This window comes from Dyella sp. 2RAB6, assembly GCF_052115385.1.
In the GTDB taxonomy this organism is placed as follows: domain Bacteria; phylum Pseudomonadota; class Gammaproteobacteria; order Xanthomonadales; family Rhodanobacteraceae; genus Dyella_D.
Map to the genome: position 1 here is coordinate 1 of NZ_JBFRGP010000019.1, position 57,671 is coordinate 57,671.

The 57,671-nt window shown below is 67.8% G+C and carries 39 protein-coding genes (1 of these 39 running past the window's edge); 19 read left to right on the forward strand and 20 right to left on the reverse strand.

Features of this window, described 5'->3' with window-relative positions; translation table 11 throughout:
- The first annotated feature begins 446 nt into the window (after window positions 1–446).
- On the forward strand, window positions 447–2,459 hold the full coding sequence (locus AB4083_RS19285) for a phosphocholine-specific phospholipase C (protein ID WP_441610086.1): 2,013 nt from the start codon (window positions 447–449) through the stop codon (window positions 2,457–2,459).
- A gap of 135 nt (window positions 2,460–2,594) precedes the next feature.
- Here AB4083_RS19285 and clpB read toward each other — a convergent pair whose 3' ends face one another.
- Window positions 2,595–5,177, reverse strand: a complete 2,583-nt coding sequence (clpB, locus tag AB4083_RS19290) for an ATP-dependent chaperone ClpB (protein ID WP_441610088.1) — start codon at window positions 5,175–5,177, stop codon at window positions 2,595–2,597.
- Window positions 5,178–5,363: 186 nt separating this feature from the next.
- Between clpB and otsB the strand changes: the two genes are divergently transcribed.
- Genes otsB through otsA form a run of 3 tightly spaced genes read left to right on the forward strand, consistent with a single transcriptional unit; the run spans window position 5,364 to window position 9,407 of the window.
- Window positions 5,364–6,194, forward strand: a complete 831-nt coding sequence (gene otsB / locus AB4083_RS19295) for a trehalose-phosphatase (RefSeq protein ID WP_441610090.1) — start codon at window positions 5,364–5,366, stop codon at window positions 6,192–6,194.
- Entirely contained in the window at window positions 6,187–8,028 is a 1,842-nt protein-coding gene (locus AB4083_RS19300; protein ID WP_441610092.1) for a glycoside hydrolase family 15 protein, read from the forward strand. Before otsB ends, AB4083_RS19300 begins: the two co-directional genes overlap by 8 nt.
- Window positions 8,025–9,407, forward strand: coding sequence for an alpha,alpha-trehalose-phosphate synthase (UDP-forming) (otsA, locus tag AB4083_RS19305; RefSeq protein WP_441610094.1), 1,383 nt, complete (start codon window positions 8,025–8,027; stop codon window positions 9,405–9,407). Before AB4083_RS19300 ends, otsA begins: the two co-directional genes overlap by 4 nt.
- 100 nt (window positions 9,408–9,507) lie before the next feature.
- Here the strand turns inward: otsA and pgeF are convergent, their stop codons facing one another.
- Together pgeF and rluD are read right to left on the reverse strand one after the other, a co-directional pair.
- Window positions 9,508–10,257 (reverse strand): peptidoglycan editing factor PgeF, encoded by a 750-nt coding sequence (gene pgeF, locus AB4083_RS19310; RefSeq protein ID WP_441610096.1) that lies wholly within the window; start codon window positions 10,255–10,257, stop codon window positions 9,508–9,510.
- Window positions 10,247–11,224 (reverse strand): 23S rRNA pseudouridine(1911/1915/1917) synthase RluD, encoded by a 978-nt coding sequence (rluD, locus tag AB4083_RS19315; RefSeq protein ID WP_441610097.1) that lies wholly within the window; start codon window positions 11,222–11,224, stop codon window positions 10,247–10,249. Before rluD ends, pgeF begins: the two co-directional genes overlap by 11 nt.
- Before the next feature lie 70 nt (window positions 11,225–11,294).
- On the opposite strand from rluD, the gene AB4083_RS19320 reads away from it, so the two are divergent.
- Window positions 11,295–12,134 (forward strand): outer membrane protein assembly factor BamD, encoded by an 840-nt coding sequence (locus AB4083_RS19320; protein ID WP_441610099.1) that lies wholly within the window; start codon window positions 11,295–11,297, stop codon window positions 12,132–12,134.
- A gap of 70 nt (window positions 12,135–12,204) precedes the next feature.
- On the opposite strand, the gene AB4083_RS19325 is transcribed toward AB4083_RS19320, so the two are convergent.
- The 3 genes from AB4083_RS19325 to AB4083_RS19335 form a co-directional block, all read right to left on the reverse strand.
- Window positions 12,205–12,975 carry a GNAT family N-acetyltransferase gene (locus AB4083_RS19325; protein WP_441610101.1) on the reverse strand — a complete coding sequence of 257 codons (771 nt, stop codon included), beginning with the start codon at window positions 12,973–12,975 and terminating at the stop codon, window positions 12,205–12,207.
- Between the two features lie 315 nt (window positions 12,976–13,290).
- Window positions 13,291–14,922 carry an NAD+ synthase gene (locus tag AB4083_RS19330; RefSeq protein ID WP_441610103.1) on the reverse strand — a complete coding sequence of 544 codons (1,632 nt, stop codon included), beginning with the start codon at window positions 14,920–14,922 and terminating at the stop codon, window positions 13,291–13,293.
- Between the two features lie 63 nt (window positions 14,923–14,985).
- Window positions 14,986–15,603 (reverse strand): LysE/ArgO family amino acid transporter, encoded by a 618-nt coding sequence (locus AB4083_RS19335; protein WP_441610105.1) that lies wholly within the window; start codon window positions 15,601–15,603, stop codon window positions 14,986–14,988.
- Between the two features lie 272 nt (window positions 15,604–15,875).
- On the opposite strand from AB4083_RS19335, the gene AB4083_RS19340 reads away from it, so the two are divergent.
- Complete coding sequence (locus AB4083_RS19340) at window positions 15,876–16,784, forward strand: LysR family transcriptional regulator ArgP (protein ID WP_441610107.1); 909 nt, start codon at window positions 15,876–15,878, stop codon at window positions 16,782–16,784.
- Window positions 16,785–16,858: 74 nt separating this feature from the next.
- Complete coding sequence (locus tag AB4083_RS19345) at window positions 16,859–17,113, forward strand: hypothetical protein (protein ID WP_441610109.1); 255 nt, start codon at window positions 16,859–16,861, stop codon at window positions 17,111–17,113.
- Here the strand turns inward: AB4083_RS19345 and AB4083_RS19350 are convergent.
- The 6 genes from AB4083_RS19350 to sucC form a co-directional block, all read right to left on the reverse strand.
- Window positions 17,110–18,063: a Csu type fimbrial protein gene (locus AB4083_RS19350; protein WP_441610111.1), complete on the reverse strand. Its 954-nt coding sequence runs from the start codon at window positions 18,061–18,063 to the stop codon at window positions 17,110–17,112. The genes AB4083_RS19345 and AB4083_RS19350 overlap by 4 nt on opposite strands.
- Window positions 18,060–20,369: a fimbria/pilus outer membrane usher protein gene (locus AB4083_RS19355; protein WP_441610113.1), complete on the reverse strand. Its 2,310-nt coding sequence runs from the start codon at window positions 20,367–20,369 to the stop codon at window positions 18,060–18,062. Before AB4083_RS19355 ends, AB4083_RS19350 begins: the two co-directional genes overlap by 4 nt.
- Before the next feature lie 60 nt (window positions 20,370–20,429).
- On the reverse strand, window positions 20,430–21,149 hold the full coding sequence (locus tag AB4083_RS19360) for a fimbrial biogenesis chaperone (protein WP_441610115.1): 720 nt from the start codon (window positions 21,147–21,149) through the stop codon (window positions 20,430–20,432).
- Between the two features lie 4 nt (window positions 21,150–21,153).
- Entirely contained in the window at window positions 21,154–21,666 is a 513-nt protein-coding gene (locus tag AB4083_RS19365) for a Csu type fimbrial protein (protein WP_441610117.1), read from the reverse strand.
- A gap of 192 nt (window positions 21,667–21,858) precedes the next feature.
- Entirely contained in the window at window positions 21,859–22,734 is an 876-nt protein-coding gene (gene sucD, locus AB4083_RS19370; protein WP_441610119.1) for a succinate--CoA ligase subunit alpha, read from the reverse strand.
- Window positions 22,735–22,747: 13 nt separating this feature from the next.
- Complete coding sequence (gene sucC / locus AB4083_RS19375; RefSeq protein ID WP_441610121.1) at window positions 22,748–23,908, reverse strand: ADP-forming succinate--CoA ligase subunit beta; 1,161 nt, start codon at window positions 23,906–23,908, stop codon at window positions 22,748–22,750.
- Between the two features lie 337 nt (window positions 23,909–24,245).
- Between sucC and AB4083_RS19380 the strand changes: the two genes are divergently transcribed.
- On the forward strand, window positions 24,246–25,898 hold the full coding sequence (locus tag AB4083_RS19380) for a sensor histidine kinase (RefSeq protein ID WP_441610123.1): 1,653 nt from the start codon (window positions 24,246–24,248) through the stop codon (window positions 25,896–25,898).
- 134 nt (window positions 25,899–26,032) lie between these two features.
- Here the strand turns inward: AB4083_RS19380 and AB4083_RS19385 are convergent, their stop codons facing one another.
- Window positions 26,033–26,992 (reverse strand): LacI family DNA-binding transcriptional regulator, encoded by a 960-nt coding sequence (locus AB4083_RS19385; RefSeq protein ID WP_441610165.1) that lies wholly within the window; start codon window positions 26,990–26,992, stop codon window positions 26,033–26,035.
- Between the two features lie 355 nt (window positions 26,993–27,347).
- Between AB4083_RS19385 and pgmB the strand changes: the two genes are divergently transcribed.
- The 7 genes from pgmB (at window position 27,348) to AB4083_RS19420 (ending at window position 41,086) form a co-directional block, all read left to right on the forward strand.
- Window positions 27,348–30,458, forward strand: a complete 3,111-nt coding sequence (gene pgmB / locus AB4083_RS19390) for a beta-phosphoglucomutase (RefSeq protein ID WP_441610125.1) — start codon at window positions 27,348–27,350, stop codon at window positions 30,456–30,458.
- A gap of 32 nt (window positions 30,459–30,490) precedes the next feature.
- Window positions 30,491–33,010, forward strand: a complete 2,520-nt coding sequence (locus AB4083_RS19395) for a TonB-dependent receptor (RefSeq protein WP_441610127.1) — start codon at window positions 30,491–30,493, stop codon at window positions 33,008–33,010.
- 106 nt (window positions 33,011–33,116) lie between these two features.
- Window positions 33,117–34,364, forward strand: a complete 1,248-nt coding sequence (locus AB4083_RS19400) for an MFS transporter (protein ID WP_441610128.1) — start codon at window positions 33,117–33,119, stop codon at window positions 34,362–34,364.
- Window positions 34,365–34,395: 31 nt separating this feature from the next.
- Complete coding sequence (locus AB4083_RS19405; protein WP_441610129.1) at window positions 34,396–36,657, forward strand: glycosyl hydrolase family 95 catalytic domain-containing protein; 2,262 nt, start codon at window positions 34,396–34,398, stop codon at window positions 36,655–36,657.
- A gap of 174 nt (window positions 36,658–36,831) precedes the next feature.
- Complete coding sequence (locus tag AB4083_RS19410; RefSeq protein ID WP_441610131.1) at window positions 36,832–38,505, forward strand: trehalase family glycosidase; 1,674 nt, start codon at window positions 36,832–36,834, stop codon at window positions 38,503–38,505.
- 23 nt (window positions 38,506–38,528) lie between these two features.
- Window positions 38,529–39,599 (forward strand): alpha/beta hydrolase, encoded by a 1,071-nt coding sequence (locus AB4083_RS19415; RefSeq protein ID WP_441610133.1) that lies wholly within the window; start codon window positions 38,529–38,531, stop codon window positions 39,597–39,599.
- A gap of 80 nt (window positions 39,600–39,679) precedes the next feature.
- Window positions 39,680–41,086 carry a sigma-54-dependent transcriptional regulator gene (locus tag AB4083_RS19420; protein WP_441610135.1) on the forward strand — a complete coding sequence of 469 codons (1,407 nt, stop codon included), beginning with the start codon at window positions 39,680–39,682 and terminating at the stop codon, window positions 41,084–41,086.
- A 51-nt stretch (window positions 41,087–41,137) separates the two neighbouring features.
- Here AB4083_RS19420 and AB4083_RS19425 read toward each other — a convergent pair whose 3' ends face one another.
- The 4 genes from AB4083_RS19425 to AB4083_RS19440 all read right to left on the reverse strand — a co-directional run bounded on the left by AB4083_RS19425 (window position 41,138) and on the right by AB4083_RS19440 (window position 47,488).
- Window positions 41,138–42,703 carry a response regulator gene (locus tag AB4083_RS19425; protein ID WP_441610137.1) on the reverse strand — a complete coding sequence of 522 codons (1,566 nt, stop codon included), beginning with the start codon at window positions 42,701–42,703 and terminating at the stop codon, window positions 41,138–41,140.
- 31 nt (window positions 42,704–42,734) lie between these two features.
- Complete coding sequence (locus AB4083_RS19430; protein WP_441610139.1) at window positions 42,735–43,205, reverse strand: response regulator; 471 nt, start codon at window positions 43,203–43,205, stop codon at window positions 42,735–42,737.
- Window positions 43,202–44,998 (reverse strand): sensor histidine kinase, encoded by a 1,797-nt coding sequence (locus AB4083_RS19435; protein ID WP_441610141.1) that lies wholly within the window; start codon window positions 44,996–44,998, stop codon window positions 43,202–43,204. Before AB4083_RS19435 ends, AB4083_RS19430 begins: the two co-directional genes overlap by 4 nt.
- Window positions 44,999–45,160: 162 nt before the next feature.
- The gene (locus AB4083_RS19440) at window positions 45,161–47,488 is read right to left on the reverse strand and encodes a GH92 family glycosyl hydrolase (RefSeq protein WP_441610143.1); all 2,328 of its coding nucleotides are present in this window, start codon (window positions 47,486–47,488) and stop codon (window positions 45,161–45,163) included.
- A 190-nt stretch (window positions 47,489–47,678) separates the two neighbouring features.
- On the opposite strand from AB4083_RS19440, the gene AB4083_RS19445 reads away from it, so the two are divergent.
- The 4 genes from AB4083_RS19445 (at window position 47,679) to AB4083_RS19460 (ending at window position 52,302) form a co-directional block, all read left to right on the forward strand.
- Window positions 47,679–48,746: a LacI family DNA-binding transcriptional regulator gene (locus AB4083_RS19445; RefSeq protein ID WP_441610145.1), complete on the forward strand. Its 1,068-nt coding sequence runs from the start codon at window positions 47,679–47,681 to the stop codon at window positions 48,744–48,746.
- Window positions 48,747–48,847: 101 nt separating this feature from the next.
- Complete coding sequence (fucP, locus tag AB4083_RS19450; RefSeq protein WP_441610166.1) at window positions 48,848–50,098, forward strand: L-fucose:H+ symporter permease; 1,251 nt, start codon at window positions 48,848–48,850, stop codon at window positions 50,096–50,098.
- Window positions 50,099–50,110: 12 nt separating this feature from the next.
- Window positions 50,111–51,091: a carbohydrate kinase family protein gene (locus AB4083_RS19455; protein WP_441610147.1), complete on the forward strand. Its 981-nt coding sequence runs from the start codon at window positions 50,111–50,113 to the stop codon at window positions 51,089–51,091.
- Window positions 51,088–52,302: an AGE family epimerase/isomerase gene (locus tag AB4083_RS19460; RefSeq protein WP_441610148.1), complete on the forward strand. Its 1,215-nt coding sequence runs from the start codon at window positions 51,088–51,090 to the stop codon at window positions 52,300–52,302. Before AB4083_RS19455 ends, AB4083_RS19460 begins: the two co-directional genes overlap by 4 nt.
- Window positions 52,303–52,654: 352 nt before the next feature.
- Here AB4083_RS19460 and AB4083_RS19465 read toward each other — a convergent pair whose 3' ends face one another.
- The 3 genes in view from AB4083_RS19465 to AB4083_RS19475 are tightly spaced (each overlapping or abutting the next) and all read right to left on the reverse strand, a layout consistent with a single transcriptional unit that may run on beyond the window.
- A complete protein-coding gene (locus AB4083_RS19465) occupies window positions 52,655–54,091 on the reverse strand; it encodes an efflux transporter outer membrane subunit (RefSeq protein WP_441610150.1) in 1,437 nt (478 codons plus the stop codon).
- The gene (locus AB4083_RS19470) at window positions 54,088–57,285 is read right to left on the reverse strand and encodes an efflux RND transporter permease subunit (protein ID WP_441610152.1); all 3,198 of its coding nucleotides are present in this window, start codon (window positions 57,283–57,285) and stop codon (window positions 54,088–54,090) included. Before AB4083_RS19470 ends, AB4083_RS19465 begins: the two co-directional genes overlap by 4 nt.
- Window positions 57,282–57,671, reverse strand: the final stretch of a protein-coding gene (locus AB4083_RS19475; RefSeq protein ID WP_441610154.1) for an efflux RND transporter periplasmic adaptor subunit. 738 nt of this gene lie beyond the right edge of the window; 390 of the gene's 1,128 nt are visible here — the last part of the coding sequence; the start codon falls outside the window, past its right edge; its stop codon occupies window positions 57,282–57,284. Before AB4083_RS19475 ends, AB4083_RS19470 begins: the two co-directional genes overlap by 4 nt.

Consider the following 57,671-nt stretch of genomic DNA (forward strand, 5'->3'; position numbering starts at 1 on the left):
AGCAGGGTGCCCTTCTCTTTGCTTAGCTTTCTCTCTAGGCCCCCTCGGGGGGTGGGCAAGCAAGAGAAAGTAAGTCGCCCCGCGGCAGCGGGGCGAAACACTCGCCGAAGGCGAGACCCAGATGCGACAGCACAACATCGAGCGCCACCGCTACTGGATGATTCGCTTCGCTCACCCCTTCGGGGCCGCCCTGCGGGCGTTCTTCGCGCTACGCGCTCGTCCGGCCTACGCCGGAATGACGAGCAAGGTGGATCCCTGCCCGCCCCGGGACGATGAGAGGACGTGGTGAAGCGGCCCCCAGCCCTCTCCCCGCGGAAGAAGAGCTAGACCGCCTTCACCGCGAGTCCACCCCGTGTCGCCCCACTGACGCACGGATGGCAAAGAGCTGCAACACCCTTGCGCTTAGCTAGGCACCGCCCGCGACAGGCGGCGACCGAGCGACCCCCATGAGCGAGATCGACACCAAGCGACGCAGATTCCTGCAAATGACCGCAGCCTCCGCCGGCGGCCTCGCCGCCGTATCCCTGCTCCCCGAAACCCTGCGCCAGGCGCTGGCCGCCCCGGCCACCATCGGCACCGGCAACCTCACCGACGTCAAGCACGTGGTGATCTTCATGCAGGAGAACCGCTCCTTCGACCACTACTACGGCGGCCTGCGCGGCGTGCGCGGCTTCGGCGACCGGGTGCCCGCGCCGCTGCCCGGCGGCGCGCGCAACGTGTGGCAGCAGCCGTATACCGGCAATACGGACGGCTATCTGCAACCGTTCCGCATGAACACCGCGACCACCAGCGCGATCTGCGCCAGTGCACCGGCGATGAACTACCCGGTGGACACCGCGATCTTCAACAAGGGCAAGTTCGACGCGTGGAACACCGCGCGCGCGGCAGGCCTGGGCATGGGCCATTTCGAGCGCCCCGACCTGCCGTTCTACTACGCGCTGGCCGACGCCTTCACCATCTGCGACCACTACTTCGCCGCCACGCTCACCCAGACCAACCCCAACCGCCTGCATGCGATGACCGGCAGCAACGGCCTGTCGGTCGGCCAGTCGGCGGTGCTGGACAACACCGAGCCGAGTGCCGGCTTTACCTGGACCACCTATGCCGAGCGGCTGGAAAAGGCCGGCGTGAGCTGGAAGGTCTACCAGGAGAGCAACAACTTCGACGACAACGCGCTGGCCTGGTTCAAGAGCTTCAAGCAGGCCAAGGCCGGCACGCCGCTGCACGACAAAGGCATGGCGACCATGCCCGACATGGTGGCCGCGTTCGCCCAGGACGTGGCCAACGACACGCTGCCGCAGGTGTCGTGGATCGTCGCCGCCGACTTCCTCTCCGAACATGCCAGCTTCAAGCCGGCCTACGGCGAAGACCTGAGCGCGCGCCTGCTCGCCGCGCTCGCCGCCAATCCGGCGGTGTGGGCCAAGACCGCGTTCATCCTCAACTACGACGAGAACGGCGGCTTCTTCGACCACGTGCCGCCGCCGACACCGCCGGCTTCGTCCAACGATGGCCTGTCCACCGTCAGCGTGACCGGCGAGATCAGCAACGGCCAGCCGATCGGCCTGGGCTTCCGCGTGCCGCTGATCGTGGTGTCGCCGTGGACGCGCGGCGGCTGGGTGTGTTCGCAGGTGTTCGACCACACCTCGGTGTTGCGCTTCCTGGAGCAGCGCTTCGGCGTGATGGAGCCGAATATCAGCGCATGGCGCCGCGCGGTGTGCGGCGACCTGCTCAGCGCCTTCGATTTCAGCGGCAGCAACGCCGACTGGCCCAGCCTGCCGTCGACCACCGGCTATACCGCCGCGGCGGACCAGCAGTGCAAGAGCCTGCCGGCGCCGAGCATTCCCTCGGTGCAGGCGATGCCCGCGCAGGAAGCCGGCACGCGGCCCGCGCGTGCGCTGCCGTATACCTTGCGTGCGGATGGACGGGTGGATGCGGCGGCGGGGCGTTACTGGATCGACTTCCACAACGATGGCGCCGCCGGCGCGGTGTTCCAGGTGTATGCGGCCAATCGCAGCGATGGACCGTGGCGCTATACGGTGGAAGCGGGCAAGCAGCTTTCCGACTACTGGAGTGCGGCGCGGTATACCCAGGGCGTGTACGACCTGGAGGCGCATGGGCCGAATGGTTTCCTGCGGCAGTATCGCGGCAGCGTGGCGACGGGGATGGGAGCGGCGCCGGAAGTTACGGCGGCTTATGACGCTACAGGCAATCGACTGCGCCTGACCTTGACCAACAACGGCGGGGCGGTATGCACGGTTACCGTCAGCAACGCTTATGTGGATGGCGACGTGCGTATTTATTCGCTCGGCGCCGGAGCGACGGTTACCGACACCTGGGCGCTGGATGGCAACGCCAACTGGTACGACCTCAATCTGACGGCGGCGGAGCTGGGTGGTTTCTGGCGGCGGCTGGCCGGGCATATGGAGAACGGCCTGCCGAGCCAGAGCGAGCCGCGATAGCACCCGCGCAGGTTGGGGTGAGCCACCGGCGAACCCCAACGATGCGATGCCTGTGACGGTGGCGAATGTTGGGGTTCGCCTGCGGCTCACCCCAACCTACGACGAAGAAAAGGCGCCTGGTCAGGCGCCTTTCTTTTACTGCTTGCGAAACACCAGCCGCCCGCCTTCCGCGTCCACTTCGATGGTATCCCCCGCGGCAAAGCGCCCCTCCAGGATCTCTCTCGCCAGCGGATTCTCCAGCTGCTGCTGGATCGCGCGCTTGAGCGGCCGCGCGCCATACACCGGGTCGAAGCCCACATCGCCCAGCAGGTCCAGCGCCTTCTCGCCGATCTCCAGGCGCAGCTGGCGTTCGGCCAGGCGCTTCTCCAGATAGATCAGCTGGATCAGCGCGATCTTGCGGATCTGCTTCTTCTCCAGTGGACGGAACACCACCAGCTCGTCCAGGCGGTTGATGAATTCCGGGCGGAAGTGCGCCTGCACCACGCCGAGCACCGAGGCCTTCATCTGCAGGTACTCGGCTTCCGAATCGCCGGCCTGCTCCTGGATCAGCTGCGAGCCCAGGTTGGAAGTCATCACGATCACGGTATTGCGGAAATCCACCGTGCGGCCCTGGCCATCGGTGAGGCGGCCGTCGTCCAGCACCTGCAGCAGGATGTTGAAGACATCCGGATGCGCCTTCTCCACCTCGTCCAGCAGGATCACGCTGTACGGGCGGCGGCGCACCGCCTCGGTGAGATAACCGCCTTCCTCATAACCCACATAACCCGGCGGTGCGCCGATCAGGCGGCTCACGGAGTGCTTCTCCATGAACTCGCTCATGTCGATGCGCACCATCGCGTCCTGCGTGTCGAACAGGAATTCCGCCAGCGCCTTGCACAGCTCGGTCTTGCCGACGCCGGTGGGACCGAGGAACAGGAAGGAACCATACGGGCGGTTCGGATCGGACAGCCCGGCGCGGGCGCGGCGGATCGCGTCGGACACGGCGCGCACGGCTTCGTCCTGGCCGACCACGCGCTTATGCAGCGCGTCTTCCATATGCAGCAGTTTCTCGCGCTCGCCTTCCAGCATCTTGCTGACCGGGATGCCGGTCCAGCGCGACACCACCTCGGCGATCTCCTCCTCGGTGACGCGGTCCTGCACCAGCTTGAACTCGTGCTTCTCGGCGGCCTGCGCGGCGGCGAGCTGCTTTTCCAGTTCCGGCAGGCGGCCGTACTGCAGCTCGCTCATCCTGGCGTAGTCCTGGCGGCGCTGCGCGGCGTCCAGTTGCACGCGGGCCTGCTCGATCTGCTCCTTGATCTTGGTCGCGCCCTGCAGCAGCGCCTTCTCCGACTTCCATACTTCGTCGAGGTCGGAGAACTCGCGTTCGAGTTTTTCGATATCGCTTTCCAGATCGGCCAGCCGCTTCTTCGACGCGTCGTCGGTTTCCTTGCGCAGCATTTCGCGCTGGATCTTCAGCTGGATCAGGCGCCGTTCCAGGCGGTCCAGCTCCTCCGGCTTGGAATCGATCTCCATGCGGATGCGGCTGGCCGCTTCGTCCATCAGGTCGATCGCCTTGTCCGGCAGCTGGCGGTCGGTGATGTAGCGGTTCGACAGCGTGGCGGCGGCGACGACGGCGGGGTCGGTGATCTCCACGCCGTGGTGCACCGCGTAGCGTTCTTTCAGGCCGCGCAGGATGGCGATGGTGTCCTCCACAGTGGGCTCGCCCACGAATACCTTCTGGAAGCGGCGCTCCAGCGCCGCGTCCTTCTCGATGTACCTGCGGTACTCGTCCAGGGTGGTGGCGCCGATGCAGTGCAGCTCGCCGCGCGCCAGCGCCGGCTTGAGCATGTTGCCGGCGTCCATCGCGCCATCGGCCTTGCCGGCGCCGACCATGGTGTGCAGCTCGTCGATAAACAGGATCACCCGCCCTTCCTGCTTGGACAGGTCGTTGAGCACCGCCTTCAGGCGTTCCTCGAACTCGCCGCGGAACTTGGCGCCGGCGATCAGCGCGCCCATGTCCAGCGACAGCACGCGGCGGTCGCGCAGGCCCTCGGGCACTTCGCCCTTGACGATGCGCTGGGCCAGGCCTTCGACGATCGCGGTCTTGCCCACGCCGGGCTCGCCGATCAGCACCGGGTTGTTCTTGGTCCGGCGCTGCAGCACCTGGATGGTGCGGCGGATCTCCTCGTCGCGGCCGATCACCGGATCGAGCTTGCCGCTCTCCGCGCGCGAGGTGAGGTCCACGCAATATTTTTCCAGCGCCAGGCGCTGGTCCTCGGCGTTCTCGCTCTGCACCTTTTCGCCTCCGCGAATCTTGTCGATCGCCTGTTCCAGGTTGGCTTTGTTGGCGCCCGCGGCTTTGAGCGCCGCGCCGAGATCGCCCTTGTCGTCCAGCGCCGCGAGCACGAACAGCTCGCTGGCGATGAACTGGTCGCCGCGCTGCTGCGCGAGCTTGTCGGTGAGATTGAGCAGGCGCGTGAGGTCATTGCTCACGTGCACATTGCCTTCCTCGCCTTTCACGCGCGGCAGGCGTTCCACTGCCTCGGCCACGCGCTGGCGCAAGGTCGGCACGTTGACCTGGGCCTGCGTGAGCAGGGGCCCGGTGGTGCCGCCCTGCTGGTCGAGCAGCGCGGCCATCAGGTGCACCGGCTCCAGCATGTTGTTGTCGCGGCCGACCGCCATGGATTGCGCGTCGGCCAACGCCTGCTGGAAGCGCGATGTCAGTTTGTCCATCCGCATAGAGTGTCCCCAGGAAAATTTTCGGCGGCCCCGCGGCCGCTCACTGCCCGACGAGATGCGGCCCGACCCGGGCGATTCAAGTTTCGCTCAGCAGGCTTTCTTGAGAGCGCGTTCGCGCCCTTGGAATCCATTCACGCAGCCCTATCCAAAGCTGATCTTCACATTCGCCCTGCTAGGCTCGTCCTGATGTCTTTTTCCCCTGCCTTCCCCCGCATGTCCGCGATCACGCCACTTCCGGCGCCGCCCTTGCCCGGCACCGACGACCGCTGGGCCTTGTTTCTCGACGTCGACGGCACCCTGCTCGAGTTCGCCGAGCGCCCCGACGACGTGCGTGTCGAGCCCGAGCTGTACGCGCTATTGGCCGAACTCTACGCCCATCTCGAAGGCGCGCTGGCCCTGGTCAGCGGGCGCAGCCTGATCGGGCTGGATGCGCTGTTCGGTTCGCCGCCGTGGGCGATGGCCGGCCTGCACGGCCTGCAGTTGCGCCATGCCGACGGCGAGCGGCGCGAGACGCGCATCAGCGCCAGCCGCCGCACGCTGGTGCTGCACGCGGCGGAGTCGATCGCGCGTGCGCATCCTGGCGTGCTGGTGGAAAACAAGGATCTCGCCGTGGCCCTGCATTGCCGCGCCGCGCCGGCTCATTACGAAGCGCTGCGCGATGCCGTGGAGGCGCTGCTGCCGGGCCTGCCCGGCTACGAACTGCAGGCCGGCAACCTGGTGCTGGAACTGAAGCCGGCCGGCATGGACAAGGGCAAGGCGGTGACCGAGCTGCTGGAACGCGCGCCGTTCGCCGGCCGCCTGCCGGTGTACCTGGGCGACGACCTCACCGACGAGCACGGCTTCGCCGCCACCAATCTGGAGAACGGGATCAGCGTGCGCGTCGGCGAACGCGAACCCACGCTCGCCCAATACACCCTGCCAGGCCCGTCGTCGGCACAGGCCTGGCTGCAACGTGTCTTGAACGTGCTCAAGCAAGGAGTTGAACCCCATGCCCATGCCCTTGGAGGGAATGCCTGAACCTCGCACCAGGTCCGACGACACCGGACCTGGCGATAGCGACACCCGAGCCAACCCGCAGACCCTGGCTCTGGGCGTGATCGGCAACGGCAGCATCGCCGCGCTGATCGACGGCTTCGCACGCATCGTCTGGTGCTGCCTGCCGCGCTTCGACAGCGACGCCAGCTTCTGCGCCCTGCTCTCGCCCCAGCGCGAGGGCGGCGACTGGATCATCGAGCTGGAACACCTGGAGCGGGCCGAGCAGGAGTACCTGCCGAACACCGCGGTGCTGGTCACCCGGCTCTACGACCGCCACGACAACGCGATCGAGATCACCGATTTCGCGCCACGCCACCGCACGCGCGGCCGCTTCTACCATCCGGTGATGCTGGCCCGGCGCATCCGGCCGATCCAGGGCAATCCGCGCATCCGCATCCTGCTGCGTCCGCTGTGCGATTACGGCGCGCGCCAGCCGGAGACCACCTCCGGCAGCAATCATCTGCGCTTCCTGCTCAGCGACGTGACCCAGCGCCTGACCACCGACGTGGCGGTGCCGCTGATCGAGCGCGGCCTGTTCTTCCATCTGGACCGGCCTGCCCACCTGGTGTTCGGCCCCGATGAAACGCTGGCCACCAGCCCGGCGGATTTCATCCACGGCTCGCTGGAATACACCCTCGCCTACTGGCGCGACTGGGTGCGCTATCTGTCGATTCCCTACGAATGGCAGGAGCCGGTGATCCGCGCCGCGATCACCTTGAAGCTGTGCCAGTACGAGGCCACCGGCGCGATCATCGCCGCGCTGACCACCTCGATTCCCGAGGCGCCGAGCACCAGCCGCAACTGGGACTACCGCTACTGCTGGCTGCGCGACGCCGCCTTCGTGGTGCGCGCGCTCAACCGCCTGGGCGCGACGCGCAGCATGGAGGAGTACATCCGCTACGTGTTCAACATCGTCTCGGCCGAAGGCGACCACGAAGTCGGCCCGGTGTTCGGCATCACCTTCGAACGCGAATTGCCCGAACGCGAGGCCGAAGGACTGGCCGGCTATCGCGGCATGGGCCCGGTGCGCATCGGCAACGATGCCTGGCGGCAGCGCCAGAACGATGTCTACGGTTCGGTGGTATTGGCTTCGGCGCAGCTGTTTTTCGACCAGCGCCTGGAGAACCGCGGCGACGCGCGCACCTTCCAGCGCCTGGAAAGCATGGGCCGGATGGCGCTGCGCATGGCCGAGGAACCGGATGCCGGCCTGTGGGAATTCCGCGGGCGCGCCGCCGTGCACACCTACTCGGCGGCGATGTGCTGGGCCGCCTGCGACCGCCTGGCGCATATCGCCACCGAGCTGGGCCTGGGCGATCGCGCGCGCTACTGGCACGACGAGGCGGTGGCGCTGCACGAGCGTATTTCCAAGCGCGTCTGGAACGAACGGCTGGGGCATTTCGTCGACGCCTACGACGGCGAGCACCTGGATGCCAGCCTGCTGCTGCTGGCCGATATCGGCTTCGTGCGCGGGCGCGATCCGCGCTTCATTGCCACCGTCGATGCGATCGGCAAGGTGCTCGGCCGCGGCGACTATCTGTTCCGCTATATCGCGCCGGACGACTTCGGCACGCCGGAGACCAGCTTCAATATCTGCACCTTCTGGTATATCGAGGCGCTCGCCGCCACCGGCCGCAAGCGCCGCGCGCGGCAGATGTTCGAACGCATGCTGGCACAGCGCAACCCGCTGGGTCTGTTGTCGGAGGACATCGCGCCAGGCACCGGCGAGCACTGGGGCAACTTCCCGCAGACCTATTCGCTGGTGGGCCTGGTGCAGACCGCGATGCGTTTGTCGCGGCGCTGGGAGGAAGAGCTATGAGCGTGGTGCCGTCACGCACCGGCCGCCTCATCGTGGTGTCCAACCGCGTCGCGCTACCTAAGCAGACCGCCACTGGCGGCCTCGCCTCGGCGATGCGTGCGGCCCTGCAGGAGACCGGCGGCCTGTGGTTCGGCTGGAGCGGCAAGCTGGCCGGCGAGACCGCGGCCACGGTGCATCATCTGTATGACGGCCTGGTGCACTACGCCACCATCGACCTGTCGCGCGGCGACCACGACCCGTTCTACGACGGCTTCGCCAACCGCACCTTGTGGCCGCTGCTGCATTACCGGCCCGACCTGGTCGATTACGACCGCAGCCATCTGGACGGCTATCTGCGCGTCAACGGCATCTTCGCCGAGCGGCTGGCCGCGCTGGTCGAGCCGGACGACGTGATCTGGGTGAACGACTACCACCTGATCCCATTGGCCTCGATGCTGCGCGAGCGCGGCGTGCGCAACCGGATCGGTTTCTTCCTGCATACGCCGCTGCCGGCGGCGGGCCTGCTGATCGCGCTGCCGCGCCATCGCGAACTGCTGGAAACGCTGGCCGCCTACGACCTGGTGGGCCTGCATACCGCACGCGACCTGCGCGCGCTGGAGGAATATTTCGTGCACGAAACCGGCGCGCGCCTGCGCGGCGGACATCGCCTGCGCCTGGGCAACCGGCGTTTCCGCGCGGGGGTGTTCCCGATCGGCATCGATACCCGCCAGGTCGCCGAGGCGGCAGCGAAAGCCGGCGCACTGGACCCGATCGAGGACCTGCGCAGCAGCCTGGAGGGCCGCGCGCTGATCATCGGCGTGGACCGGCTGGACTATTCCAAGGGCCTGCCGCAGCGCTTCGACGCCTATGCGCGCCTGCTCGAACGCGTACCGAACTGGCATCGCCGGGTGAGCTTCCTGCAGATCGCGCCGCCCTCGCGCAGCACGGTGCCGGAGTACCGGCAGATCCGCCGCGACCTCGAACGCAAGGCCGGGCATATCAACGGCATGTATGCGGCGCCGGACTGGGTGCCGATCCGCTACGTCAACAAGTCGTTCCCGCACAGCGTGCTGAGCGGGTATTACCGCAATGCCAAGGTCGGCCTGGTTACGCCGATGCGCGATGGCATGAACCTGGTGGCGAAGGAATATGTGGCGAGCCAGAACCCGGACGACCCTGGCGTGCTGGTGCTGTCGCGCTTTGCCGGTGCGGCGCAGGAGCTGACGGAGGCCTTGCTGGTGAATCCGGCCGATACCGAGGAGGTGGCGGATGCGCTGGAAATCGCGCTGGCGATGCCGCTGGAGGAACGCAAGGCGCGCTGGCGGGCGATGATGGACGTGCTGGAGCGGCAGGATATTACGGCGTGGCGGCGGAGCTTTCTGCAGGCGCTGCGCGAGTGATCCACGTAGGTTGGGGTGAGCCGCAGGCGAACCCCAACATCACGGCCTTCATGCGCCTCGCATCGTTGGGGTTCGCCTGTGGCTCACCCCAACCTACGCCTTACGTCGGTGCCAGCCAGATCAACGTGGCGAAGCGGCCGCTGCGCGCCGCGTCGCGGCGGTAGGAATAGAAGCGAGGGTCGGCCAAGGTGTCGAAACCGCCACCGTACACGCCGGCAACGCCGGCCCGTTCCAGTCGGCGCCGCGCCAGCCCAGCCAGATCGCACAACCAGTGGCCAGGCCGCGTCGCTACGAAGCAGGCCTCGGCACCCGCGTCACTCGCCACGAAAGCCTCGCGCACCTCCGCCCCGACCTCATAGGACGCCGCGCCAATGCACGGCCCCAGCCACGCCATCACCGCGCCGGGCGGCGTGCGCATATGGCGCAGCGTCGACTCCAGCACGCCGGCGGCGAGACCGCGCCAGCCGGCATGAGCGGCGGCGACTTCCGCGCCATCCGCCGCGCAGAACAGCACCGGCAGGCAATCGGCGGTGAGGATCGCCAGCGGCTCGCCGCGCACGCGGGTCACCGCGGCATCCGCCTCCGGCTCACCCTCCATGCCGCTCTCGGCTACCGCGATGCCATGCACCTGGCGTAGCCAGCGCGGCGCCGCCGGCAGTCCGAGCATCGGCGCCACCGCCGTGCGGTTCGCCGCCACCGCTTCAGGCGCGTCGCCGCAGCGGCTGCCCAGGTTGAAGCGGTCGAACGGTGCGGCCGACGCGCCGGGCACCTCGCGGGTGCTTACCGCCGCCCGCACCCCGGCCGGGGCCAGCCACGCCGGGCGCAGCCAGCCCGGCGACTCAGTAGTCATCGTAAGGATCGGCCTGGGCCGCATCGGCGCGCAGGATGCCGACCAGCGCATCCAGGTCCGCCGGCCGCGGCACCGTGAACGACAGCTGCTCCCCGCTGACCGGGTGGACGAAGGCCAGCCGCTCCGCATGCAGGGCCTGGCGGCGGAAGCCGCGCAGCGCCGCCACCAGCTCCGGCGAAGCGCCCTTGGGCAGGCGCAGGCCGCCGCCGTACAAGGGGTCGCCGACCAGCGGATGGCCGATATGCGCCATATGCACGCGGATCTGGTGGGTGCGGCCGGTCTCCAGGCTGCACTGCAGCAGGGCGTGGGCGCGGAAGCGTTCGCGCAGGCGGTAGTGGGTGACGGCGCGCTTGCCGTCCTCCTCGTCGCGCACGGCCTGGCGCAGGCGGTCGCCCATATGGCGGCCGATCGGCGCGTCCACCGTGCCGCCGGCCACCAGCCGGCCCATCACCACCGCCTCGTATTGCCGCTCCACGTCGTGGCGCGACAGCATCTCGACCAGGGCCGTATGGGCCGGCAGCGAGCGGGCCACCACCATCAGGCCGGAGGTGTCCTTGTCCAGGCGGTGCACGATGCCCCCGCGCGGCAGCAGGGCCAGCTCCGGGTCGTGGTGCAGCAAGGCGTTCAGCAAGGTGCCGGCCGCGTTGCCGGCGCCGGGGTGGACCACCAGGCCGGCCGGCTTGTTCAGCACCAGCAGGTGCTCGTCCTGGTGGACCACCTCCAGCGCGATATCTTCCGGCTCCAGCTCGACCTCGGCCTCCAGCTCGACCTCCAGCCGCACCTGCTCGCCGCCCCGCAGCAGCTGGCGCGGCGGCGCCGCGGCGCCATCCAGGGTCACCGCGCCGGCCTTGATCCACGCCGCCAGGCGGGATCGCGAGTAGTCCGGGAACATCTCGGCCAAGGCCCGGTCGAAGCGCCACCCGGCTGCCGACAATGGCACCGTGCCCTCATGGCGGATCGTCGTCATGGCCGGCCGCCCGGGTATCCGGTGGTTTCGGCTATCATCCCTTTTCGATCAAACATCTGAACCCTTTCCCATGCGCGTAACCAAGCTGCAGGTCTTCAAAGTACTAGTGGTGCTCGCCGTCGTCGCCACGATGAGCGCGTGCTCCATGTTCCGGAGCAAGAAGGAGACCATCGACACGATGCCGGTGGAGAAGCTGTACAGCACCGCGCACGACTCCCTGGTTCATTCGGACTATGCCGCGGCTACCAAGGCCTATCAGCGACTGATCGCGCGCTTTCCGTCCGGCGACTTCAACGAACAGGCCCAGCTTGATCTGGCCTATTCGCAGTACAAGGACAACCAGCCGGACGACGCTTACTCCACGGTCAACCGCTTCATCAAGACGTATCCGACCCACAAGCATGTGGATTATGCCTATTACCTGCGCGGCCTGATCAATTTCGATCGCACCGGCGGCTTTATCGAGCGCGTGTTCCAGCGCACCGAGACCCAGGCCCGCCGCGACCAGGGCTACAACCTGCAGGCCTTCGACGACTTCTCCGAGCTGACCCGCCGCTTCCCGGACAGCGCGTACTCGTCCGACGCCCGCCAGCGCATGATCTACCTGCGCAACGTGCTGGCCCAGTTCGAGATCAACGTGGCCGAGTTCTACCTGCGCCGCAAGGCCTTCATCGCCTCGGCCGACCGCGCCCAGTACGTGATCGAGCATTACCAGCAGGCGCCGCAGACCGGCGACGCGCTGGCCATCCTCACCCGCAGCTATATCGGCCTGGAGCGTCCGCAGCTCGCCGACCAGACCCGCAAGGTGCTGGCGCTGAACTACCCGGACCACCCCTACCTGACGGACGAGAAGTGGCCGCGCCCGCCGTCCACCCTGCGCAAGATCGTGCCGTTCTCCGGCCACCACTAAGCCGCAGGATCAAACCCGGCATCCGAAAACGCCACGGCTCGCGCCGTGGCGTTTTCGTTTGCGCGGCCGTTCACCGCGTTACACCGATCAACTCGCCGAAGCGATGGAACCCGGCCCGCGCATACACGCGGTCCTGGTTGCCCGCCGCCGTCATCAGGAACGGCAGGCTTACGCCCTGCACGAAGGCATGCTCCGCCAGCAGCGCGGTCACCGCGCCGCCGATGCCGCGGCCGCGCGCATCCTCGCGCACACCGATCGCCGCGATCTCGGTGACACCTTCCAGCGGCGGCGAGTACAGGCCCGCGCCGAGTGCGCCGCCGCTGTCGCGGCAACGGGCCAGGGCGACCACGCCGCCGTGTTCCACCACGCCGGCCAGCCGTGCCACGTCGGCTTCACAGGTGGCCGGCACGCCATAGGCCGCGTTCTGCACTTCGGCGGCCGCGTGCAGTTCGTGCTCGCGTTCGGCCAGCAGCCACTCCACGCCATCGAGGTCGCCATCGGCGGCCAGGCTGTCGCGCGTGCAGGTCATCAAGGCCAGCGGCTCCTCACGGAAGAAGCCCGCTTCGAGCAGGCGCGGCAGTACTTCGGGCGCCAGTTCGTGGATGTATTCCAGGCGCGGCTTGCGCTGCTTGCGGTCGAACAGGTCGATCAGCGTGGCCAGTTCGTTCGCGCTCGGCGCCGCCCCATCGACCGGCGTGGCGTAGTTCCAGCCGGGTTCGGCACTGGCCGCGTCGAGCGTGACGTGGAACGGCTGCAGGCAACGGTTGCCCTGCTGCAGCGCGATGCGGGCGCGCAGGTAAGCGGAGACACGGCCCAGGGCCGTGCGGTCATGCATTGTCATGTGTGGGGTACTCAGTCTCGTCCCGGCGCGGGCAGCGACAGGACATGCCGGATCGCCCGAACCGCAGGGCTCGGGTACGGATGCGGGGGCCGCGAACGCGGCCGTCAGAACGGACTTAGTGAACGGTCCAGCGAGGAAAACCGATGGACGGCGTCAGCAGGCAGTGATCTGCGCGGCAGCGGCGACGGCGGACTTGCTTGAGGCGATGACAATCATGGCGCACCTCCGGTTCGGAAGGCCGCGGATCGTTCCAAAGAGTGCCCTGCGCTGTCAAGCGCTACATGCAAAAACGTGACATCAGTAGGGGCTGATGACTCAACGCCACCCGGATGTAATCGGATAACGACGCTCGCGCCCGAATGCGCGCGTGGTCACGCGCGGCCCCGGCGCCGACTGCCTGCGCTTGAATTCGTTGACCAGCACCAGCCGCACCACGCGGCGCACGGTGTCGCAATGGAAACCCTGCGCGGCGATCTCGGCCTGCGACAGCTCGCCTTCGATAAAGCGCTCGAGGATGGCGTCGAGTTCGTCGTACGGCGGCAGCGAATCCTGATCGGTCTGGTTGTCGCGCAGCTCGGCCGAGGGCGGACGCTCGATCACCGCCGGCGGAATCACCTCGCCGCCGCCGAAGCGTTCCGCATGCGCATTGCGCCAGCGCGACAGCCGGTACACCACCGTCTTGTAGACATCTTTCAGCGGCGCATACGCGCCGCACATGTCGCCGTACAGCGTGGCGTAGCCCACCGCCATCTCGCTCTTGTTGCCGGTGGCCAGCAGCAGGCGGCCATGCTTGTTGCTCAGCGCCATCAGCATCGCGCCGCGGGTGCGCGATTGCAGGTTCTCTTCGGTGAGGTCCGCCGGCTTGCCGGCGAAGGCGGGCGTGAGCGCTTCGATAAAACTCTGGAAGGTCTGCTCGATCGAGATGATGTGGTACTCGACGCCGAGCTGCTCCGCCTGCGCACGCGCACCGTCCAGCGACAGCTGCGAGGTGTAGCGCGACGGCATCATCACCGCGGTGACGCGCTGCGGGCCGAGCGCGTCGACCGCCAGCGCCAGGGTCAGTGCGGAGTCGATGCCGCCGGACAGGCCCAGCAGCACGCCGCCGAAACCGTTCTTCTCGATGTAGTCGCGGATGCCGCGCACCAGCGCGGCGTACAGCGTGGCTTCCGGCGCATCGTCCGCCGGCTCGGGCCAGGCGTCGGTGCGCAGCGTGCGCGTCTGCGCGTCGAAATCGGCCCACAGCAGCAGCTCGGTGAAGGCCGGCGCGCGCGCGGCGATGCTGCCGTCGCCATTGACCAGCAGCGAACCGCCGTCATAGACCACTTCGTCCTGCCCGCCGACCAGGTTGAGATAGACGATGGCGCAACCGGTTTCCTGCGCGCGCTCGCGCAGCACCGCTTCGCGTTCGGCCTGCTTGGCGCCGTCCCATGGCGAGGCGTTGATCACCACGATCAGTTCGGCGCCGGCACGCGCGGCCTGGGCGGCGGGCTCCGGCTGCCAGATGTCCTCGCAGATCAGCAGGCCCACGGTCACGCCTTCGATGGTGCTCACCGCGGTTTCGTGGCCGGGGCGGAAATAGCGCTTGTCGTCGAACACGCCGTAGTTCGGCAGCGCCTGCTTGTGCGCGGTCAGCTCCACGCGCCCTGCGCGCAGCAGGCTGGCGGCGTTGTACACCTCGCCCTCGCTGTGCGGATGGCCGACCAGCGCGGCCACGCCATTGGTGGCGGCGGCCAGCGCGTGCAGCTCGCTGTCGCAGGCAGCCAGGAAGCTGGGGCGCAGCAGCAGGTCTTCCGGCGGATAGCCGCTCAAGGTCAGCTCGGGATACACCACCAGGTCTGCCCCGCCGTCGCGCGCCTGCGCCAGCAGGTCACCGACGCGGGCCGCGTTGGCGGCGACCGCCCCCACCGGAAAGTCGAACTGGGCTAGGGCGAGGCGCAGGGTGGTCATGCCTGGAAATCCACGGGGAATGGGCCGCCGATGATACTCGCAGCCCCTCCCCGCCGGCGCGGATCAGCCCAGCGGCTGCGTCAGCAACAGCACCGCCAGCACGAACATGAAAGCGGCGACCAGCACATCGAACACCCGCCACGCGAGCGGACTGCGGAACACCGGCAGCAAGGCGCGCGCGCCATAGCCCAGCGCGGTGAACCACAGCACGCTGGCCGTGCAGGCGCCGCCCGCGAACGACCAGCGCCCCGCACCTTCGTAATGGGTGGACAGGCTGCCGAGCAGCACCACGGTGTCGAGATACACGTGCGGATTGAGCAGGGTGAATGCCAGGCAGGCCAGCAGTGCGCGGCGGCGGCCGGCGGAGCCGTCTGCCGTGGGCTGCAGCCCGCTCTCACCGTTCCAGGCGCGGCGCAATGCCAATGCGCCATAGGCGAGCAGGAAGGCTGCGCCGGCATAGCGCAGCACCTGCAGCAGCGCGGGCATCTGCTTCACCAGCAGGCCCATGCCCGCCACGCCGAGCAGGATCAGCGCGGCGTCGGCCACGATGCACACCAGCACCACCGGCCCGACGTGCCGGCGCTGCAGGCCCTGGCGCAGCACGAAAGCGTTCTGCGCGCCGATGGCGATGATCAGGCCCGCGCCGGCGGCGAGGCCCGCGAGGTAAGCGGAGGTCTGCATGGGGTTATCCGTTGAATTTCGATGATGGAAAGCGCGTGGCTGGCCGCGACGTAAGCCCCTCTCCCTCCGGGAGAGGGGTTGGGGTGAGGGTGCGGGCGGAGCGAGGCGCTCCACTCCGGCCGAACCCTCATCCGGCTGCCGCCACCTTCTCCCGGAGGGAGAAGGATTCACGCTTGAGGACTGAGTCCATCCAGGATGCGGCACGACCCCATTTCAGTAAAACTAAATCAACTTATCCTGAATTAGATTTGCTTCATTACGGGAGCCCCGCCATGACCCTGCTCAACCCCCAGCTCGCCGCCTTCGCCGCCGTGCTCGGCGAAGGCAGCTTCGAGGGCGCCGCGCGGCGCTTGTCGGTGACGCCGTCGGCGGTGTCCCAGCGCATCAAGGCGCTGGAGGACCGGCTCGGCCAGGTGCTGATCCTGCGCCAGACGCCCTGCCGCGCCACCGCGGCCGGCGAGCACCTGCTGCGCAGCGTGCAGCAGATGCAGTTGCTGGAAGCGGAAACGCTGCAGGCCTTCGCGGTGGAACGCGCGGCGGACCAGGCGCCGACCACGCTGGCGATCGCGGTCAATGCCGATTCGCTGGCCACCTGGTTCCTCGGCGCACTCGCTACGCTGCACCAGCGCCAGGGCCTGCTGTTCGACGTGCGGGTGGAGGACCAGGACCACTCGCTGGACCTGCTGCGCGACGGCAGCGTGCTCGGTGCGATCACCGCCGACGCGCATCCGGTGCAGGGCTGCACCGCGCGGCCGCTGGGCGCCATGCGCTACCTGCCGATCGCCTCGCCGGCGTTCGTGGCGCGCCACTTCGCCGCTGGCCTGGACGCGGCCGCGCTCGGCGGCGCGCCGATGGTGGTGTTCAACCGCAAGGATGCACTGCAGCGGCGCTTTATCCGCAAGATCACCCGCGCCCGCCTGGCCCCGCCCACCCACTACCTGCCCTCCTCCACCGGCTTCGTCGACGCCGCCGCGCTGGATCTGGGCTGGTGCATGGCGCCGGAATCGATGCTGCACAAGCCGCTGCGCGAGGGCATCGTGCAACCCATCGCAGCCGGGCGCTGGCTGGACGTGCCGCTGTACTGGCAGCACTGGTCGGTGCGCTCGGCCACGCTGGAACGCCTCACCGCCGCCCTGCTCGCCACCGCCGCCAAGCAACTGCGCCAGCGCGACGGCACTTAAAGAACGGCCGGGACTTAAAGAACGGCGCGGCTCCGCCGATGAAATAGGGAAGCCCCATTCACCTCTCTCAGCGCATGCACCGTCCGTTCTTTCTGCTCGCCTTGCTGCTCTTGCCGCCCGCCAGCCTTGCCGCCACCGAATCCGCCACGCTCGAAGTCAGCCTCACCATCAAGGAAAGCTGCCGTATCGAACGCGGCGAGCGGGAGCCCGCGCCACCGGTGGTGAATTGCGCCCTGGCTTCGCCGTATCGGGTGCAAGCGGACGACAGCAAGCGTCCGCCCTCCTCGACGCACCGCCTGGCGCCCGCGCGCTGGGAAGTGGTGTTCTAGAACTCGATCGTCGCCATCACCGTATCGCCGTAGCTGCCCGGCTGCGGCGTCGTCTGCGGCGGCACGCGCCCGTATATCGAGACGGCCTGGGCCAGGCCGGAGCCGGTGCCGGTCGCACGCGTGGTGCCGCCGGTGCCGTCGCCCCAGGCCAGGGTGCGTGCGCTGTCGGTGTATAGCTGGTAGTTGACCGCACCCCCTCCGCCTGTCCGCTGCATCACGCGCGCGGCCACGTTGCCGCTGCCGCCGCCGTTGAGCGAAATGCGCCAGGCATCGCTGTTGGTGCAGGTGACGCTCAAGCTGCTCGCCGCATTGATGCCCGCACCGATCACGCCGGCGGTGCCGAAGCTGAGGTTGGTCGCGCTGATATTGCAGTTGTTGGTCACCGTGGCGCTGACCGTGAACGGAAAGCTCCCGGCGGAGCTGAGCGAGGCGCAGGTCGGCGCGACCAGCAGGTAATAGCCGTAGGCCAGCACGGTCTGCGCGTTGAAGCTCTGGCTGTACACCGTGCTGGCATTGCCGGTGGTGGGGATGGTGGTCTGGCCGGCGGTGATCTGCCCGTAGTAGTTCACGGTCGCACCGGCCGTAGTGCCGAGCAGCGGCTTGGCGATGGTCACCGAGATCGGCGTATTGCCGCTGACGGTGGAGCCCCAGATCTGGGTGTTGCCTGCATCCTGGAACAGGCCGTACTGGATGGTGTTGGCGCCGTTGGCCATCGCGCGCGTGGTGGTCGTGCTGAGGTTGAGGCAGACCAGCGCGTTCGGCGCCAGCGAGATCAGGCCCCAGTTGCAGCTGACATTGATGGTGCCGCTGTGCGCCACCGCCGCACCGCTGATCGGGTTGACGTTGCCGAAGTCCAGATTGCTCGGCGCGGCGGTGCAGGTCTGCGCGCGCAGCGTGCCGCAGCCGAGCAGCAGGCAGCCGAGCAGCAACAGGGCGAGGACGCGCATCATCGCGCCGGCTCCGTGCGTTTGGCGCAAGCCAGCGGCCCGATGCGCGGCAGCGAACCGTCCGCCGGGCGGCGGTAGTCGAACGCCACGCTGCAATCCCAGCCCTCGCCTTGCAGTTCCAGCCGGTTGCGTTCGCGCAGGCCGCTGACGAAGGTGAGGCCGTCGTAGCCCACCACGGTGTCCATGCCGCTTTCCGCGTGATGCACCCGCGTGCCGGCCGGCAACGGCTGGCCGGCCTGGTCGACCAGCACGATCGAAGCGGCCGCGTAGCGCGACAGCGGGAAGTGCGCGAGCACGCCCGAACGCGCTTGCGGCACCACGTCCTGGCTCACCGCATCCACCTGTGTATCGGCCGGCAGCGACAGGCTGTCGATCGCCAGCCGGTTGGCCTGGTAGGCGTTGAGATCGGGCACCAGCAGATGGCCGCCCTGGTCGGTGCGGCCGATCGGGCGGTTCTCGTGCAGCACCGGCACGTCCGGTACGCCGTCGGTGGAGACCAGCGCGAAGCCGTCGTAGATGCGCCGCGCCGGCTGCAGGCTGCCGTCCATCCACACCAGCGCGCCATAGGCATCCAGCGAGGCGGGGCGGTGGCCAGCGGTGTCCTGCACCAGCGCGGTGAGCTGGCCGGCGCTGCCGAGGTATTGCAGCTGCGCCTGGCGGAAACGCAGATCGCCGCTGCGCCCGTCCTGCACGCCCCAGCCCCAGCCGCCGCTGTAGTCGGCCGGGCGCAACGCCTGCAGGTTGCGATACGGCTGGCCGCCCTGGCTGCCGCCGAGCGCGCTGGCGGTGATGCGTCCGTCCAGCGCCAGATTCAGGCTGAGGAAGGCGCCGCTCGACGACGGCCGCGCGAAGTCGCGATACGCGCTGAGGTTGAGCGAGGCCCAATGCGTCACCGACCAGATCCAGGTCAGCGCGCCGATGCGCGACGGCGGCGAACCCGGCGCGCGCAGCGCGATATAGCTGAGCGCGAGGTTCTGGCCTTGCGCGAACGGCACCGATACGGTCAGCCGCGCCAACCGGCGCGGCGCGGGCGAGCCTTCGCGGGTGGCGAGGTCGGCGTAGCCGGGCGTGCGCTGGGTCAGTTCCGCATCGAGCGCGAGGTCGGGGCGAATCCATTGATAACCGATGCTGGTCTGGCGTCCGCTGTCGCTGCCGCCGCTCAACGCCAGCGAACCGCTCAGCACGCCGGCCTGGCCGAGCCGCACCAGCGCGCCGCCGCCCGCGTTGGCCAGGCCGGCGGTCGCTTCGCCATGCACTTCGAAGGTCAGCGCATCGTTCACGCCATGCCGCCACGAGCCGCTGGCGGACGGATGCGACGCATAGTCGAACGAGGCCAGTCCATAGCGCCGCCGCACGAAGCCGGCTTCCACGCCGTAGCTGTCCAGGCCCGCGGCCAGCATGCGCGCGTCGATGTACAGCGGCAGCGCGGTAGTCACCGTGCGCCCCAGCGCATCGCGCGTCACCAGGGTGGCCTGGCCGGCGCCGCTGATGCCCGGCGCCTGGTTCAGCACGAACGGTCCGCTCGGCACATCCACGCTGGCACGCCGCACGTTGTTGACGTACAGGTCCACCGCCGACGGCACCGCGGCAGAGCCGCCGAGCGCGGGCAGCGGGAAGGTGATCAGGTCCGGCCGCAGGCTGAAATCGCTGCGCCATTGCACGCCGGCGAAGCGCACCGGGCGCGACCAGTTCAGCGCCGAGGTGATGCTGTCGCCGACCTGCAGCACGCTGGTGGTGGTGGGATCGGAGCGGGTCCATGCGGTGTCGTAACGCACGTAGCGGTGCTGGCCGTCGCCGTCGTAATAGGTGCCGGTGTGGTCGAACACGCCCGATGGCGCGAAGTAGCGCAGCTCCGACCACAGCGCCAGGCGCGCGCCGTTGCCGCTCTGCACGTAGGCGTCGTAGTTGAGCACCAGGCCGCGCCCGCTCTGCGCCGGCGCCGTGCGCGCAAGCTGCCGTGCGTCGGCGACGAAGGCCAGGCGCAGGCTGTCGGCGGCGGTCAGCTCCACCCGCTGCGTGGCGGCATCGTAGTGGTAGGACAGGCCGGGTACATCGTCCAGCCGCACCTCGCCGGACTTGCCCAGCCGCACCGGATCCAGCCCCAGCGAGGCCAGTTCGGCGGCATCGCAGGCGAGGCGCTCGCCGGTGGCGCGGAAGCGCAGGATGCGTCCGCTGGGCTGGCCGTTGAGGCTCACGTCGAGGAAGACCTCCTGCGGTTGCGCCATGTCCAGCGCGGCCGGCACGGGCAGGTCGTCGCCGTGCGCCGGCAGCGCGACGGCCAATGCGCAGCACAGGAGACAGCGGCGCACGCCGGCTCGCCGTTCATCCGTTCGCGCCGTTCCATCGGGGCAGCGCGCCGGGTCCATCCGTCATGGCCGCGCGGCGATGCTCAGCTCGGTCTCGATGGGCTGGGCGTTGAGGTTGGCGCGCAGCTTCAGCGGCGCATGCGCCGCCAGCTTGTCGTCCAGCGCGATCGTCCATTGCCGCGTCCTTCCCGCAAGTACATAGCCGAGCAAGCCCGGATTGATCTGCTGCGCCACGCCGTCGGCGCCGACCACCTGCACCGAGGCGAGCTGGGCGCGGCGCCCGCCGCTGTTGCTCACCCGCAGTTGCCATTGCGCGCCGTCGCGGCGCAGTTCCCAGCTCAACCGCGGCGTCGCCGGCGGGCCGGCCGGCTCCAGGAACACCGGCACGGAATAACGCAGGCGGATATTGACGCCGTTGCCGGGCGCCGCGTCGAGATTGGGCACCTCGTCGACCAGCACTCGATAGTTGCGCTCCTGCGCCACGGCGGAGCCGTCCCGGCGCACCAGCCGCACCAGTTGCTCGCCCTGCGGCTCGATGCGGATCAGCGGCGGGCTGGCCACCAGGTCCTCGCTGGGTTCCAGCCGGTCGTCGTCGGGGGCCTGGTCCCAGCGGAACACGCGCACCTGGCCGTAGATCGGATCCTTGCCGGGGTTGCGCAGCATCATCGCCGAGGCGCTCTGGCCGGGCAGCAGTTCCACCATCACCGGCGAAATCTGCAGCGACGAGGCCTGCGCCGCCAACGCGGCCCCGATCGCCAGCGCGGCCGCTGTCAGGCGCCGCATGGCCTCAGAAATAGACCGTGGCGGTGACGGTGGACTGGTAGGAGTCGGCGCGCGGCGTGGGCTGGCTTGGCACCTGGCCGTAGACGTTGATCGACTGTGCCGAGCCGGTGCCCGTGCCCGAGGCGGTATCCGTGCCCTGCGTATTGCCCCACACCGTGCTGTGGCCGGAATCCTGGTAGAGCTGGAAATTCACGGTGCCGGTATTGCCTACGGTGATACCGGACATGAGCCGCGTGCCGACCGTGGACCCGGCGACTCCGCCCGCATCCATGCCCACGTTGTAGGGCGTGGTGTTGGTGCAGGTCACTGCGACCGTGGTCTGCTGGTTGATGGCCGCGGTCAGCACGCCGGTGCTGCCGAAGGCGAGCGGATTGGCGGTGATGGTGCAATTGGCCTGCAACGTAAGCGAGACGGTGAAAGTCGCCGTCGCGGTGCCGTTGCTGTAGATGGCGGCGGGTACCGCGGAGGCGGTCCCGGCAAGGATCAAGGCGGAACACAGCTGCTGCCAACGCTTCATGGCGAATCCCCTGAGGTTCGTGAGCGATGCGTGTGCTGTCCGGGCGATGCGGTCACCCCGGGCTTGCGCGGTGCTATGTGTAGACCCGAACCAAACGTTTAGTCAAATCCTGCCGCGTCGGGCCGCCGCAAAAACAAAAAAGGCCGCGGGGTCGCCGCGGCCTTCTTCGGGACTTCCGGCAGGCCGGAAAGCTTACTTCTTGAGCAGGCCCGCCAGGGTCTTGCCCAGGTCGGCCGGGGACTTCACCGTGGTGACGCCCGCCTTCTCCAGCGCGGCGAACTTCGCCGCCGCCGTGCCCTTGCCGCCGGAGATGATCGCGCCGGCGTGGCCCATGCGCTTGCCGGCCGGAGCCGAAGCGCCGGCGATGAAGGACACCACCGGCTTGGTCACGTACTCGCCGATGAACTCGGCGGCGTCTTCCTCGGCGCTGCCGCCGATCTCGCCGACCATGATGATGCCTTCGGTCTGCGGGTCGTCCTGGAACAGCTTCAGGCAGTCGATGAAGCTCAGGCCGTTGATCGGGTCGCCGCCGATGCCGATGCAGGTGGACTGGCCCAGGCCTTCGTTGGTGGTCTGGAACACGGCTTCATAGGTGAGCGTGCCGGAGCGCGACACGATGCCGACCTTGCCCGGCTGGTGGATGTGGCCCGGCATGATGCCGATCTTGCACTCGCCCGGGGTGATGATGCCGGGGCAGTTCGGCCCGATCAGCACGGTTTCCGGATGCTGCGCCAGCACGTTCTTCACGCGCAGCATGTCCAGCACCGGGATGCCCTCGGTGATCGCCACGATGATCTTGATGCCCGCGTCGATCGCCTCGAGGATCGAGTCCGCTGCGAACGGCGGCGGCACGAAGATCACCGACGCGTCGGCGCCGGTGTCGTCGACCGCTTCGGCCACGCTGTTGAAGACCGGCAGGCCGATGTGCTCGCTGCCGCCCTTGCCCGGGGTGACGCCGCCGACGACCTTGGTGCCGTAGTCCAGCGCCTGCTGGGCGTGGAAGGTGCCCTGCTGGCCGGTGAAGCCCTGCACGATCACCTTGGTGTTCTTGTTGACGAGAACGCTCATGCTCGATTGCTCCTCACTTCGCGGCGGCCACGGCTTTCTGCGCCGCGTCGTTGAGATCGTCGGCCGGCGTGATCGCCAGGCCGGAATTGGCCAGCAGCTCGCGGCCCAGCTCCACGTTGGTGCCCTGCAGGCGCACCACCACGGGGATCTTCAGGCCCACTTCCTTCACGGCCGCGATGATGCCTTCGGCGATCATGTCGCAACGAACGATGCCGCCGAAGATGTTGACCAGGATGGCCTTCACCTTGTCGGAGGAGGTGATCAGCTTGAACGCCTCGGTCACGCGCTCCTTGGTGGCACCGCCGCCGACGTCGAGGAAGTTGGCCGGCTCGCCGCCCGCCAGCTTGATCACGTCCATGGTGGCCATGGCCAAGCCTGCGCCGTTGACCATGCAGCCGATGGTGCCGTCCATGGTCACGTAGTTGAGGTTGTGCTGCACGGCAGCCGCCTCGGCCGCGTCTTCCTGGCTCAGGTCGCGCATGGCGGCCAGGTCGGCGTGGCGGAATTCGGCGTTGTCGTCGGAGTTGACCTTGCCGTCGAGCGCGGCGAGGTTGCCGTCCTCGAGGATGGCCAGCGGGTTCAGCTCGACCAGGGCCAGGTCCTTGTCGTTGAACAGCTGGTACAGGCCCAGCATGATCTTGGTCAGCTGGCCGACCTGCTTGGCGTTGAGGTCCATGGCGAAGCCGAGCTGGCGGCACTGGTACGGCTGCAGGCCTTCGACGAAGTCCACCACGATGGTGTGGATGTCTTCCGGGGTGTCCTTGGCGACCTGCTCGATGTCCACGCCGCCGTGCTTGGAGGCGATGAACGAGACGGACTTGGTGTCGCGGTCCACCAGGATCGACAGGTACAGCTCCTTGGCGATGTTGGTGGCGTCGGTGACCAGCACCAGGTTCACCGGCAGCGCACGGCCGGCGGACTGATAGGTCTCCATGCTGGTGCCCAGCATGCCCTTGGCTGCTGCGCGCACGTCATCGAGGCTCCTGCAGAACTTCACGCCGCCGGCCTTGCCGCGGCCGCCTGCGTGGATCTGGGCTTTGACCATCCACTGCGAACCACCAAGGTGCTTGGCGGCGTCGACAGCGGCATCGGGAGAGTTGGCGACCTTGCCCGGGGGCACGGCGATGCCGTACTTCGCGAACAGTTCTTTGGCCTGGTACTCGTGGAAATTCATTCGATACCTCGAGCGAACGGGGGAAAACATGGCGCCCGCGCGGGGAGGACCGGGCGGGCATGCGGGGGACGGACGGCGACCGGCAATCAGTGCAGGCGCTACCGGGATGCAGTGCGCCGCCATGCCTCGACATGGCGAAAACCGCGCAATTCGGCCCGCTATTTTCGCGGAAGCCAGCCGGGATGGCAAACCCGATGGCGTAGGTTGGGGTGAGCCGCAGGCGAACCCCAACGGGGCAGTGCGCCTGGAGGCACCGATGTTGGGGTTCGCCTGCGGCTCACCCCAACCTACGCCCCTATACTGCGGACCGACCCGCCCGCCGAGAGTGCCAGGCCCCGTGCCCCATACCGCGCCGCCCGCCTTCGCCCCCTCCCGCGCCGCCACCGAGGCCGTGCGCCACGAGCTGTTCTTCCTCAACTACTTCCGGCTCGCGCAGGCGCTGGTCTATGCCGGCCTGGCCTTCAGCCCGCCGGCGCTGGGCTGGCCGCACCTGACCGACACCGACAGCGCGCGCCTGGTGGCGCTGTGCTTCCTGGGCTTTGCCATCCTGGTGGCCGCGCTGACCCGGCGCACCATGCCGTGGACGCGGCTGGTCACCTCCGCCTCGCTGGTGATCGATATCGTCACCGCGGTGCTGGCCACCGGCGCCATGCAGGACGCGCGCATCGGCATCGCCATGATGCTGGCGGTGAACCTGGCCGCCGGCGCGCTGCTGCTGCCGCTGCGGCTGGCGCTGTTCTTCGCCGCGCTGGCCACCCTGGGGATGCTGGGGCATTCGCTGTTCAATCCGGAGGGCGACTCCGGCGTCGCCGACCGCCAGCTGCTGGAGGCCGGCCTGTTCGGCCTGGCCTATTTCGCCATCACCATGCTGTGCTACGTGCTCAGCCGCCAATTGCGCGCCAGCGAGGCATTGGCCGAGCAGCGCAGCATCGACCTGGCCAACCTGGCCCAGGTCAACGAGCTGATCATCCGCCGCATGAAGACCGGCGTGATGCTGGTCGACGACGCCAACCGCATCCACCAGATCAACGAATCGGCGTGGATGCTGCTGGGCAACCCCAGCGCGGACCAGCGCGACCTCGGCCGCGTCGCGCCGGAGCTGTCGCGCCGCCTGTATCACTGGACGACCTCCGGCAAGCTCGACGAGACCGCCACCCAGCTCGCCGACGGCGTGCCGGAAGTGATCCCGCGCTTCAGCCGCCTGGCGCCGAACGACGACGCGCTGGTGCTGATCTTCCTCGACGACACCTCGCTGGTCTCGCGCCGCGCCGAGGAACTCACGCTCAGCTCGCTGGGCCGCCTGTCCGCCTCGATCGCGCACGAGATCCGCAACCCGCTGGCGGCGATCCGCTATTCCGCCCAGCTGCTGGCCGAATCGCGCGACCTGGGCGGCACCGACCTGCGCATGGTGGAGATCATCAACAACCACTGCGTGCGCCTGAACGACATCATCGAAAACATCCTGCAGCTGTCGCGGCGCGAGCGCTCGCGCCCGGAAACGCTGGACCTGGGCCGCTGGGCCGAGAACTTCGTCGAGGAATACCGCCAGGGCAACGACCTGGGCAACGACACCTTGCGCGTGATCAGCAACGGCAGCGAGCCGGTGGCCGCGGTGGCCGACCCGCAGCAGCTGCAGCAAGTGGTGTGGAACCTGGTGCAGAACGCGCTGCGCTACGGGCGCATGCCGGGCGAGCCGGCGCGGGTGATGGTGGTGGCGCGCCATGGCGAGCACGGCGTGCCGATCCTGGAAGTGATCGACCGCGGCCCGGGCATCGCACCGAAAGTCGCCGCGCAGATTTTCGAGCCGTTCTACACCACCCACGAATACGGCACCGGCCTGGGCCTGTACCTGGCGCGCCAGATGGCGGAGGCCAACCAGTCCTCGCTGGAATACGTGCGCGTCGCCGGCGGCGGCAGCTGCTTCCGCCTGGTGCTGACCCCCCCGGCGCGGATGCCGGGCAGCGACGCCGCCGGCGCGGCGCTGGCGTAGGTTGGGGTGAGCGCAGCGAACCCCAACGAACCTCGCACGCAACCGCCACCTTCAGCCTGCCGATCGACCTGATCCCCGGCGCCGCATCTTGCGGCATTCGTTGGGGTTCGCTGCGCTCACCCCAACCTACGTGCCTACGTGGCGCGGACGATCAGGCTCACCGGCAACACTTCGGACTGTGCGGTTTCGTCGCGGATCATCGCCAGCATCTTGCGCGCCAGCAGGCTGCCGCCCTCCTGCCAGTCCTGCCGCACCGAGCTGAGCGGCGGCTGGAAACTGGCCGCCAGCGGCATGTCGTCGTAGCCGACCACCGAGACATCGCGCGGCACCCGCCGGCCCAGTTCCTGCAGCGCGCGCACCGCGCCCATCGCCAGCAGATCGCTGCAGGCGAACAGCGCGTCGAACGACACGTGGCGCGCGGCCAGGGACTGCACCGCATCCATGCCGGAGGCGAGCGTGAATTCGTCGCGGCGGATCAGCAGCGGCTTCACCCCGTGCTCGGCCAGCGCATCCACGAAGCCGGTCAGGCGTTCGAAGATCTCCGGATGCCCGGGATTGCCGACGAACACCGGATTGCGCCGCCCCAGTCCGATGAAATGCGCGGCCACCGCGCGGCCGCCCTGGCGGTTGTCGCTGCCTACCACCACGTGGCTGTCGTGATCGCCCTGGGCGCCCCACACCACCATCGGCAGGCCCAGCTTGTCGAAGCGGCGCACCGCGTCCTGCCGCACGCCCTGGCCGAGCAGGATCATGCCGTCGGCCGCCTGCACCGCTGCGGCGCTGGCGCCCTGGCGGGTGGTCAGCAGCACGCTGTAGCCGGCCGCGGTCAGCTCCTGCGAGATGCCGCCCAGCAGCATCAGCGGATACGGGTCGAACATGGTGCGGTCGTTGCTGGGCTTCATCTCCACGATCACCGCCACCGTATGGCTGCGGCGCAGGCGCAGGTTGCGCGCGCTGACGTTGAGCTTGTAGCCCTGCTCGCGCGCCAGGTCCTGGATGCGCTCGCGGGTTTCCTGGTTGACCAGCGGACTGTCGCTGAGCGCGCGCGAGACGGTGATCTTGGAGACCCCGGCCAGGCTGGCCAGGTCCGCCATGGTGAGGTTCGCCGGCGTGCCCGCCTTGGCGGGCTTTCGTTTGCGTTGACTCAAGACCGGGCCTCGGCCAGTTCCATTGCTGTGCTCCTGGGAGATTGCATCCGCGGCAGCGCGCAGTGTGTCGATTTGTGCCCGATGCGTCCAACGCATCGCCGAGACGCTGCCCCCGCCTGCCTGTTCCCAGGCCGTCGGCGAGCCTGCGGCAGGCCGGCTCAAGGCCGCGTGATTCCGCGCTGCAGCAAATGATATCGATATCTTGATATCGATATCATTTGCTGCGAAGCTCCGCCCCCAATGGACCGGCCGGGCCTGCGCGCCCTGCCGAGAACAAGCAAAAAAGCCTGCTGGGGACTACATGCTCGACCGCCTTGCCTCCGTGCCCGCCGCGGCCGCCGACCTTGTGCCCACCTCCGGGGCGGGCGGTTCAGCCGCGCCCGATCCCTGGACCCTGGTCCGCCGCGGCACCGATCCGGCCGGCTTCGCCCAGGACGAAAGCCTGTTCGCCCTGGCCAACGGCGCACTGGGCGTGCGCGGCGGGCTGGAAGAAGGCGACAGCCCCAGCCAGGCCAGTTTCCTGTCGGCCGCCTGGGAGCGCGCGCCGATCGAGTACCACGAGCGCTTCCCCGGCTTCGCCGCGCATACCGACACGCGCATCCCGGTGGCGGACGCCACCCGCATCCAATTGCGCCTGGGCGATGTGCCGGTGCGCCTGGCCGAAGGCGAATGGCTGGATTTCGAACGCCGCCTGGAACTGCGCGACGGCAGCTATCGCCGCTTCCTGCGCTGGCGCTCGCCCGCCGGCGCAACGCTGGAGATCGAGGCCGAGCGCATCGTCAGCTTCGACGAACCCGGCCTGCTGGCGCTGCGCTACCGCGTGCGCTCGGTCGACTACAGCGGCCCGATCACCCTCGAATCCTCGATCAGCACCGTGCGCGACGCCGCCGAGCAAGGCGACGACCCGCGCATTGGCACGCGCCTGGACGGCGGCCTGCATACCGTCGACGCCGCTGCCGCGGAAGACTTCGCCTGGGTGCGCCAGCAGACCACTCACAGCGGCATCCGCCTGGCCTGCGCGCAGACCCATCGCCCGCAAGACGGCAGCCTCGACTGCCACCTGGTCAACCTCGCCCAGCACGGCGTGGTGCAGACCTATACCGGCACGCTGGCGCCCGGCCAGGCAGTGACGCTGGAAAAGTACGTCGCCTACGCCTGGACCGAGCCGCACGGCGACGACACCGACGACACGCTGCTCGCGCGCACCCGCGCCACCCTCGACGCGGCCACCCACCTGGGCTATGCCAACCTGCTGGAACGCCAGCGCCAGGCACTGGCCCCGCTATGGGATGCCGCCGACCTCGCCATCGATGGCGACGCCGCCACCGAACAGGCGCTGCGCTTCAACCTGTTCCACCTGTTCCAGTCCAGCTGCCGCGACGGCCACGGCAGTGCGGCGGCCAAGGGCCTCACCGGTGAAGGCTACGAAGGCCATTATTTCTGGGATGCCGAGGCCTTCATCCTGCCGGTGCTCGCCACCGTCGCGCCGGAGCTGGCGCGCGGCATGCTGCTGTACCGCCATCGCATCCTCGAGCACTCGCGCCTGCATGCGCGCGAGCTCAATCATCCGCGCGGCGCCTTGTACGCCTGGCGCACAATCAGCGGCGACGAGTGCTCGGCCTACTATCCCGGCGGCTCGGCGCAGTACCACATCAATGCGGCGATTGCCTGGGCGATCAGCCTGTACGTGGATGCCAGCGGCGACACCGATTTCCTGCGCGACCACGGCGCCGAGATCCTGTTCGAGACCGCGCGCATCTGGCTGGATATCGGCCACTTCAATGCGCGCCGCGGCGACGCGTTCTGCATCCACGAAGTGACCGGACCGGACGAGTACTCCGCCCTGGTCGACAACAACCACTACACCAACCGCATGGCGCAGCGGCATCTGCGCGACGCCGCCGCCACCGCGCTGTGGATGGCCGGCGCCGCGCCGCTGGAATACGCCGCGCTGTGTGCGCGCATCGGCCTGGGCGAAGACGAAGTGGCGCAATGGCGCCGTGCCGCCGAGGCCATGTACCTGCCGGAAGACCCGCACCTGGGCGTGTTCCCGCAGGACGACGGCTTCCTCGAGCGCCCGCGCCTGCCCGACCATCTCGCGGCCAAGCCTGGCGACGGCAAGCATCCGCTGCTGCTGCGCCTGCATCCGCTGACCATCTATCGCCACCAGGTGTGCAAGCAGGCCGACACCCTGCTGGCGCTGATGCTGGCCGGCGACGGCGTGGATCGCGCGGCCAAGCGGCGCAACTTCGACTACTACGAAAGCGTCACCGTGCACGACTCCACCCTGTCCGCCTCGACCTTCGGCGTGCTCGCCGCGGAAGTGGGCCTGGCCGGCAAGGCTTACCGCTATTTCCAGGACAGCCTGCGGGTGGACCTGGACGACTCGCACGGCAACGCCGCGCACGGCGTGCATATGGCGGCGATGGCCGGCAGCTGGCTGGGCCTGCTGTGGGGCTTCGGCGGCTTCCGCGCGGTCAACGGCCAGCCGGCGCTCGCACCGCGCCTGCCCACCGCGTGGAACGGCTACCGCTTCGGCCTGCGCTGGGGCTGCGCGCAGCTGCGCGTGGAAGTGGATGCCGCCGGCGTGCGCTACACGCTGCCGCGCGGCGATGCGCTCAGCTTCCGCCACGACGGCCGCGAATACACCATCCACGCCGGCGAAACGCTGCAGCTGCCGCGCGCCGACGCCATGCCCAACCGCCGCGCGCAAGCGCCGATCGAAGCGGTGATCTTCGATCTGGACGGCGTGATCGCCGACACCGCCGTGGTGCACGACGCCGCCTGGCGCCGCCTGGCCGAGGAAGCCGGCCTGCCGTTCGATGCGTCCATCGGCGAGCGCCTGAAGGGCGTGGACCGCATGGGTTCGCTGGAGATCCTGCTCGAACGCGCCGGGCGCACCTATAGCGCCGCGGAAAAACTCGCCCTCGGCGAGCGCAAGAACGACTACTACCGCGAACAGATCCAGCGCTTCGGGCCCGATCAACTACTGCCCGGCGCGCGCGAGGCGATCGCCGCGGTGCGCGCCGCCGGCCTCAAGGTCGGCCTGGCCTCGGCCAGCCGCAACGCGCCGCTGCTGCTGGAGCGGCTCGGTGTGGCCGGCCTGTTCGACTACATCGTGGACGCCGCGCATATCCAGCGCTCCAAGCCCGACCCGGAGATCTTCCTGGCCGCGGCCGCGGGCCTCGGCGTGGCGCCCGCCGCCTGCCTGGGCGTGGAAGACGCCGCCGCGGGCGTTGCCAGCATCCATGCCGCCGGCATGGCCGCCGTCGGTATCGGCCAGCCGTCCGCGCTGGCCCAGGCCGAGACCGTGCTGCCCGGACTGAGCGCGTTCCGCATCGAGGATTTCGTCAGCAGTGAAGAAGCGTCGCACGCCGCCTCTGGGGAAGCGGCCAGCGATTTCGCCACATAAAAGCCCGACAACATGGGTGGGGAGGTTCGACCATGCATCGCCAAGGCATCACTCGACAGTTGCTCGCCGCGGCCATCGCCGCGGCGCTCGTCATCGGCACGGCGCACGCGCAGGACAGCGCACCGGCCGCCGCACAGCAGACCCCGGCGCCGCCCGCGCCGGAACAACCGCAAGCCAAGAAAGACACCAAGACGCTGGAACAGGTGGTGGTCACCGGTACGCCGACCATCGGCGGCATCCGCAAGATCGACGCGGCGTACTCGATCACCGCCGCCGACGCCGAGGCGATCAAGCAGGCCAATCCGAAGAGCACCGCGGACCTGCTGAAGATCTCGCCCGGCCTGTGGCCGGAATCCACCGGCGGCCAGACCGGCGCCAATATCGAAATCGCCGGCTTCCCCGGCGGCGGCGATGCGCCCTACTTCACCACGCAGATCATGGGCTCGCCGCTGTACGGCATGCCCACGCTGTCGTTCATGGAAACCACCTCGATGTTCCGCCTCGACGACACCGTCGAGCGGGTGGAGATCCTGCAGGGCGGTCCGTCCGTGGTGTTCGGCGACGGCCAGATCGGCGCCACCGCCAACTTCATGCTCAAGCAGGGCACGGCCAAGCCGTCCGGCAGCATCGGCCTCACCTACGGCAACGAAGGCCTGTGGCGCGCCGACGGTTTCCTCGGCTTCAAGGTGGCCGAAGACTGGTTCGGCAGCGTCGGCGGCTTCTGGCGCAAGTCCGATGGCGTGCGCGATCCGCAGTTCGCCGCGGACAAGGGCGGCCAGTTCACCGCCACCTTGTCGCACACCATGGAGAAAGGCTCGCTGATGCTGTGGACGCGCGTGCTCAACGACCGCAACCAGTTCATCACGCCGATCCCGCTGCTCCAGCGCGGCAGCGACAGCTTCTCGGCTTATCCGGGCTTCGACCCGCTGACCGACACCTACAACAGCAAATACATCCAGCACGTGAACCTGCCGGGCTACCCCGGCGGCACCAGCGCCAACCTGGCCAATGGCCGCGGCGCGAAGATGCGCTTCTTCGGCGGCAACTTCGATTACGACTTGAGCGACGGCTGGAGCATCTCCGACAAGTTCCTGATCGACCAGGGCGACATGGATACCAACGCCCTGTTCTCCGGCTCCAATCCGGATTCGCTCAACAACATGCTCTACAACAACTCCACCGACCTCGGCGGCCTGAAGCTGGCACCCGGCGCCACCGCCAGCTATATCAACGGCGGCGGCGCGGTCGATCCGAACCAGAGCGTGATCCACCAGGGCTGGTGGTACATCCACAAGCGCCTGAAGAACATGAACAACGATTTCCGCATCAGCAAGGAATTGTTCGAAGGCAATACGCTCACCGCCGGCCTGTACCTGGCGCACTACACGATGAACGACAAGTGGGCGCTGGGTAACCAGATGCTGATGACCAACACGCCGAACGCGCGCCCGATCAAGGTGGTGGCGGCCAACGGCGACCAGGTCACCGACTACCAGGGTTTCCTCGACTACGGCGCCTACAACATCGCCGAGAACGGCACCTCGACCAACAAGGCGTTTTATCTGTCCGACGTGTGGAAGATCGGCCGCTGGATCTTCGACGCCTCGGCGCGCCTGGAAAACCAGGACTCCACCGTGCACGTGTGCAATCTGCACAACGTCAACCTGGACGGCAACAACGCCACGCTGTACGACAACGCCGTGCCGGTATGCGACGGCACCTTCGCCACCACCAAGTACGACAAGACCCACACCTCGTGGACGGTCGGCGCGAACTACGAGCTGGCCGACAACATGAGCGTGTACGGCCGCGTCAACAAGGGCGTGCACTTCGGCGACTTCGACAACGCGCTGCGCGGCAACACCACCGGCAATACGCCGCCGCTGCAGAAGGTGCAGAACTTCGAAGCCGGCTTCAAATACCAGTCCAAGCTGCTGTACGCGGACATCAGCGTCTACCACCGCCAGTTCAACGGCCTGCCGTACCAGCCGACCAATGCGGCTGGCGCACCGGTCGGCGCCCAGCTGCTGTACGGCTCCGACTCCAAGGGCATCAACCTCAGCGGCGCGGTGATGCCGATCGACAACCTGAAGCTGGCGGTGGTGGCCAATTATCTCGACGGCCACTACTCGCACTATTCGGCCTGCATCCCCTACGTCAACCAGGTGGTGGGCAACGGTTGCGCATTTATCGATGGCAAGCAGCTGCAGCGCCAGCCGAAGGTGCGCTACATGTTCACGCCGAGCTACCGCTTCCTGTTCCCGTGGGGCGATATCACCGCCTTCCTGACCTACACCCACGTCGGCGCGCATACCCAGGACCTGTCGGCGCTGCAGCAGCTGGGTTCCTACGACACGCTCGATTTCGGCGTGGTGGCGAATGTGCAGGAGCACTGGGAGCTGCGCCTGCAGGGCACCAACATCACCAACGAGCTGGGCCTGACCGAGAGCAACTCGCGTATCTTCGGCTCGGCAGCCGGCGCGGGCGGCGTGATCCTGGCTCGTCCGCTGGAAGGCCGCGAGGTCAATTTCCAGGTCAAGTACAACTTCTAAGCAACAGCTTTTCCCTGAAGGCGGTCCGGGCCCGCGACAGCCCGGACCGCCCCTTTTTTTGACGTATGACCCGACCCGCAAGCGAGTGGCCATGAACCGATTCCGCATGATCGCTGCCCTCACGCTGATCTATATGATCTTCGCGATCCTGCTCAACAGCGTCGGCACGGTGATCCTGCAGACGATTTATACCTTCGGCATCGACAAGCCGCAGGCCAGCCTGCTGGAGCTGTTCAAGGACTTGCCGATCGCGGTCACTTCGTTCCTGGTCGCCTCCTTCCTGCCTTTGCTCGGCTATCGACGGGCGATGCTGATCGCGCTGGCCATCGTCGGCTGCGCCTGCGCGCTGATGCCGCTCTACCCTTCCTTCCATACCACCGAGCTGCTGTTCACCTGCGTGGGCATCGCCTTCGCGCTGACCAAGGTCTCGGTGTATTCCTCGATCGGCCTGCTGACCCGCGACCGCGCCGAGCACGGCCGCCTGACCAACACCATCGAAGGGCTGTTCATGCTCGGCGTGCTGCTCAGCGGCTGGATCTTCAGCGCCTTTATCGACCACGCCGATCCGTCCAACCCGGCGTGGTTCCGCGTGTACTGGCTGCTGGCGGCGATCTGCGTGCTGGTGTTCGTGCTGCTGGCCGGTTCGAAGCTGGACGAATCGGCTGCGCATGGTGCTGGCGTGCCGTCGCTGGGCGGCTCCGCCGCGGCGATGTTCAAGCTGATGCTGCGGCCGCTGGTGAACGTGTTCCTGATCTCCGCCTTCCTCTACGTGCTGATCGAACAGAGCTTCGGCACCTGGCTGCCGACCTTCAACAACGAGATCCTGCACCTGCCCAATGCGATGAGCATCCAGCTGGCCAGCATCCTGGCCGGCTGCACCGCGCTGGGCCGCATCGCCGCCGGCCAGGTGCTGCGGCGCATGCCGTGGCACACCTTGCTGAATCTGTGCGTGATCGGCATGGGCGTGCTGGTGCTGCTGGTGTTGCCGCTGGCGCAGCACACCGTGCCGCGAGCCGACGCCGGCTGGTTCAATGCGCCGCTGGCCGCCTACCTGTTGCCATTGATCGGCTTGCTGATGGCGCCGATCTATCCGGTGATCAATTCGGTGGCGCTCAGCTCCCTGCCCAAGCCGCTGCATGCCTCGATGACCGGCCTGATCGTGATCTTCTCCGCGTTGGGCGGCACGCTGGGCTCGCGCATTACCGCCGTGGTGTTCGCCAGCTTCGGCGGCATCCACGCGTTTTATTTCTCGCTGGTGCCGATGAGCCTGGTGCTGGTGGCCCTGTTCTTCTTCAAGCGCGAAGCCGACCGCGCGGGCATGCTGCCCGCACCCTCGGACCTCGCTCCGGAATGACCCCTGCAAGGAACCGATGATGGGAGTAGCCATGCCACCGCGCTGTCGCCGCCTGGGCCTTGCCGTCCTGCTCATGTTCGCCAGCGCTGGCCCTGCCATTGCGCAGGACGCCCACAGCGACCCGAGCTTCGTGCTCACCGGCAACTCGGCCGATTTCGACAGCTACTTTCCCGGCTACCTCGCCAACGGCTATTTCTCCAGCATGACCACCGCCCGCGGCACCGAGCCGGCCATGGGCTACATGGTCGCGTTCATGGACTACGCCAAGGACGACATCGCGCGCCCCGCCGCCATCCCGGGCTGGAGCGAGATCGACTACAACCCCGGCGGCGGCTGGCTCAATTCCACCCGCCTGGGCAAGGAAATCTTCACCGGCTACGCACAGACGCTCGACCTGCGCGACGCCACGCTCGCCACGCGCTACCGCTTCGTCTATGCCAACAAGTCCACCGACGTGCAGGTGAGCACCTTCGTCAGCCAGGACGCCAGCCACGTCGCCGCGACGCGGCTCACCCTCACGCCACAGTTCGACGGCAGCGTACAGCTCACCTTTCCGATCCGCCTGTGGTCCGAGCACCAGCCGCGCTTTCCGATCGGCAAGCTCAGCGGCGACCAGATGATCGAGTCGGTGATCGCCAGCGGCCAGAACCTCAACAACAAGCCGGTGCCCACGCCGGACCGCGCCGCCGTCTGGTACCCCGGTGTGACGCGCATCGTCGCCAGCGACGGCGACAGCAAGGACCTCACGCTGTGGCTGGACGGCCGCGCGGAGCAGGGCCTGGAGATGGCCGAGGCGATCGCGGTCAGCCTGCCCGCCGGTTTGAAAATCGAAGACGTGAAGCTGGAGAAGACCGAATTCCGCCTCTCGCTCAATGTCACGGCGCGCGTGCAGAAAGGCCGCAGCTACGAGTTCACCAAGTACGCGGCGCTGTCGCGCCAGGGCTGGGGCGGCGATGCCAAGGCCACCCTGGCCATGGCGAAGCAGGCGCGCGCCACCGGTTTCGACAAGCTGCTGGCCGCGCACCAGGCCGCGTGGCATGAGTTGTGGAAGTCCGACATCGTGGTCGATGGCGACGCCGCGGTGCAGAAGGCGCTGCATTCCGACCTCTATTACCTGCTGGCCAATTCCACCACCGGCACCGCCTGGCCGATGGGCGCCTGCGCACTCACTCCGGGCTATGCCGGCCATGCGTTCTGGGACAGCGATTCCTGGGTGTTCCCTGCCCTGCTCCTGCTGCATCCGGAGCGCGCCAAGCCGATCGTGATGTTCCGCCACCGCACCATGCAGCCGGCACGCGAACGGGCGAAGCAATATGGCGTGAGCGGCACCATGTATCCATGGGAAGCGGACCCCGAAACCGGCAAGGACTACACGCCGCATTTCGCCTACGACGTGTACCGCGAGATCCATGTCAACGCCGACGTGGCGATTGCGCAGTGGCAGTACTACCAGGCCACCGGCGACGAGGCCTGGCTGAAGCAGTACGGCTGGCCGGTGATCCGCGAGGTGGCCGAGTTCTGGGTCAGCCGCGTCAGCTACGACAAGGCCCACGACCGCTACGAGATCCACCACGTCACCTCGCCCGACGAGGCCTATAACGACGTGCCGAACGACTCCTTCACCAATGCCGCCGCCAGCAAGGCCTTGCGCATCGCGCAGGAAGCGGCGAAGAAAGTGGGTGAAACGGCGGACCCGAAGTGGGGCGAGATCGTCGCGAAGATGTATATCCCGTTCGACCGGCAGAACCAGCGCCATCTCGACTTCGACGCCTCGGTGCCGCACGACAAGATCACCTGGATGGGTTCCTCGCTGATCTGGCTGATGTATCCCAACCTCGACCTGCCGATGACGCCGCAGGTACGGCGCAACAACTTCGACTTCCAGCTGCACGAGCTGAAGGTGCACGGCGACGATCCGAACGAGATGATGATGGTGATGCTCGCCGTGGGCGCCGCGGAACTGGGCGACGGCAAGACCGCCGGCGAGTGGATCCAGCGCAACCTGGCCGGTTTTCTGAAGCCGCCGTTCAACGTGCGCACGGAGACGGTGGCGAATAACGCCGGCTACATCCTGTCGACGTCGGCGGGGTTTGTGCAGAGCTTCGTGTATGGCTTGAGCGGATTGCGCATCGACGACCACGGCTTGAGCGAGACGTATGCGCCGGTGCTGCCGCCGGCGTGGAAGTCGGTGAAGCTGCAGGGGGTGCATTATCGCGGCAAGGTGTACGACATCGGCATCGAGCATGGTGCGGATGGCAAGGCGAAGCTTACGCGCACAGCGCGGCCTGACTAGTCACGACGTAAAGTCCCTCTCCCACCGGGAGAGGGGTTGGGGTGAGGGTTCGGGAGGAGTGAAGCGTTGCACTCCGCCCGCACCCTCATCCGGCTGCCGCCACCTTCTCCCGGAGGGAGAAGGATTCGAGTTTGAAGACTGAGGACGAAGCATTCCCCGAAGCGAGGAACTGTCATGACCCGCTCTCCCCACCCGCTACACGCCGTCCTGTTCGCAGCGACCTTCGCCATCGCCGCCCATGCGGCCACGCCCAATCCGGCGAAGACCCGCGCCTACATCGACCAGGCCTGGACCACCCTCACCCGCTCGCAGGACCAGTGCAACGCACTGACCGACCCGAAGATCGCCGGCCACCCGGTGCTCTACGTACCGGCGGAAATGAAAGTGCCAGGCGCGCTCGCCGACATCGGCAAACGCTGCAAGGTCGACATCCGCCCGCTGCCGCGCAGCATCGAACGCCTGGGCGATATCGACGCCACCAGTCTGCCGGCGCAGGGCCTGCTGTACCTGCCGCACCCCTATGTGGTGCCCGGCGGCTTCTTCAACGAGATGTACGGCTGGGACAGCTATTTCATCGTGCTGGGCCTGGCCGCCGACCAGCGCGGCAAGCTGGCGCGCGACATGGTGGACAACGCGCTGTTCGAAGTGGAGCACTACGGCGCCGTGCTCAACGCCAACCGCACCTACTACCTCAGCCGCTCGCAGCCGCCGTTTCTCAGCGCGATGATGGCTACCGTGCTGGACGATCCGGACGCGTTCGCCTCCGATGCCGAGCGCAAGGATTGGCTCACCCATGCCTACCCGCTGGCGGTGCGCAACCACGACGTGTGGACGCGCCAGGAACACCGCGCCGGCGATACCGGCCTGGCCCGCTATTACGACCTGGGCGAAGGCCCGGTGCTGGAAGCGCAGAACAGCGACGACTTCTACGTGAAGGTGATCAAATGGCTGCGCGCGCATCCCAAGGATGACCCGGGATATCTGCTCAAGGGCGCGCAGAAGCCGGACGATGCGGAGGCCGCACGCCTGGCCAAGGAAAGCTGCGACGTGCGCGCGTCCAAGGTCTGCCTGGGCAACTGGTACGACGGCTACCGCCTCACCGTCGACTACTACCACGGCGATCGCGCGATGCGCGAATCCGGCTACGACACCAATTTCCACTACGGCCCATTCGGCGGCTCCACCCATCACTACGCTTCGGTCGACCTCAACAGCCTGCTCTATCGCTACGAGCTCGACCTGGCCGCCTTCGCCAGGCGCCTGGGCAATGCCAAGGACGCCGAACGCTGGGCGGCCGCCGCCGCGGCACGCAAGCAGGCGATGGACAAGTATCTGTGGCGCGCCGAAGACGGCATGTACCGCGACTACGACTTCGTCGCCGGCAAACCCTCGCCCACGCCCTACCTCAACACCTTCTATCCGCTCTGGGCCGGCGCCGCGTCGCCGCAGCAGGCGAGCGCGGTGCACGGCAAGCTGGCGGTGTTCGAGCGCCGCGGCGGCCTGTCGATGGACAACCAGCCCAGCGGCGTGCAGTGGAACGACCCGTTCGGCTGGGCACCCACCAACTGGCTGGCGATCAAGGGCCTGGACGACTACGGCTTCCACGACGATGCACGCCGCCTCGCCGGCAAGTTCACCGCCACGGTGGACCGCGGCCTGGCCGACGACGGCACCATCCGCGAGAAATACAACATGGCCAAGGGCAATGCCGACGTGCGCGTCAGCGCCGGCTACAGCGAGAACGTGATCGGTTTCGGCTGGACCAATGGGGTGTACCTGAAGTTGCAGGAGATCCTGCAGAAGAACGCACCGGCGCAGCAGCAGCGCGCCACCGAAGCCGCGCAGTGAATCCACGCCACGGAGCCTTAGCCATGCGCATGTCCCACCTTGCCTGTGTCGCCGCCATGCTGCTGTCCTGTGCCAACCTGGCTAGTGCCCAGGCCGCGCCGCCGGCCACTGGCTACAAAGCCGACGCCAGCATCTTCATCGGCAACGCCAATGTGCCGTATTCGGTCTTCGCCTCCCCCGAGTCCCGCGCGTTCTTCCCGAAGATGCTGGCCGAAGGCGACCAGGCGCCGCCGCTCAGCGCGCCGATCGAGCAGAACCGTGCGTTCTACGACCGCATGAACAGCGCCCGCGCCGCGCGCATGCAGAAGCTCTACCCGGTGAAGATCGCCGCCGACCGGATCGCCGGCGTGGCGGTGGACGTGGTGCTGCCCGCGCAGGGCCTCGCGCCGGCGAACCAGGCACGGGTGCTGATCAACCTGCACGGCGGCGCCTTCCTGTGGGGCGCGCACAGCGGCGGCCTGGTCGAGGCGATCCCGATCGCCAGCCTGGGGCGCGTGAAGGTGGTGACGGTGGATTACCGGGAAGGCCCCGAGCACGTCTTTCCCGCCGCCACCGACGACGTGCTGGCGGTGTACCGCGAGCTGCTCAAGCACTACAAGCCGGCGAACGTAGGCATCTACGGCTGCTCCGCCGGAGGCATCCTCACCGGCGAGGTCACTGCCCGGCTCATCCACGACAAGCTGCCGGTGCCCGGCGCGATCGGCATGTTCTGCGCCGGCGTGACCCCGCTGGACGGTGACGAGGCCTACATCGCCTCGCCGCTCAACGGCAAACCGATTCCGCCCAGGTCGATGAAGCTCAGTGACCTGCCCTATTTCAAAGGCGCCAGCACCGACGATCCGCTGGTGTTTGCGGCCAATTCGCCCGAGCTGCTGGCGAAATTCCCGCCCACCCTGCTGATCTCCGGCACGCGCGACATGGCCATGAGCGCGGTGGTCCACAGCCAGACGCTGCTGGACCGGGCCGGCGTGGAAGCCGAACTGCACGTGTGGGACGGCATGTGGCATTCCTTCTTCTCCGACCCGGAATTGCCGGAATCCAAGGATGCGTACCGCGTGATCTGGCGTTTCTTCGACCGGCATCTAGGGCACTGAAAACGCGTGAAGAGAGCAGGCTTTGCCCCTCGGGGAGGGGGCGGGTATCCTAGCCCGCAACTGAAAACCAGCTGGATGACATGAGCCAACAGACCGTCCTCGTCATCGACGACGAGCGCGATATTCGCGAACTGCTGACCATCACCCTGGGTCGCATGGACCTGCAGGTCGATGCAGTGGGTACGGTGGCGGATGCGCGGCGCGCCCTGGAAGAACGCAGCTACGACCTCTGCTTCACCGACATGCGCCTGCCCGATGGCACCGGCCACGAGGTGATCGAGCTGATCGCCGCCAAGCACCCCGACATGCCGGTGGCAATGATTACCGCCTACGGCAACGTCGATGCCGCGGTCAGCGCCTTGAAGGCCGGCGCCTTCGATTTCGTGTCCAAGCCGGTCGATATCCAGATCCTGCGCCAGCTGGTGCGCACCGCGCTGCGCCTGGCTGAGGAGAAGCGTGCCGGCGGCGGTGCCGCAAAGGTGCCCAACGCGGCCGACCGCCTGATCGGCGACTCGCCCGCGATGCAGCAGGTGCGCTCCACCATCGGCAAGCTGGCGCGCAACCAGGCGCCGGTGTACATCGCCGGCGAATCCGGCGTCGGCAAGGAACTGGTCGCCCGCCTGATCCACGAACAAGGCCCCCGCGCGGCCGGCCCGTTCGTGCCGGTGAACTGCGGCGCGATCCCGTCCGAGCTGATGGAGAGCGAATTCTTCGGCCACCGCAAAGGCAGCTTCACTGGCGCGGTAAGCGACAAGGAAGGCCTGTTCCAGGCTGCCAACGGCGGCACCCTGTTCCTGGACGAAGTGGCCGAGCTGCCGCTGCACATGCAGGTGAAGCTGCTGCGCGCGATCCAGGAGAAAGCGGTGCGCCCCATCGGCGCGCGCGAGGAAATCCCGGTCGACGTGCGCATTCTTTCGGCCACGCACAAGAATCTTGCCGCGCTGGTCGAGCAGGGCCAGTTCCGCCAGGACCTGTTCTACCGCATCAACGTGATCGAACTGCGCGTGCCGCCGCTGCGCGAACGCCGCGGCGACGTGCCCCTGCTGGCCGGCTATATCCTGCGCCAGCTCGCCGCCAAGAGCGGCGGCAATCCCGGCAGCCTGCTGCCGGCGGCGCAGCAGGCGCTGGACAGTTACGACTTTCCGGGCAATGTGCGCGAGCTGGAGAACATCCTCGAACGCGCGATGGCGATGTGCGACGGCGAGCAGATCGACCTGGCCGACCTGATGCTGCCGCAGCGCATGCCGCGTATTGCAGAAACCGCCCTGCCGCCGCCGCTGGGTGCGCCCTCGGCCACTCCGATGCCGCCCCCCGCGCCCGCGCCGACCGCCGATGGCGGCCTGGACGATTACATCAGCAATATCGAGCGGACGGCGATCATCAAGGCATTGGAGGAGTCGCGGTACAACAAGACCGCGGCGGCCAAGAAGCTTGGCATCACCTTCCGCGCGCTGCGCTACAAGCTGAAGAAGCTCGGGATCGACTGATCCCTCGCCATCCTCGGCGTAGGTTGGGGTTCGCCTGCGGCTCACCCCAACCTACGCTTCGCCGTCGAGCGCCTCGCGCAGCGTCCCCAGCAGCTTGAACGTCGCCACCGGCTTGTCGACCAGATAGAGCCGCTCCACTTCGGGCATCTCTTCCAGATCCGGCGGCGCGTCCGGCCGCGTCAGCAGCACCACGGCGCGCTCGTAGCCATGTTCGATCAGCGCCGCCAGCGTGCGCACGCCGGTGAACAGGTTCATGTCGGCGTCCATCACCACCAGGTCCGGCACGCCGTGCGCCTCGATCCACTGCAGCGCGGCGGTGCCGCTCTGGCTGGCGTGTGCCTGATAGCCCCACGCATCCAGCGTATCCACCAACAGCGACAGCTGCGCCGCTTCCTCCACTACCACCAGGACGCGCTCGGCATTGCCCAGCAGGTGCTCGTCGTCCTCGCTCTCGGGCAATTCGTCGAACTGTACGCTCAGCGGCAGGTAGAGATGGAAGCCGCTGCCCTGCCCCAGCACGCTCTCCACGCGCATCGCGCCGCCGTGGCTGGCCACGATGCGCTTGCACGAAAGCAGGCCCAGACCGGTGCCGCCTTCCTTGGTGGTGTAGAACGGCTCGTACAGATGCGCCAGCGTGGCCTCGTCCATGCCGCAGCCGGTGTCGGTCACGCTCAGGCGCAGATAGCGTCCTTCATTCGCGCTTTCACCTGCCTCGAAAAACTCGCTGGCCAGCGCCTGCTGGCCCGCCTCGATGCGCAGCTCGCCGCCGCCGGGCATGGCCTGGATCGCATTGAGGCTGAGGTTGAGCAGGCACTGCTGCAGCTCGGTGTGGTTGCCGGAGAAGCTCAGCTCCGGATCGTCCACCGCCAGCACCAGCGTGACATTGCGCGGCACGCTGCCCTGCAGCAGCAGGTTGAGCGCATCGAGCAGCGCGCCGACCCGCACCTGTTCCGCGCGGCGCGCGCCGCGGGCGAAGGACAGCATCGACTGCACCATGTCCAGGCCGCGCCGGCCGCAATCGCGCACCAGCTTGCCCAGGCGTGCCAGGCGCGGGTCGTCCTGGTAATCCTGCAGGCTTTCGCCGGCCAGCAGCAGCGGCTGCAGCAGATTGCGCAAGTCGTGGCTCAAGCCGCCGGCCAGCATGGCCAGGCTTTCGAAGCGCTGCGCGCGGATCAGTTCCGCTTCGGCGCGGCGCTGTGCCTTCTGCGCCTCGTGTTCGCGCAGGGCGCGGCGCACCGCGCTGGCCAGGCGCGCGGGGTTCTGCTTGAGGATGTAATCGGTGGCGCCGTTGCGCAGCGCGGCGATCGCCGCTTCCTCGCCCAGCGTGGCCGAGACGTAGATGAAAGGCAGGTCGCGGTCGTGCTCGCGCAGCAGCTCCAGCGCGCGTTCGCCGGAGAAGCCGGGCATGCTCAGGTCGGACAGCACGATGTGCGGCTTGAAGTCTTCCAGCTCGCGCACATAGCCGACCTCGTCGTCGACCAGGCGCACTTCGAAATCGATCGCGTCGGCGTCCAGCTCCGAGATCACCAGCTCGGCATCGGGCAGGCTGTCCTCGATCTGCAGCACGCGGATGCGCGGGAGCGGCGACGGCAGGGGAATATTGGGTTTCTCTGGCATGTAAGCGATACCTTCGCGGCGCGGCGCCGGTTCAATCCGGCGCCTGGTTCAGCACCGCCCAGAACTGGCCGAGCGTGCGCACCGCTTCGAAAAACTGGTCGACATCGACCGGTTTGATCACATAAGCATTCACGCCCAGGTCCCAGCTGCGGGCCAGGTCGCTTTCCTCTCGCGAGGACGACAGCACCACCACCGGGATGCGCCGCAGGCGTTCGTCCGCGCGCATCTCGGTCAGCACTTCCAGGCCGTCCACGCGCGGCATCTTGATATCCAGCAGCACCACCGCCGGGTCCAGCGGCGGGCGGCCGGCCCAGGCACCGCGGCTGTGCAGGTAATCGAGGCAGTCCACGCCGTCCTCGACATGCACCACCGGGTTGGCCAGGTGCGCGCTGCGCAGCGCTTCCAGCGCCAGCTCGGCATCGGCCGGGCTGTCCTCGGCCAGCAGGATGCTGCGCAGGATGCCGTGCGCCGGCGCGTTGCGGGTGACCGTGCCCAGGCTCATTGCCGTTCCAGCGCGAAGGCATCGGCCAGGTCGGAGGCCGGCAGGGTGAAGTGGAAGCGCGCGCCCTCGCCCGGGCTGCCCTCGGCCCATACCTTGCCGCCGTGGCGCTGCACGATGCGCCGCACATTGGCCAGGCCGATGCCGTTGCCAGGGAATTCGGAAGCGCGGTGCAGCCGCTGGAACACGCCGAACAGCTTGCCGGAATACTGCATGTCGAAGCCGGCGCCGTCGTCGCTGACCACGAACTCGTAGTCGCCGTTGTCGCCGCGGCGCATCTCCACGCCGATATTCGCCACCTCGCACTTGCCGGTGTATTTCACCGCGTTGCCGAGCAGGTTCTGCCACACCGTGCGCAGCATGTTCTCGTCGCCGATCACGATCGGCAGCGGCGCGATCGCCCACAGGATACGCCGGCCATGCACTTCCGACTCGGCCAGCACGCGCGCTTCTTCCGCCAGCGACTGCATGTCGACCGGTTGCAGGCGCAGCGCGCCGCGGCCCAGGCGCGAGAACACCAGCAGGTCGTCGATCAGCTGGGCCATGCGGCGGGCGGCGTCGCTGATCACCTCGATGTAGTGCTGCGACTTGTCGTCCGCGCCCTCGCCCAGATGCTGTTCCAGCTTGCTGGCAAAGCCGGCGATATGCCGCAGCGGCGCGCGCAGGTCGTGCGAGACCGAATAGCTGAAGGCCTCCAGCTCGCGATTGACGTCGGAGACCTGGGCCACCTTGCCTTCGAGCTGACGATTCAGTTCCTTCACCTGCTGCTCGACCAGGGCGCGCGCGGTGACGTCGCTCACGGTGAGCAGCAGCACCGGCTCGCCGCTGTCGTCCTGCTGCAGGCGGCGGGCGTTGATCACCACGTGGCGGTCGACGCCGTCGACGGTGCGCTGGAGCAGTTCGTAATCCCACAGTTCGCGGTCGAGCAGCAGCACGTCGTTGAGGCGCTGCTGCAGCGCGCTGTCGCGCCAGGCGCCGTCGCCGATCTCCACCAGCGGCAGCGAATGCCGGTTCGATGGCGGTATGCCATACAACTCGCCGAAGGCCGCGTTGACCAGCAAGGTGCACAGCTTGCTGTCGAGCAGGGCGATCGGTTCGCGCACCGCCTGCACGATCAGCTGCGAGCGCTGCACCGCCTGGCCTTCGCGGTCCTCCGCCTGCAGGCGGCGGCTGATCTGCCGCTCGGACACGATCACCACGATGGCCAGCAGCAGGACCTGGGCGCTGGCGGTGATGGTCAGCGCCAGGCTGCTGTTGGACGAGGCCTCGCGCGCCTGGCTGCGGCGCGCGAGCAAGGTGTCGTCTTCACTTTGCACGATGCCGTCGATCAGGTCGTCCATCTTGAACAAGGTGCCGGAGTCGCGCAGCGCGTCGTTGGCCGCGCGCACGTCGCCCTGGCGGTAGCGCAGCATGGCCTGGTCGAGCAGGGCCAGGCGGCCGCTGACCATGCTGCCGAGCGCACCGATGCGGGCCTGCTGGTCGGCGTTGTCGCGGGTCATGTCGCGCAGCTGCGCGAGCAGGCCGGGGATCTCCTTGCTGGCGCGGCCGGCGCGCACGCGCACCTGCGGGTTGTCGTCGCCGTCCAGCAGCCGGTACAGCGCCGCCTCGCCGTCGCGGGTGACGTAGGCGATGCGGTAGGTCAGCGATTTGACCTCGGAGGAATGGGTGACCCGGGCATTGGCTTCCAGCGCATCGCGCGAGCCGCTGCGGGTCACCATGTACGGCAGCGCCACGATCACCAGCACCGCGAACAGCAGTCCGCCCAGGCGCCAGCGCAGCGCCACGCGATCCCGCATCCGGGGTCGGGTGACCGGCGTAAGTTTCCACGGGGAGTGCCGCATGGGCCGATGGTTACAGAATCATCTGATGCCTGCCAGCGGGGATGTCACGGCGCGGCGATTTGCCGTGTCGCGACGAGCCCCTCTCCCTGCGGGAGAGGGGTTTTCATGCCAGCGCTGTCAATGCGCGTACGCGCTCATCGCCGCCGGTCGCGCCGCGGCCGCCTGGCCCCAGTGGCGGTCCGGCTGCGCCTGCATGCGGAAGTGCAGCTCGCCGCCGGCCAGGATCTCGCCGTGGCGCAGGAACACCCGGTCCAGCGGCTTGCCGTTGAGGGTCACCTCGCCGACGTAGGGGTGGGCGTCGTCCAGCGGTTCGGCCGAGACTGTGAAGGTCTTGCCGCCCTGCAGGTGCAGCGTGGCCTTGCGCACGAACGGGCGGCCGATGGCGTACTCGTCGCTGCCCGGCGCGACCGGGTAGAACCCCAGCGCGGTGAACACGTACCAGGCCGACATCTGGCCCAGGTCGTCGTTGCCGGCCAGGCCGTCCGGGCGCGGCGCGTACTGGCTGTCCATGATCTGCTTCAGGCGCTGCTGGGTCTGCCAGGGTGCGCCGGCGTAGTCGTACAGATACGCCAGGTGGTGGCTGGGCTCGTTGCCGTGGGCGTACCAGCCGATCAGGCCGGTGATGTCTTCCACGTGGGCGAACTGCTTGGCATCGACCTTGGCGTCGAACACGCTGTCGAGCTTCTGCACGAAGGCCTGGTCGCCGCCCATCGCGCTGATCAGCCCGGCCACGTCCTGCGGCACATACCAGGAGTACTGCCAGGCATTGCCCTCGGTGTAGTCGCTGCCGTAGCCGGCGACGTCGGGATTGAACGGCTCGCGGAACTTGCCGTCGGTCTTGCGCGCGCGCATGAAGCCGGTCTTGGCGTCGTAGGCGTTGCGCCAGTTGCCGGCGCGCTTGGCGAAGGTCGCGGCGACGTCGGTGCGGCCCATGGCCTTGGCCATCTGCGCGATGGTCCAGTCGTCGAAGGCGTATTCCAGGGTCTTGGAGGCGCCTTCCGGTTCCTTGTCGATCGGCACGTAGCCGCGCTGCATGTATTCGCCCAGGCCGCCGTACGGCGCATAGGTGGCGCTGGCCACCATAGCGTCCAGGCCAGCCTTGGCGTCGAAGCCGCGGATGCCCTTCACGTAGGCGTCGGCGATCACCGGCACCGCGTGGTAGCCGATCATGCACCACGTCTCCAGGCCCTGGTACGCCCACACCGGCAGGATGCCGAACGGGCTGGCCTCGCGCGCGGCGATCAGCGAGCGCACGAAATCCACGCTGCGCTGCGGCTGCAACAGCACCATCAGCGGCTGCTGCGCGCGGTACACGTCCCACAGCGACCAGGTGGAATGGAACTCGAAGCCCTGCGCGCGGTGCACCGCGTTGTCCGGGCCGCGGTAATCGCCATTGACGTCCATGCTCAGCGTGGGCGAGAGCATGGCGTGGTACAGCGAGGTGTAGAAGCTGGTGCGCTGCTCCTGGGGCGCGTCGACGTCGACCACGCCCAGCACCTGGTTCCAGGCGGTGCGCGCCTCGGCGCGGCGGGCATCGAAGTCCCAGCCCTTGCCGTCGGTGTCGAGGTTGGCGAGTGCATTGGCCTCGCTCACCGGCGAGATGGACACCTTCACCTGCAGCGGCTGCTTGAGCTGGCCGAAGTCGAACACGCCGACGATGGCGCGGCCCTGCTGCGCGTCCTGGTCCTCCGGCTGGTGGCCCGGGCCCTTGAAGCCCTTGTAGGCGACGTCGGTCTCGCGGTCGTACAGATGGCGCGCGGCCAGCGGCTGCGAGAAGCGCATGGCGAAGCACAGCTCGCGCCCCGGCGCCCAGCCGCGGGTCTGGCGGCAGCCGGTGACGGCGCCGTCCGGATGCACGCGCAAGGACGACCACAGCACCTTGCCCGGGTAGTCGTAGATGCTCGGGCGCAGGTCCAGCAGCACATGCGCCGCCTGCCCGGCCGGGAAGCTGTAGCGGTGCCAGCCGACGCGGCGGCCGGCGGTGAGTTCGGCACGCACCTGGTAGTCGCTGAGGGTGACGGCGTAATAGCCGGCTTCCACCTTCTCGCTGTCGTGGCTGAAGCGCGAGCGGTAGCCGCTGCCGGGCTGGGCTGGGTCGCCGGGCTCCAGCCTGGCCTCGCCCGCGATCGGCATCACCAGCACGTCGCCCAGGTCCGAATGGCCGGAGCCGGAGAAATGCGTATGCGAGAAGCCGAGCAGGCTGCTGTCCGCGTACTGGTAGCCGGCGGCCCACTTATAGGCGTGCTTGAAATCCGGCATGGCCGTGTCCGGCGAGAGCTGGATCATGCCGAACGGCACCGTGGCACCCGGGAAGGTGTGGCCGTCGCCACCGGTGCCGATGCGCGGATCGACCTCCGCGGCGTGGCCGGCAGCGGCGGCATGGCCGGCGGCGGCAGCCAGCGCCAGCGCCAATCCGAAAGCCGGTTTAAACGGAAACTTGACCATCGGCATCTCCCCTGGACGGTGTCTTGCGGTCGCGATCCGGTCGACCGGAGGGGCTGCTTCTGGGTCGATTGCCCCGCCCTGCGGTTTGGATCGTTCCAAATTCGGGAAGCTAACACCCCACCTGTGGCCGGTGCATGCTGCAGTGCGAGATCACTATCCTTAGCGAATCGACTACTTTTGGATCGTTCTAATGGCTGCGAGAACCATGGAAAGCTCGACCTCGATCCGTCGCAAGATCACCCTGAACGACATTGCCGCCGGCTGCGGCGTGTCGCGGGCCACCGTGTCGCTGGTGCTGCGCGGCAGCCCGCTGGTGAACAAACACACCCGCGCCCGCGTAGAGGAAGAACTGCGCAAGCAGGGCTACGTCTACAACCGCGCAGCCGCCAATCTGCGCCGCCGCACCTCATCAAGCATCGCGCTGGTGCTCAACGAACTCGGCAATCCGTTCTTCGCCGAATTCGCGGCGGGCGTGGATGAAACGCTAGGCCAGGCCGGCTTCGTCACCTTGCTCGGCAGCACCGGCGAATCGGTGGAGCGCGAGCAGGCGGTGCTCAGTTCGCTGATCGAACATGGCCCGGGTGGAATCATTCTGTCGCCTGCGGAAGGCAGCGCTGCCGAGCGCGTGCTGGCCGCGGTAGGCGCACAGACGCCGGTGCTGCTGTTCAACCGCGAACTCGGCGGCAACCTGCCCGAATACGCGCACTGGGACCGCCTGATGCTGGACAACCAGCACGGCGCCAAGCTCGCCACCGAGCATCTGATCGCGCAGGGCCACAAGCGCATCGCGTTCTTCGGCGGCCATGGCGACTCCAGCTCGTGCCGCCAGCGCCACGCCGGCTACGTCGAAGCGATGAACGCCGCCAGCCTGCCGATCGCGCCGCGCTGGCGCGTGGAAACGCTGCCGACCCGCATGGACGCCGCGCGCGCCTGCGCCGACCTGTTCGCTGCCAAGCCCGCGCCGACCGCAGCCGTTTGCTACAACGACGCGGTCGCACTGGGCCTGATGCTTGGTCTCAACCAGCGCGGCATCCAGCCGGGCCGCGACTTCGCGCTGACCGGCTTCGACGACGTGGCCGAGGCGGCCTTCAGCATGCCGCCGCTCACCACGCTCGCCACCGATCCGCGCGCGCGTGGCCGCCAGGCCGCGCAACTGCTGCTCGCCCGCCTGCGCAAACCGCAGGCCGACGCCACCACCACGGTCGCGCAGGTAACGCTGGTCATCCGCGAAAGCAGCGGTTCCCCGCGCACGACTTGATTCCTAGCTCAAGGAAACCACCCATGGCTTTCGCCTCACCACCCGCCCCGTCGAACACCTCGCTCCCCGGGGCGGCCAAGGAGCGCTACACCGATTACCCGATGGCGATGGGGGTGCTCACCAGCATCTTCTTCATGTGGGGCTTTCTCACCTGCCTCAACGACATTCTGATTCCGCATCTGAAGGCGGTGTTCCAGCTGAACTACGCCGAGGCGATGCTGGTGCAGTTCACTTTTTTCGGTGCGTATTTCCTGATGTCGTTGCCGGCGGGCCGGCTGGTCGCGCATCTGGGCTACAAGAAAGGCATCGTGGCGGGACTGGCCATCGCCGGTGTCGGCGCCGTGGGTTTCTGGCCTGCCGCAGCGATGCATTTGTACGCGGCGTTCCTCGGCGCGCTGTTCGTGCTGGCGACCGGCATCACCGTGCTGCAGGTGGCGGCCAATGCGTACGTCGCGCTGCTCGGCCCTGAGAAGACCAGCTCCAGCCGCCTCACCCTGGCGCAGGCGCTCAATTCGCTCGGCACCTTCCTGGCGCCGAAGTTCGGCGGCCTGCTGATCCTGTCGGCCGCGGTGCTGGGAGCCGAGCAGATCGCCAAGCTGTCGCCCGCCGAACAGCTCGCCTACCGCGCGCAGGAAGCGCAGACCGTGCAGGGCCCGTATCTGGGCCTGGCCGTGGTGCTGTTCCTGCTGGCGATCTTCGTCTACCTGTTCCGCCTGCCGACGCTGAAAGAAAGCACCGAGCAGGCCGACACCGGGCACCACACCCTGGGCGACGCGCTGCGCCACCCGCACGTGCTGTTCGGCGTGCTGGCGATCTTCTTCTACGTCGGCGGCGAAGTGGCGATCGGCAGCTTCCTGGTCAACTACCTGTCGATGCCCGACATCGGCAACATGACCGAGCAGGCCGCCGCGAACTGGGTGGCTTACTACTGGCTCGGCGCGATGATCGGCCGCTTCATCGGTTCGGTGCTGCTGGCCAAGCTGTCGCCGCGCAAGCTGTTGGCGATCTTCGCCGCGGTCAACATGGCGCTGGTGCTGACCACCATGTCGACCAAGGGCCCGGTCGCGATGTACAGCGTGGTGTCGATCGGCCTGTTCAACTCGATCATGTTCCCGACCATCTTCTCGCTCGGCATCGAACGCATGGGCCCGTTGACCGGCAAGGCCTCCAGCCTGCTGATCATGGCCATCGTCGGCGGCGCCATCGTGCCTTACGTGCAGGGCTTGTTCGCCGACCACATCGGGGTGCAGCACGCCTTCTTCCTGCCGCTGCTGTGCTACGCCTACATCGTTTTCTACGGCCTTTACGGCTCACGCATCAAGAGCGACACGCCAGTCGCCGCCACTCACTGAGATCCCCTTTCGATGCCACGCAATATCCTGTGCTTCGGTGAAGCGCTGATCGACTTCCACGCCGAGGGGCGTGACGCGCAGGGCTTCCCGCGCAGCTTTATTCCCTTCGCCGGCGGCGCGCCAGCCAATGTCGCCGTCGCCGTCGCGCGGCTGGGCGGGCCGGCCGCGTTCGCCGGCATGCTCGGCCAGGACATGTTCGGCGACTTCCTGCTGGACAGCCTGCACCGCGCCGGCGTCGACACCTCCGGCGTCGCGCGCACCGGCGAGGCAAACACCGCACTGGCCTTCGTCGCGCTGGACAGCCACGGCGAACGCAGCTTCAGCTTCTATCGCCCGCCTTCGGCCGACCTGCTGTTCCGCCCCGCGCATTTCCGCGAGGAAAGCTTCCGTGCCGCCGCCGTGTTCCACGTCTGCTCCAACAGCATGACCGAGCCCGCGCTGGCCGAAGCCACCCGCGAAGGCATGCGCCGCGCACACGCCGCCGGCGCCTGGGTCAGCTTCGATCTCAACCTGCGTCCCGCGCTGTGGCCGAACCAGAGTGCCTCGCACGACGAGCTGTGGCCCGCGCTGCACCTGGCCGACGTGGTCAAGCTGAGTGCCGAGGAATTCCATTGGCTGGCCGGCGACGCCAGCGAGGACACCACGCTGGAGCGCCTGTGGACCGGCCGCGCGCGCCTGCTGGTGGTGACCGACGGTTCGCGCACGCTGCGCTGGTTCCATCCGGACGCCGCCGGCGAGATGCCGGTCTACGCCGTGCCCACGGTGGACAGCACCGCTGCCGGCGACGCCTTCGTCGGCGGCCTGCTGCATCGCCTGGCCACGGTGGAGAAAGGCCCTGACCAGCTTGACCATCTCGTCGCCGAACTGCCGCGCCTGCACGCCATGCTGCGCTTCGCCGCCGCCTGCGGCGCGCTCACCGTGACCCGCCTGGGTTCGTTCGCCGCCATGCCGGACGAAGCCGAGGTGCTCGCCTTTATGGACACCCACGCATGAATTCCCCCGATTTCCGTAGCGAAGCTTTCCTGCGCGCGCACATCGCGCACACTATGGCCTTCTATCATCCGCACGCGATCGACCCGGCCGGCGGCTTTTTCCATTACTACAAAGACGACGGCACCATCTACGACCGCAGCCACCGCCACCTGGTGAGCAGCACGCGCTTCATCTTCAGCTACGCGATGGCCGCGCGCGAATTCGACGACCGGCGCGCCGAATACCTCGATGCCGCACGCCACGGCCTGCGCTATCTGCGCGAAGTCCATCGTGACGCCGCCAGCGGCGGCTACGCCTGGACCATCCGCGACGGCAAGCCGGAAGACCGCACCTACCACGCCTACGGCGTAGCCTTCGTGCTGCTGGCCTACTCCACTGCATTGAAGGCCGGCCTCACCGAAGTGCGCCCGTGGATGGACGAAACCTGGGAGCTGCTGGAAAAGCGCTACTGGGATGCCGACTTCGGCCTGTACCGCGACGAAGCCGACGAGCACTGGAACTTCAGCGGCTACCGCGGCCAGAACGCCAATATGCATATGTGCGAGGCGATGCTCGCCGCGTACCAGGCCAGCGACGAGCCGCGCTATCTGGAACGCGCGCTGACGCTTGCCGACAACATGACCCGCCGCCAGGCCGCCAAGGCCGAGGGCCTGGTGTGGGAGCACTACGACGTCGACTGGAATATCGACTGGAAGTACAACCTCGACAATCCCAAGCATCTGTTCCGCCCCTGGGGTTTCCAGCCCGGCCACCAGACCGAATGGGCCAAGCTGCTGCTGATCCTCGAACCGCTGCTGCTGGAGCGCAACCGCGAGGAGAAGTGGCTGGTACCGACGGCGCAGCACTTGTTCGACACCGCGCTCGATCGCGCCTGGGACAAGGAATACGGCGGCATTGCCTACGGCTTCGCACCGGATGGCACGGTGTGCGACGACGACAAGTATTTCTGGGTGCAGGCCGAGTCGCTGGCTACCGCTGCGCTATTGCATGCGCGTACCGGCGAAGCGAAGTACGACGAGTGGTATCAGAAGCTGTGGGCGTACTCTTGGGAGCATTTTGTCGATCACAAGTATGGCGCGTGGTTTCGCATTCTTACTCGCGATAATCGCAAGTACGACGACGAGAAGAGCCCGGCCGGCAAGGTGGATTACCACACGATGGGCGCTTGCTATGAGGTGATGGAGTTGATTCGCGCCGGCGGCAAGCCCTGAAGTTCCAAGTCTCCACGTAAAAAGAAACCCGTCGCAAGGCGGGTTTCTTTTTGATGCCGGGAAGGTTTGCGGCCGGAGCCGCAGGTACAGGGCGCTGCCCGCGTACCCGACCCGTGGCCTCCGGTCGCAAGCCTTCCCGGCATCGAAGCGAGAATGATGCGCCGCATGCTCGTAAAGAAGCGATGCGGCGCGGGTGGTTAGGCATATAGATGCTGTAAAAGTTCAAGCAACCGATGGCCGGACAGGGCCGAAAAGAAATTCGGCGTAGGTTGGGGTGAGCACAGCGAACCCCAACATGCTTGCCACATGACGATGCCTGTTGGGGTTCGCTGTGCTCACCCCAACCTACACATTATTTTGCCGGCTCACCCATCGCCTGAAACAACGCCGCCGTATCCACCAATCGCTGCGCCGTTGCCTGAATCTCCTGCACCCGCGCATTCTGCCAACGCTGCTCGCCCGCCAAGGTCAGCGGATACGAAGCCGCACCCAAGCTATAGCGGCTACGCGCATCGTCGAACGACTGCTTCGCCGAACCGGCGCCACTCTGCGCCGCCTGCAAGGCCAACGCATCCTGCTCCAATGCCGTCAAGGTATCGGCCACATTCTGGAACGCGCCCAGCACCGTCTGCCGATACTGCGCCAGCGACGCATCGTAGGAAGCTATGGCTGCCTTACGCTGCGCCCACAACGCGCCGCCATGGAAAATCGGCTGCGTCAGTGATGCCGTGGCGCCCCAGATCGTGCTCGCACCCGTAAACAGTTTCGAACGATCGAACGCCGCCGAACCCAGCGATGCCGACAACGACAGGTGCGGAAACAAATTACCGGTCGCCACGCCCACTTCCGCCGAAGCCGCACGCACCGCCGCTTCCGCGGCCAATACATCCGGCCGCTGCTGCAGGAGTTCCGACGGCAGCGACACCGGCACATCCGCCGGCAACTTCAACTCCGCCAGCGACAGCACCTCCGGCGCCTGATCCGGCGTGCGACCCAGCAACACCGCCAGCGCATGGCGCTCACGCAAGGCCTGCGCACGCAGGCCCGGCAAGCTTCCTTCGATGGACGCCGCACTGCGCTGCGCCGCGAGCAGATCCTCGTTCGCCGCCGCACCCAAGCGATAGGCCTTGCCGGTGAGCTCGACCTGCTCGCGCGCTAACGCCGCCAAGCGCTCCGTCGCCTCGACCTGCTCCGCCAACGCCGAAGCCGTCACCGCGGAGATCACGATATTGGCCGCCAGCGCGCGCCGCGCCGCATCGAACTGATAGGACTGCGCGTCCACCTGCGCCGCCGCCTGCTTCACCTCATTGCGCGACACCCCGAACAGATCGAAGTCGTAGCTCAGCTGCAACTGCCCGGCATACACGTTGTAGATATTGGTCGGCTTGCCCACGTTCGGCAGCCCCAGCGCACGCTCGCGCGTCACCTGCCCGCCCGCATCGAGCGACGGCCACAGCGCATCGCCTACCACCGCGCGATACTGCTGCCGCACGGATTCCAGCGTGTGGCGCGCGGCTTCCAGCGAAGGGCTGTGCTGCAGGCCTTCGTCCACCAACGCATCGAGCCCGGTCGAGCCATAAGCCTTCCACCACTCCGGCACGGCGCGCTGGCCGAGACTGAAACGCTGCGCCACTCCGCCGGCTTCCGCACTGGCCGCCGGTGTCGGTGCCACCGCATAGTGTTCCGGGTCCTGCGCCTTCGGCGGCTTCGCCGATGGCGCGAACGAACACCCGGCCAAGGCGAACACCACACCCAATGCGGCGGCGTGTGTCGTACGAACGCGCATCATGGCCGCACCTCCTTCGACACTTCATCCGGTTTGACGCGATACCACACGGCATACAGCGCCGGCAGGTAGAACAGGGTCAGGATGGTGGCCACCGTGATACCACCCATCAGCGCGGTCGCCATCGGCCCGAAGAAGTTGCTGCGCAGCAGTGGAATCAGCGCCAGCACCGCAGCGGCCGCCGTCAGCGTGATCGGCCGGAAGCGCCGCACCGTGGCACCGACGATGGCCTCCAGGCGCGGATGCCCTTCGCGGATGTCCTGCTCGATCTGGTCCACCAGGATCACCGAGTTGCGCATGATGATGCCGAACATGGCGATGGTGCCCAGCGTCGCGACGAAGCCGAACGGCTGGCCGAACAGCAGCAGCGACACGATCACGCCGATCAGGCCCAGCGGCGCGGTGAGCACCACCATGAAGGTGCGGCCGACGCTCTGCAGCTGAATCATCAGCAAGGTCAGCACCGCGATCACCATCAGCGGCATCTGGTCGTTGATCGAACCCTGCGCCTTGGCGTTCTGCTCCACCGAACCGCCCACCTCGATGCGATAGCCCACCGGCAGGCCCTTGCGCAGCTCGGCGAGCTTGGCGTCGATCGCGTTGGTCACGTCCAGGCCTTGCGCACCGTTGCGCGTATCGGACTGCACATTGATCGAAGGTTGGCGGTCGCGCGCCCAGATCACGCCGTACTCCAGGCCGTAATGAACCTTGCCCAACTGGGCCAGCGGAATCGCCGCGCCGCTTGGGGTGGGCAATGCCAGGCGCTCGATCTGGTCCGGGTGCACGCGCTCGTTCTGCGGCGCGCGCAGGTCCACCGCGATCAGCTTGTCGCGCTCGCGGTACTGCGTGACCGTGGTGCCCGACAGCGACATGGCGAGGAAGTCCGCCACATCCTGCGAGCTCACGCCCAGCCGGCGCGCGGCGACCTGGTCGATGTCGAAGCGCACGGAGCGCTCGGCCGGTTCGTCCCAGTCGAACTGCACGTTGCGCGTGCGCTGGTCGGCGCGCATCACGCCGGCGATTTTCTCGGCGATGCCGCGAACGGTGGCGATGTCGTCGCCACTGACGCGGAACTGCACCGGGAAACCGACCGGCGGCCCGTTCTCCAGCCGGCTGACGCGGGTGCGCACGGCGCTGAAGTCGCGGGCCAGCACACCATCCAGCACCTTCGCCAGGGTCTCGCGGTTCTCCACGTCTTTCGCGGTCACCACGAACTGCGCGAAGTTCGGCTGCGGCAACTGCTGGTCCAGCGGCAGATAGAAGCGCGGCGCGCCGCTACCCACGAAGCTGACATAGCTGGCCACTTCCTTGCGGTCCTTCAGCACGTTCTCCATGCGCTTGACCTGGACCAGCGTGGCATCGAACGAGGCACCTTCCGGCAGGCGCAGATCGACCAGCAGTTCGGACCGATCGGAGCTGGGGAAGAACTGCTTCGGCACCAGGCCGAAGCCCGCCATCGACACCACGAACAGCGCCACCGTCACCACCAGCACCAGCACGCGATGCTTCAGGCAGTAATCGAGCATGCGGCGGAAGCGCTGGTAGAACGCGGTGTCGTAGATCTCGATGTCGCCGCCATGCTCGGGCCGCGTCTTGGCCTTCGCCCGCCGCGCTTCGTTCCAGCGCGCCGGCATGAAGCGGGCCCACCACTCGCTGCCCGGCTGCACGCGTGCGTGATGCTCGGGCAGGAAGTGATAGCCCAGCAGCGGAATCACGATCACCGCCGCCAACCACGACAGCAGCAGCGCAATCGCCGACACCTCGAAGATCGAACGCGTGTACTCGCCGGTACCGGACTTGGCCAGTGCGATCGGCAGGAAGCCGGACACCGTCACCAGCGTGCCGGTCAGCATCGGAAATGCGGTGCTGGTATAGGCGAAGGCCGCCGCGCGCGCACGGCTCCATCCCTGCTCCAGCTTCACCGCCATCATTTCCACCGCGATGATCGCGTCGTCCACCAACAAACCCAACGCCAGCACCAGGGTGCCAAGCGAGACCTTGTGCAGGCCGATGCCCATCAGCTCCATGCACAGCGCGGTGGCGGCCAGCACGAACGGAATCGAGATCACCACCACCATGCCGGTGCGCAGGCCCAGGCTGAGCAGGCTCACCAGCAGCACGATCGCCACTGCTTCGGCGACCGAATCCAGGAAGTCGTCCACCGAATGCGCCACCGCGTGCGGCATGCTGGTCACTTCGACCAGTTTCAGGCCCGCGGGCAAACGCTTCTGCAGCCTGGCGGTCGCCTCGTCCAGCGCGGCGCCCAGATGGATCACATCGCCACCCGGCTGCATGGTGATACCCACACCCAGCACCTGCTGCGACATGAAGCGCATCTGCTGGCTGGGCGGATCGTCGTAACCACGGCGAATGGTGGCGATATCGCCGAGGCGGAACGTCTGCCCGCCGACGCGCAACAAAGTGTTCTCCAACGCGGCCACGTCGTTGAACTGGCCGCTCGGGCGCACATAAACACGATCGTCCGCCGTGCTCATCACGCCAGCCGAAGCCACCGCGTTCTGCGTGTTGATCGCCTCGGCGATCTGCTGCGGGCTGATGCCGAGCTTGGACAACCGCGCGTTCGGCATCTCGATGGTGATGCGCTGGTTCTGGTCGCCGAGGAAATCGACCTTGCCCACGCCCGGCACGCGCAACAGCTCGGCGCGCAACTGGTCGGCGTAATCATGCAACTGCGCCGGCGTAAAGCCGTCGCCTTCCAGCGCATAGATATTGGTGTAGACGTCGCCGAACTCGTCATTGAAGAACGGCCCCTGCACGCCCGGCGGCAACTGCGCGCGGATATCGCCCACCTTCTTGCGCACCTGGTACCAGGTCTCGGGCACGCTGGTGGACGGGGCGGAATCCTTGATATTGAAGAAGATCAGCGATTCGCCAGGGCGCGAGTAGCTGCGCAGGAAATCGATCGACGGCGTTTCCTGCAGCTTGCGCGAGATGCGGTCGGTGACCTGGTCCTGCACCTGCTTGGCGTCGGCGCCGGGCCAGTAGCTCTGGATCACCATCACCTTGAAGGTGAACGGCGGGTCCTCCGACTGCGACAGGCGGCTATACGAAAACATGCCGAAGACGGTGATCATCACCATCAGGAAGATCACGAAGGACTGATGGCGCAGCGCCCACGCGGAGAGATTGAAGCGGCCTTCTTCGTGGCCGCTCTCTGGATTGGACGGCGAGCTCATAGCGGGCTGTCCTCGGCGTGCGGCGGCGCTATCGGCGCCACCTTCTCGCCCGCGCTGACCGCATGCACGCCCTGCATCACCACGCGTTCGCCGGCTTCCAGGCCGGTGCCGACCAGCACGTCGCGTTCGCCGTAGCGCAGCACGGTGACCGGGCGCAGTTCGAGCGTGGCATCTGCTGGACGCACCACCCACACGGCGGGGTGTTCGCCCTGGTGGAACAGCGCGGTGGCCGGCAGCCTTACGGCCTTTGCGGTGGGAGCGTCGCCGGCGAGCGCGACGTCAGCGGTCATCCCTAAGCGCACGTGCGGATCGGGCGCGTCGAGGCCGAGCTTTACGCGATAGGTGCGCGTCTGCGGGTCGGCTGCCGGCGCCACTTCGCGCACGTG

Bases quoted from the DNA above. Each gene is read 5' to 3' on its own strand.
- AB4083_RS19285 (WP_441610086.1), top strand. From the start codon at position 447: ATGAGCGAGATCGACACCAAGCGACGCAGATTCCTGCAAATGACCGCA.
- clpB (WP_441610088.1), bottom strand. From the start codon at position 5,177: ATGCGGATGGACAAACTGACATCGCGCTTCCAGCAGGCGTTGGCCGAC.
- otsB (WP_441610090.1), top strand. From the start codon at position 5,364: ATGTCTTTTTCCCCTGCCTTCCCCCGCATGTCCGCGATCACGCCACTT.
- AB4083_RS19300 (WP_441610092.1), top strand. From the start codon at position 6,187: ATGCCTGAACCTCGCACCAGGTCCGACGACACCGGACCTGGCGATAGC.
- otsA (WP_441610094.1), top strand. From the start codon at position 8,025: ATGAGCGTGGTGCCGTCACGCACCGGCCGCCTCATCGTGGTGTCCAAC.
- pgeF (WP_441610096.1), bottom strand. From the start codon at position 10,257: ATGACTACTGAGTCGCCGGGCTGGCTGCGCCCGGCGTGGCTGGCCCCG.
- rluD (WP_441610097.1), bottom strand. From the start codon at position 11,224: ATGACGACGATCCGCCATGAGGGCACGGTGCCATTGTCGGCAGCCGGG.
- AB4083_RS19320 (WP_441610099.1), top strand. From the start codon at position 11,295: ATGCGCGTAACCAAGCTGCAGGTCTTCAAAGTACTAGTGGTGCTCGCC.
- AB4083_RS19325 (WP_441610101.1), bottom strand. From the start codon at position 12,975: ATGACAATGCATGACCGCACGGCCCTGGGCCGTGTCTCCGCTTACCTG.
- AB4083_RS19330 (WP_441610103.1), bottom strand. From the start codon at position 14,922: ATGACCACCCTGCGCCTCGCCCTAGCCCAGTTCGACTTTCCGGTGGGG.
- AB4083_RS19335 (WP_441610105.1), bottom strand. From the start codon at position 15,603: ATGCAGACCTCCGCTTACCTCGCGGGCCTCGCCGCCGGCGCGGGCCTG.
- AB4083_RS19340 (WP_441610107.1), top strand. From the start codon at position 15,876: ATGACCCTGCTCAACCCCCAGCTCGCCGCCTTCGCCGCCGTGCTCGGC.
- AB4083_RS19345 (WP_441610109.1), top strand. From the start codon at position 16,859: ATGCACCGTCCGTTCTTTCTGCTCGCCTTGCTGCTCTTGCCGCCCGCC.
- AB4083_RS19350 (WP_441610111.1), bottom strand. From the start codon at position 18,063: ATGATGCGCGTCCTCGCCCTGTTGCTGCTCGGCTGCCTGCTGCTCGGC.
- AB4083_RS19360 (WP_441610115.1), bottom strand. From the start codon at position 21,149: ATGCGGCGCCTGACAGCGGCCGCGCTGGCGATCGGGGCCGCGTTGGCG.
- AB4083_RS19365 (WP_441610117.1), bottom strand. From the start codon at position 21,666: ATGAAGCGTTGGCAGCAGCTGTGTTCCGCCTTGATCCTTGCCGGGACC.
- sucD (WP_441610119.1), bottom strand. From the start codon at position 22,734: ATGAGCGTTCTCGTCAACAAGAACACCAAGGTGATCGTGCAGGGCTTC.
- sucC (WP_441610121.1), bottom strand. From the start codon at position 23,908: ATGAATTTCCACGAGTACCAGGCCAAAGAACTGTTCGCGAAGTACGGC.
- AB4083_RS19385 (WP_441610165.1), bottom strand. From the start codon at position 26,992: ATGGCGGACCTGGCCAGCCTGGCCGGGGTCTCCAAGATCACCGTCTCG.
- pgmB (WP_441610125.1), top strand. From the start codon at position 27,348: ATGCTCGACCGCCTTGCCTCCGTGCCCGCCGCGGCCGCCGACCTTGTG.
- AB4083_RS19395 (WP_441610127.1), top strand. From the start codon at position 30,491: ATGCATCGCCAAGGCATCACTCGACAGTTGCTCGCCGCGGCCATCGCC.
- AB4083_RS19400 (WP_441610128.1), top strand. From the start codon at position 33,117: ATGATCGCTGCCCTCACGCTGATCTATATGATCTTCGCGATCCTGCTC.
- AB4083_RS19405 (WP_441610129.1), top strand. From the start codon at position 34,396: ATGCCACCGCGCTGTCGCCGCCTGGGCCTTGCCGTCCTGCTCATGTTC.
- AB4083_RS19410 (WP_441610131.1), top strand. From the start codon at position 36,832: ATGACCCGCTCTCCCCACCCGCTACACGCCGTCCTGTTCGCAGCGACC.
- AB4083_RS19415 (WP_441610133.1), top strand. From the start codon at position 38,529: ATGCGCATGTCCCACCTTGCCTGTGTCGCCGCCATGCTGCTGTCCTGT.
- AB4083_RS19420 (WP_441610135.1), top strand. From the start codon at position 39,680: ATGAGCCAACAGACCGTCCTCGTCATCGACGACGAGCGCGATATTCGC.
- AB4083_RS19425 (WP_441610137.1), bottom strand. From the start codon at position 42,703: ATGCCAGAGAAACCCAATATTCCCCTGCCGTCGCCGCTCCCGCGCATC.
- AB4083_RS19430 (WP_441610139.1), bottom strand. From the start codon at position 43,205: ATGAGCCTGGGCACGGTCACCCGCAACGCGCCGGCGCACGGCATCCTG.
- AB4083_RS19435 (WP_441610141.1), bottom strand. From the start codon at position 44,998: ATGCGGGATCGCGTGGCGCTGCGCTGGCGCCTGGGCGGACTGCTGTTC.
- AB4083_RS19440 (WP_441610143.1), bottom strand. From the start codon at position 47,488: ATGGTCAAGTTTCCGTTTAAACCGGCTTTCGGATTGGCGCTGGCGCTG.
- AB4083_RS19445 (WP_441610145.1), top strand. From the start codon at position 47,679: ATGGCTGCGAGAACCATGGAAAGCTCGACCTCGATCCGTCGCAAGATC.
- fucP (WP_441610166.1), top strand. From the start codon at position 48,848: ATGGCGATGGGGGTGCTCACCAGCATCTTCTTCATGTGGGGCTTTCTC.
- AB4083_RS19455 (WP_441610147.1), top strand. From the start codon at position 50,111: ATGCCACGCAATATCCTGTGCTTCGGTGAAGCGCTGATCGACTTCCAC.
- AB4083_RS19460 (WP_441610148.1), top strand. From the start codon at position 51,088: ATGAATTCCCCCGATTTCCGTAGCGAAGCTTTCCTGCGCGCGCACATC.
- AB4083_RS19465 (WP_441610150.1), bottom strand. From the start codon at position 54,091: ATGATGCGCGTTCGTACGACACACGCCGCCGCATTGGGTGTGGTGTTC.
- AB4083_RS19470 (WP_441610152.1), bottom strand. From the start codon at position 57,285: ATGAGCTCGCCGTCCAATCCAGAGAGCGGCCACGAAGAAGGCCGCTTC.